Source organism: Pedobacter sp. (assembly GCF_031119335.1).
In the GTDB taxonomy this organism is placed as follows: domain Bacteria; phylum Bacteroidota; class Bacteroidia; order Sphingobacteriales; family Sphingobacteriaceae; genus Pedobacter.
In genome coordinates this window covers 115,343-173,013 of record NZ_JAVHXT010000010.1, presented here as the reverse complement: position 1 = coordinate 173,013, position 57,671 = coordinate 115,343, and the positions used below count along the sequence as shown (strand labels likewise).

The following is a 57,671-nucleotide window of genomic DNA, read 5'->3' as shown; positions in this document are numbered from 1 at the left end:
TGTACACCTATCCGTGTCACTCCCGCCGACATGCTTTACTTCGGGAAAACACATAGATTTGCCGCTACGTGCTCGCTTATGTTTAATATAACCAACCTATGCAACTAACTAAAATCTTAACTGCAGCAGCAATTAAAAACCTTTACAATTATTAAGAAAAAATTACAGGAACAAGTCGGTAGGACTATCGGTACCTGGAAATCTGAGTTCGATTATTATTCGATTGATTTGTAGCAATATAACATGCTTTTGTTTTTACTGACCCTGACCTGTAGCATAGCGAAAAGCTACGCAGTAAAATAAATTTGCTTCACAGCTATTCCATGGTTAGGGCTGACAGTGTATGGCCACTTCGTCGCCCGAAATTAATTCGGGACTAGTTTTAATGGCTTATTTTGGTATATTTAATTATCGAACTCAGGTTAGAAGCATCACTTTGCGCTTCAAATAAAAAAGCCCTGCAGTACAATTTACTACAGGGCTATATGCTATTTAGTTAGCTTACTCTGCCATGTTATGATAAACCGCCTGAACGTCGTCGTCCTCTTCCAATTTATCGATCAATTTCAACACATCTGCCGCTTGCTCTTCCGTTACTTCGTGGTGAGATAAAGCGATACGCTCTAATTTCGAGCTTTTCAACTCCAAACCTTTTTCTTCCAATGCTTTCTGTAAAGAACCGAAATTCTCGAAAGCACCTTGCGCCACTACAATATCGTTTCCTTCTTCATCTGCCTCTACGTAAAGTTCTTCTAAGCCTGCATCAATCAATTCGAACTCCAACTCTTCCAAATCAAGCTCGTCGGTAGGTGCAAACCTAAAAATAGATTTTCTATTGAAAACAAAATCTAACGAACCAGTTTTCCCTAAAGAACCATTAGTTTTATTGAAATAACTACGAACATTAGCCACTGTACGGTTCGTATTATCGGTAGCAGTTTCAATTAAAACGGCAACTCCGTGAGGTGCATAACCTTCGTAAACAATCTCTTCGTAATTAGCTAAAGACTTATCAGAAGCACGCTTAATTGCAGCCTCTACCCTATCTTTTGGCATATTTACCGCTTTGGCATTTTGCATTGCGGTACGCAGGCGAGAGTTGGTTTCTGGATTTGGGCCAGATTCTTTCACAGCCATTACAATGTCTTTACCGATACGGGTAAATTGAACGGCCATTTTAGACCAACGCTTAAATTTTCTTTCTTTTCTAAATTCGAATGCTCTTCCCATTGTTTATTGTTTTGAGTTAAGCGATAAGCGGGAAGCGAAGAACGCCAAACGCCGAACGCCAAACGCTTTTATTTTTTCAAGTTCGTTAACATATCTACTGTCATTTTTGCCAAATTGAACTCTGGCTTCCATCCCCAATCTTTTTGTGCAAAGCTGTCATCTATAGATTGTGGCCAACTGTTTGCAATCTCTTGTCGCGGATCATTTTCTGCATAAGTTAGCTTAAAATCGGGAATATGTTTTCTAATTTCAGTAGCCAATACTTCTGGAGTAAAACTAACACCCGCAAAGTTGTAGCTAGACCAAATGCTGATTTTATCAGCAGGAGCGTCCATCAATTCTATTGTCCCTCTAATAGCATCGTCCATATACATCATTGGCAGTTCTGTTTCTGCCGACAAAAATGAAGAGTAGCTACCTTTTTTCAATGCTTCGTGAAAAATGTGGATAGCGTAATCTGTTGTTCCACCACCTGGTGCCGCCTTCCAGCTAATCAATCCAGGGTAACGAATACTTCTCACATCTAGTCCGTATTTTTGGTGATAATACTCGCACCAACGCTCGCCGGCCAATTTGCTAATGCCATAAACCGTGTTTGGATCCATAGTACAAAATTGCGGAGTATTCCTTTTTGGCGAATTTGGCCCAAATACAGCAATAGAACTTGGCCAATAAACCTTTGCTACTTTATAAGCTAAGGCGAAGTCTAAAACATTCAACAAACCATTCATATTCAAATCCCAAGCTAATTTTGGATTTTGCTCGCCAGTTGCCGAAAGTAGAGCTGCTAGCAAATAAACTTGCGTAGGCTTATACTTATCAAAAATTGTTTTTAATATATCTTTATCTAGTACGTTTACAAACTCAAACGGACCAGCATTTTTTAACTCATAATCGGGTCTTCTAATATCACAAGCTACCACATTATCATTACCATAAGTAACTCGTAGTGCATTAACCAATTCGGTGCCTATCTGCCCGTTTGAACCTAAAACTAAAATTTTATCCTTCATCAGTAAATTGAAATTTGACAAAGGTAAAAAAATGAGATAAAAGCGTTACGTTTTTTTATTAGAGATTAAGAAACTGTTTAAAAATGGAGTTAAATATTTGCCAGGTTGAGTTTTCCGATAAATCAGAACAAGTTCAAGGACATCAAGCTCTAGCAGCAGTATAGGCGGGTGTCCCCGTCTGCCTAAGTATTTATTTTCATCGAAATTAAACAGTTTCTAATTTTTGACCATATATAGTTTCGAAATATTACCATAATGTTAATTTTAATTATATTTACCACTATAATATTTACGATTTGTTTCGCTTTAAAACGATTATCTCTATACTTGAAAAACTAAAAGCCAAACCAAAATGAATAAGAGCAACTTGAAAGTGACCGCTATTTTAATAACTATTTTCACCATCACCTCATTACAACTTGCGATAGCACAAAAAACTATATATCGCGATGCCGGAAGTTTCTATTTGTACGGAAAAGCCTTCCAAACCAGCACAGTTTACCATAGAGTGGATACAGGTAAGTACAATGACCTCCCTGCGGCTGTTAAAAGATTACTCACTCATTCTGCGGGTTTGGCAATTGCCTTTAAAACAAATAGCAAATCTATAAGTGCCAAATGGTGCGTAACTACAAGCAAGGCATTAAACAACCTTACTCCTATTGCTCAAAAAGGACTAGATCTTTATATTAAGAAAGATGGCAAATGGCAATTTGCTGGTGTTGGCAGGCCAAATGATGTATGTAGCGAGTACAACTTGGTAAAAAACATGGATGGAACAGAAAAAGAATGTATGCTTTTTTTGCCACTTTACGACGAACTGAAAAGTCTTGAAATAGGTACGGACGAAGGAAGTACCATTAACAGTTTAGATAATCCTTTTAGACATAAAATTGCAATTTACGGTTCCAGCATTGTTCATGGTGCATCTGCGGGCCGGCCGGGTATGGCTTATCCAGCAATTCTTTCTAGAAAAACAGGGCTATATTTTGTGAACCTAGGCATAAGTGGTAATGCTAAAATGGAAAAATCTGCTGCCAAAATGGTGAGCGATATCCAAGCTGATGCTTTCATTTTAGATTGTGTACCTAATCCATCGCCAGAGCAAATAAAAGAAAGAGCAGAAAGTTTTGTAAAAACAGTTAGAGAAAAACATCCTAAAGCACCTATTATATTAATGCAATCTATTATTAGAGAACAAGGAAATTTTGATCTTGTTGTTAAAGAAAGGGTACGCAAGCAAAATGAAGAAATAACTGCGGCTTTTAATCGTTTACGGAATGCTGGCATGAAGGATATTTTCTTAATTACTGCTGAAAAATTATTAGGCAACGACCATGATGCTACTACTGACGGCGTACATCCGAACGACCTTGGATTTTATCGGATGGCGGAACAGCTAGCACCTCAAATAACTAAAATTTTAACAACCTATCGTATCAAGTAAATCGTTTTACTATTGTTTTATTGAAATTTTTGTATCAAGTTTGTAACAAGCGCTGAGAAATAATTTTTTATTTTTATTATTACGTGAAATTACATCGTGTAAAAATCACACTTAGAAACCAATATATACCATTAATATGGACAGAAGAGAAGCACTAAGAAGCGTGGCGATACTTTTAGGAACAGCTATATCTGCTGGAACAACAGATATTTTGTTCAGCAGCTACACTATTCCAGAAAGTGAAAAAAATGCCGTTACTTTTACTTCAGAGCAATTAAGGGCACTTACCGAAATTGCAGATGTAATTATTCCAACAACAAAATCTTCGGGCGGAGCAAAAGCCGCAGGCGTAGGTAAATTCATCCCAATGATGATTAACGATTGTTACCCTGCAAAGCAACAACAATCTTTCAAAAAAGGATTGGTAGAATTTGAGGCAAGAGCAAAAAAGACTTACAAAAAAAGTTTCGCATTAATTCCTTTGGCGGAACGCAAGAAAATGCTGACCACTTTGAGACAGGAAACTTTAGATCAAAAAACGAACAAGCTTCCTGAAAAAGTAGATATCGCATATTTCTTTACGGTAATGAGAGATCTTACTTCGTTGGGTTATTTTGCTTCAGAAATTGGATGCACCCAAGCTCGTGAATACGTTTTAATACCGGGCAGCTACGATGGTGCTTATCCGCTAAAACCAGGACAAAAATCTTGGGCTACCTAAAATATCCTCCCCTAAACAAAACAGAACAAAACAATGAACTTAAATATAAAATTAAAAGCTGAAAATACTTACGACGCTATTGTTGTAGGATCTGGAATAAGTGGCGGTTGGGCTGCTAAAGAACTTACAGAAAAAGGCTTAAAAGTATTAATGCTAGAAAGAGGGATGAACATTGAGCATATTAAAGATTATGATGGCGCAATGAAAAACCCTTGGGATGTTAAACATGCTGGCAGGTTAACGGAGGAGATGAAAAGAACTCACCCTGTGCAAAAAAGAGACTATCCTTATAACGAAGTAACCGAAAAATGGTGGGTAAACGACTTAGAGTGCCCATACACAGAAGTAAAGAGATTTGACTGGTACAGAGGTTTTCACGTTGGTGGAAAATCGTTGATGTGGGGCCGTCAGAGCTACCGTTTTGGAGATGTAAACTTTGAAGAAAATGCGAAAGATGGCTACGGTAACGATTGGCCTATCCGTTACAAAGATATTGCACCTTGGTATGATTATGCAGAGAAATTTGCAGGCATCAGTGGTCAGAACGAAGGTTTAGAAGGTGTATTACCTGATGGGCATTTTCTACCACCAATGGATTTGAATATCGTTGAAAAATCTGTGAAGGAAAGTATCAAACAAAAATGGGGTAATGAGCGCTTATTGACCATTGGCCGTGTAGCAAATTTAACTGTTCCTCATAACGGTCGTGGCAGTTGCCAGTACAGAAACTTGTGCAGCCGCGGTTGTCCGTTTGGGGCTTATTTCAGTACACAGTCTTCTACCCTACCTGCAGCTATGGACACAGGTAATTTAACTTTAAGACCGTATTCAATTGTAAACCACATTATTTACGATAAAGACACTAAGAAAGCGAAAGGCGTAGCAGTAATTGATGCCTTAACCAACAAAACGATGGAGTTTTATGCGAAAATCGTTTTCGTTAATGGCTCAACTTTGGGTACTACTTTTATTCTATTGAACTCAACTTCAGACGAGCACCCTAATGGTTTAGGTAATGGTAGCGGCCAGTTAGGTCACAACTTAATGGACCACCATTTCCGTTGCGGTGCTAATGGCGAGTTTGAAGGCTTCGATAAATACTACACCTATGGCCGCCGTGCAAATGGCTTTTATGTACCTCGTTTCAGAAACGTTGGCAAAGATAAACGCGACTACCTAAGAGGTTTTGGCTACCAAGGAAGTGCATCAAGACAAAACTGGCAAAATGATGTGGCAGAGTTAGCTTTTGGTGCAGAGTTTAAGCAAAAAATGACCACTCCTGGTGCATGGAGAATGGGTTTTGGAGGTTTTGGCGAAATGTTGCCTTACTACGAAAACCGTGTCTTCATCGATCACAACAAGAAAGACAAGTGGGGTCAGTCGGTATTAGCTATAGATTGCGAGTACAAAGATAACGAGAAAAAAATGCGTCAGGATATGATGGATGATGCTGCCGAAATGTTGGAAGCTGCCGGTGCAAAAAACATCAAAACTTACGATAACGGTTGTCATCCGGGTATGGCTATCCACGAGATGGGCACTGCAAGAATGGGTAAAGACCCTAAAACTTCGGTACTAAATGAGTGGAACCAAATGCACGAAGTGAAAAACGTTTTCGTAACCGACGGTGCGTGTATGCCATCTATCGGTTGTCAAAATCCATCGTTAACCTTTATGGCGTTAACAGCTCGTGCAGCAGATTTTGCAGTAAAAGAATTGAAAAAAGGAAACTTGTAAAAAGCCTCCCCAACCCCTCCAAAGGAGGGGCTATATGGAGCATAAATAAACAACTATACAAAGTCCTCCCTTAGGGAGGATTTAGGAGGGCTATGGAACAAAAAATAAGAATGGGAATGATTGGTGGCGGCAAAAATGCTTTTATTGGTGCCGTACATCGCATTGCCGCAAACATAGATGGTTTAATAGAATTGTGCTGTGGTGCATTGAGTTCTAACCCAGAAAACGCAAAAATTTCTGGAAAGGAGCTTTTTTTACCTGAAGACAGAGCTTACACTTCGTACAAAGAAATGTTCGAGGCAGAAAGCAAATTACCAGCTGATGTTCGGATGCAGTTTGTGAGTATCGTTACGCCAAATCATTTACACTTCGAACCGGCAATGCTTGCTTTAGAGCACGGTTTCAACGTAATGATTGATAAACCCATCACCTTTACTTTAGAAGAGGCCAAAGCGTTACAAAAGAAGGTAGAAGAAACTGGATTAACTTTGGCTTTAACCCATACCTACTCTGCTTATCCAATGGTTAAGCAAGCTAAAGCCATGGTAAAAAATGGTGAGTTTGGTAAAATTAGAAAGGTTTGCGTGAATTATCCGCAAGGTTGGTTAAGTAGTGCCACAGGCGATGACAATAAACAAGCTGCATGGCGTACCGACCCTTCGAGAAGTGGTATTAGCGGTTGTATGGGAGATATTGGTACTCACGCAGCGCAGTTGGCAGAGTATATTTCTGGGCTAAAGATCAGTAAAATGTGTGCAGATTTAAATATCGTTGTAGATGGAAGAGCTTTAGATGATGATGGCAACGTACTATTAAAATTTGACAATGGCGCCAACGGTTTATTAATGGCTAGCCAAATTGCTGCTGGCGAAGAAAACGCATTGCGCATTAATGTTTATGGCGAAAAAGGTAGCCTAGAGTGGCATCAAATGGAACCAAATACTCTATTGGTGAAGTGGTTAGAGCAACCTACGCAAATCTATAGAACAGGTAATGGCTATTTACATAATGTTGCTACCCACAATACAAGAACACCTTCTGGCCACCCAGAGGGATATTTGGAAGCATTTGCCAACATTTACCGCAATTTTGCCTTAACGTTAAATGCGAAATTAAACGGAGAAACACCTACTGCCGAAATGTTGGATTTCCCAACGGTAACAGATGGTGTTAGAGGCATGGCTTTTATAGAAAACGTAGTTGCCTCTAGCAAATCGGAGCAAAAATGGCATGATTTTATGGTGTAAATAGATGATAGTTGATAGCTCATGGTTGATAGAAAAGTAAAGATAGACTTATAGACCATCAACTATCCACTATGGACTATTAACCATCAACCAAAAAACGAAACAACAAGCAATGACTACAATACAAGGACCAGCAGTATTTTTAGCACAATTCATTAGCGATCAAGCTCCCTTCAACTCATTAGACAATATTTGCAGATGGGCAGCCGGTTTAGGCTTTAAAGGTATCCAAATGCCCACGCTAGACAATCGTTTTATAGATTTGAAACTGGCGGCAGAAAGCAAAACTTATGCTGATGAACTAACTGGCAAAGTTGCTGCACATGGTTTAAAAATAACCGAACTTTCTACACATTTGCAAGGTCAGCTGGTGGCTGTTCATCCGGCGTATAACGAATTGTTTGACGCATTTGCAGCTCCAGAAGTTAAGAACAATCCGAAAGCACGTACCGAATGGGCTATCCAACAATTGAAATATGCGGCTAAAGCATCTCAAAATTTGGGATTGAATGCACACGCAACTTTCAGCGGGTCGTTGTTATGGCAGTTTTTTCATCCTTGGCCACAACGGCCAGATGGTTTGGTAGACGAAGCTTTTACAGAACTGGCTAAACGTTGGTTACCTATTTTAAATGAGTTTGATAACTGTGGTGTAGATGTTTGCTACGAAATTCATCCTGGTGAAGATTTGTTTGACGGCATCACTTACGAAATGTTCTTGGATAAGGTAAATCAACACCCAAGAGCTTGTTTGCTTTATGACCCATCGCACTTTGTGCTACAACAATTAGATTATATCCAGTACATCGATTTATATCACGAAAGAATAAAAGCTTTCCACGTAAAAGATTCTGAATTTAATCCAACCGGAAGACAAGGAACTTTTGGTGGTTACCAAAGCTGGGCAAACAGAGCTGGGCGTTACCGCTCTCCAGGTGATGGCCAGGTAGATTTCAAAACCATCTTCAGCAAATTGGCACAGTACGATTATAAAGGATGGGCTGTAATGGAATGGGAATGCTGTATCAAAAACCAACAAGATGGCGCTAGAGAAGGAGCTGAATTTATCAAAAAACACATCATCAACGTAACCTATAAGGCTTTTGATGACTTTGCCGCTGCAGGAAGTGATGCTGCGTTTAATAAAAAAATACTTGGAATATAAATAACAATAGAGATTAACTTTAAATATTACCCTAATACAAAACACACATGAAACGAACCTTTTTAATTCTTACAGTCACTTCAATTTTTGTGGCTTCTTTATCGGCATTTAAACCGGAACCAAAAACAGAACCAGCGGTGAATATCAACAACACCTTAACACCTAAAATTGCTACGACACAAATGAGTGGTGGCGAATTGTTGATCAATAAATCAGATTGTATCGGTTGCCACCATAAAATCAATAAATTAATTGGCCCTTCTTATACAGATATTGCTAAAAAATATCCTAACAACGATAAAAACGTAACTTATTTAGCAGACAAGATCATTAAAGGCGGTTCTGGTGTTTGGGGCAAAATTCCAATGACACCACATCCAAAAGTATCGCAAAGCGATGCCAAATTAATGGCAAAGTATATCCTTTCATTAAAAAAATAATTTATCAGGTAACATTAGGAAAGTCTTAGCAATTAGAGATTACCTAATGAACCAGTGAACAAATGAACCTTCCAAAAAACTAAAATATATGAACCAAGACAACAACCAGAGCAGACGTAACTTCCTAAAAATGGGAGCAGTGGCTGCTACAGCTTTTACCATTGTACCTCGTCACGTTTTAGGTGGTAAAGGATATCTTGCACCAAGTGACAGACTTATCGTTGCAGGTGTAGGTGTAGGCGGTAAGGGTGATAGCGATATACGTTTAATTCACGAAAGCGGAAAGGCCGAAATTGGCTATTTGTGTGATGTAGATACACGCAGAGCAGCAAATAGTGTAAAACGTTTCCCGAAAGCTAAATTCTATAAAGACTGGCGTGAGATGTACGATAAAGAACACAAAAATTTTGATGCTGTGACTGTATCTACGCCAGATCATAACCATGCCATACAAACACTTGCTGCAATGCAATTACGCAAGCATGTTTATGTTCAAAAACCACTAACTCATGATATTTACGAGGCCCGCATACTCACCGCAGCAGCTAAAAAATACAAAGTGGTAACGCAAATGGGTAACCAAGGTGCCAGTAATGATGGCCCTCGTTTGCTGCGTGAATGGTACGATGCTGGCTTAATTGGCGATGTACACACCATTTATGCTTGGACAGACAGACCAGTTTGGCCACAAGGTATTCCGTGGTCTAAAAACAAAGCAGATGTTCCGAAAGAATTGGATTGGGATTTATGGCTTGGAACGGCTCCAAACAAAGATTATGTAGAAAAATTAGTACCCTTTAACTGGCGTGGATGGTGGGACTACGGAACCGGCGCATTAGGCGATATGGGCTGTCACCTATTAGAAACTCCTTTCAGCGTATTAAACTTAAAATACGCAACTGAAGTTGAAGCAAGTGTGGGTTCTGTTTACATAGATGAATTTAAACGAGGATATTTCCCAGAAAGCTGCCCTCCTTCTAGTCACGTAACATTAAAATTCCCTAAAACAGATAAAACGCAGGGCGATGTTACCGTGCATTGGATGGATGGAGGTATTCAACCTACCCGCCCAGAAGAACTAGGTGCCGATGAGCTATTTGGTGATGGTGGTAACGGAACTTTGTTTATAGGTACTAAGGGAAAAATGATGTCTAACACGTATGGCGATAAAGCTAGGTTGCTTCCACTTTCTCGCAACGAGAATTTGAATGTAGCACAGAAATTCGCTCGTGTTCCAGGACAGGCAAATGGTCACTACGGACAGTGGGTAGAAGGTTGTATTGCTGGCTATAACAAGAAAGAACTAAGTTCTCCATTTGAAATTGCTGGCCCGTTAACAGAATGTTTATTGATGGCTAACTTAGCAATTAGAGCTGCCGATGTACAAAGAATTAGCGATAAAGGTAAAGTAAGCTATCCAGGCAGATACAGAAAGCTACTGTGGGATAACGACCAAATGAAAGTAACCAACTTCGACGATGTAAATCAATTTGTGAAGAGAGATTACCGCGAAGGCTGGAAACTTGGAGAGAAATAGACTTGAACACCCCGCCTTTCAGGCACCCCTCTGGAAGAGGGGAATTACATTATGGTATTCCCCTCTTCCAGAGGGGTGGTCGAAGACCGGGGTGTATATAAAAACTTGATATATTAAATTCAAATGAAAAAAATATTAATAGCAGCACTTATGCTTGCTTCAATTAGTGTAAATGCACAAAAGAAAAAAGGCTTCACTCCTCTTTTCGATGGTAAAACAACCACAGGTTGGCATACTTACGGAAAAGATTTTGCAGGTAAAGGATGGAACGCTGAAAATGGCGTTTTACACTTCGACCCAAAATTGAAAAACAAAGATGGTGGCGATTTGGTAACTGACAAAGAATATGGTAACTTCCATTTAAAGTTAGAGTGGAAAGTAGCTCCGAAAGCTAACAGTGGTATCATTTTCTTTGTACACGAGGATGTTTCAAAGTACAAACAAACTTACCTAACTGGCCCTGAAATGCAGGTTTTGGACAACGACGGTCATCCAGATGGCAAAATTACCAAACACCGCTCTGGCGATTTGTACGACATGATCCAAAGCAAAAGCGAGCCTGTGAAAGCAGTAGGTGAATGGAATTTAGCAGAAATCATCAGCAACAAAGGCAAATTAACCTTTAAACTTAATGGCGTAAAAGTAGTAGAAACCACTATGTGGGATGATAACTGGAAAAACTTAATAGCCAATAGCAAATTTGCAAAATGGGAAGGTTTTGGAACTTATAAAACTGGGAAAATCGCTTTACAAGACCATGGCGATGAAGTTTGGTTCCGTAACATTATGATTAAAGAACTTTAAAAAGGTGGAAATATATAAGGTTTAATGCGTAAGCTTTTTACAGCGACCAAACCTTAAGCCTTAAACCTTATAACCTTAAACCTCAACTCAAACTAAATATGAACTCAACTACTCGCTTCAAGCTATCCTTTATGATGTTCCTCGAATTTTTCATTTGGGGTGGATGGTTTGTAACATTAGGTACTTTCCTAGACAAAAACTTAAGCGCATCTGGTCCCGAAATTGGCTCCGTATTCTCTACACAATCTTGGGGGGCTATCATAGCGCCATTCATTATTGGTTTAATTGCTGATAGATATTTTAATGCAGAAAAAATATTAGGAGTACTACATATTATTGGTGCTATTTTGATGTACCAAATGTACAGTGCAAATGACATCAGCGTATTTTATCCTTACGTTTTTGTTTATATGGTATTGTATATGCCAACCTTAGCGTTAGTAAATTCTGTTTCTTTTAATCAAATGGGAGATCCAGAGAAAGAGTTTTCTAGTATTAGAATTTGGGGCACCATCGGGTGGATTTTGGCAGGTGTGTTAATTAGCTACTTTTTCCATTGGGATTCGCAGGAAGCATCGGCAAACGGAGCACTTAAAAACACTTTCCTAATGTCTGCAGTTGCTTCATTATCGCTGGGTGTTTTTAGTTTTCTACTGCCTAAAACTCCGCCAAAAAATAAATCAACAGAGAAAATCAAGATTTCTGAAATATTAGGATTAGATGCTTTAAAGTTGCTAAAAGATAAAAACTTTCTAATTTTCTTTATTTCTTCTATCTTAATTTGTATTCCATTAGCCTTTTATTATCAAAACGCGAATTTATTCTTGTCTAAAATTGGTGTAGATAATCCAACAGGAAAAATGACTATTGGCCAAGTTTCTGAGGTATTATTCTTATTAGCTATTCCGGTTTTCTTTAAGAAATTTGGTTTCAAAAAAACCATTTTAGTTGGTATGCTAGCCTGGACAATTAGGTACGTTTTATTTGCTTTTGGAAACGCAGGCGAATTAAGCTTTATGTTGCTATTAGGCATCGCCTTACACGGTATTTGCTACGATTTCTTCTTTGTTTCTGGACAAATATATACCAACTCGAAAGCTGGAGAAAGATTTAAAAGCTCTGCACAAGGTTTAATTACACTTGCAACTTATGGTGTGGGTATGTTAATTGGGTTTATAGTAGCAGGACAAATTACCGAAACCTACAAAGTTAATGGCGTGGAAGACTGGAAAATGATATGGCTAATACCAGCTGGTATCGCTTTTGTTGTATTTTTGTTATTCAGCGTATTATTTAATGACAAAACTAAAACGGAAGCTGCATAATGAGCACTAGAAGAAATTTCATTAAAGAAACTGGCATACTTGCTGCAAGTTTAACCTTAGCCCCTTCGTTAAGTAGAGCCTTTGCTCCTGCTAAAAAACCTGTAGGCATACAGCTTTATAGCCTAAGAGATATTATTGGCAAAGATGTTAGAAATGTGATTGAAAAAGTGGCCAAAGCTGGTTTTAAAGAAGTAGAAACCTATGGCTACGCTTCGGTTAACGGTAGTTTCTGGGGCTTAAGCCCGAAAGAGTTTAAGGCTTTGCTAGACGCAAATGGACTATCTTCTCCAAGCGGACACTTTGCTTTCGACAATTACGTTAGCACTGGAAATTTAGACGACATCAAGGCTTATATTGATGCTTCCAATACCTTGGACAGCAAATATGTAGTAGCACCTTGGCTAGACGATAGATTACGTAAAACTGCGGACGATTACAAAAAGGTAGCAGAAAGATTAAATGTTGCAGGCGAACTTTGTATCAAATCTGGCATTAACGTAGGTTACCACAATCATGGTTTTGAGTTCGATAAATTCAGGGATAAGACTGGTTTGGATATTCTGCTCGCAGAAACCGATCCTAATTTAGTTTATTACGAACTTGATTTGTACTGGTCTGCTTATGCAGGTCACAATCCGGTTGACTTATTTAAAAAATATCCCAGCAGGTTTAAAATGTGGCATGTAAAAGATATGGATAAGACCAAAAAAGACTGGAATACCGAAATTGGCAAAGGCAGCATCGATTTCAAATCTATATTTGCTAAAGCCGAACTTTCTGGAGTAAAACATATTTACTTAGAGCAAGAAACCAACTACAAACCAGATCATATTGGCTCAATTAAAGCTAGTATAGATTACATTAAGGGTAGTTTGCTGAAATAGCATGACGTCATTTCGACTGGAGTGAAACGAAATGGAGAAATCTTTGGATTGATATACTCATTACATTTTCAAAGATTTCTCTCTACGTTCGAAATGACGTGCTATTCTATGGATTAAGTTATCCCCAACTTCGTAGTCAAATACCCTAACCACTCTTTAACTAATAACTCCCAACCTATAATGGCTTTAGATTGCGGTAACAAGTAATCTTCGAAACTGTAGTTATCTTTTAAAGAATTGGTAGGATAATAATCTACGTTCTTTAAACCTTGCTTTTCCGCTAGTAGTTTGGTTCTTGGGATGTGCCAAGCACTGGTAATTACCAAAATCTTAGCATCAGGTTTATTCATCTTTTTCAAGATTTCGATAGTGTAAACAAAATTTTCCTTAGTATTTCTGCTTTCCTTTTCTATAATAACAGCACTATCTGGGATTTGGATTGCTTTAAGATATTCTTCGGTATAAATAGCCTCCACTGGATTTTTTTCTAAAAAATTACCGCTGCCACCACTCATTAAAATTTTATCGATTACTCCCTGATTGTACAACCTAATGGTTTGCGTAAGTCTATCACCAGAAATTTCAGTTTTTAGAGATTTGGTAGTGGTATTATAACTAGAAAATCCGCCTAAAAGCATCCCAACATCATAGTGCTTTAAGGTTGGATATTTAGCTTCGTACCAGCTGGCTACCGTTCCGAGTATAACATTATTGGTTAAGAATAAAAACAGTACAATAGCGGTTATCAAGGATCTTTTCTTGTATCGCTTTTTTTTAGCGAACAAACTGTAGAGCAATAATACCACAATCCATACTAACGGGCGAATGATAAACAAAAGAAACTTGGAAAGAAAAAACGACATGACGTACTAGTTTAACTTCGATGCCAATACACAAGTCTGTTTGAAACTATCTGCTGTACCGTTAACATGAAAAGTATCTATTTTTATCACATATAGTCCTACTTTACAGAGTTGACCTCCATCATTCAAACCATCCCAATTAATGGTTCCTTGTGTAGACATGGTGATGTTTCTCGCCAATCTGCGAACAAGTACACCTTTATCTGTATAAATATTGATGGTTGCTAAGTTTCCATTTTCTTTGAAACGATAATCAATCTGCAGCAAATCTTCAAAGCCATCGTTATCTGGCGAAAAAGTCTTGTTAGCTACCGTAACAGAATTTTTCACGCTAGTATCTTCACCTTGTGAATTTTTGTAAGTAGGTGTAGCAAAGCCCACAGAAGCCGCTGCCGACTGTAAATTACCCGGCTCATTTGCGCTTTTGGTGAACGAAACACGCTCTAACGACACGCCTTTCACTTCTCTCAACAAAGCATGGTGCATTTTTTCAGTGTATGATAAATCATCAATTAATTCATCAGCTTTCCAAAGTTTTACACTACCCGCCGAATTAGTATACGTTGGCAAGGCAGCTACTTGCACCATTTGCTGCGGATTTTTCACATCATAATGCTGTTTAACTGCTTCTGGATTTCTAGAAAGCACCCAATAGGTTTTGGGCTGAATAAACACAGATGTTGCGGTAATTGCTTTTTTATCGTTCGCTCCGGTAAAATTAGCGTTAGAAATTTGCAAATCTTTTAAATCAAAAGTGTCATTGGTTGGATTATAGATTTCAACAAATTCAGCTCCACCTGCACGTTCGTTAAATAGAATTTCACTAATTAAAATATCGCCTGGTTTAATTTCCTTAGCTAAAAACAGTTCGGCAGTATTAGCACTGGGGTTAATCACCGTACCTGCGCAACTTATCAAGTTATGTACCGTAACCGTATTAACCAATCCTCTTGTAAGTGGAGTTCCAAAGGTTAAGGTAATCGATTTATTATCAAAAGCAATTAGCACAGTTACTGGATTACCCACACCATTGTTAATACTGTAATTGGTTAAAACACTTGAAGTGTTTACATCTAAAGCACGGTCGAAAAACAATTGTGCCGTAGTAGGGCTTAATGCCATAACACTTAACAACTTTGGTGCAGTTAAATCTAAATTTGCCTCGTAAACCGAGTTTTGAGCGCCTGGCGTGCCTCCAATTGTGGCCACACTAGCCTTCCAATTAGCAGCACCGCTACATATACCTAAGGTATTAACAAGTTCTAAGGTGTAGCCACCCGCCTTTTTAACATCATCACGATACCAAGTGTCTGCATATTCTACATTATCAATCACTGTTGTACCGTCTGCCAAAAACAACGTCAAATTATCTCCATCATTATTTAAAGACGGCCAAGTACCTAAGCCCATGGTTTTACCAAAAGGTTTAAACAAAGCTACATCGGCATTGGCACATAAAATCCTATATTCTTTTGGGGCTAACGTATCTGCAGCAAGCGTTGCTGTAGAAGTTGTTGCATCTTTATATCTCCATCCGGTAATAATAATATATTCGTTTGTAGTATTGTACAGTTCTATAAATTCTTTTTCTGGCAAACCAACTACAGGTGTAGGATCGGCGAAAATTTCATTTATTACAACATCTCCTCGTACCGCTGTATAAGGCTTTATATAGGTAAAGTTTCTAGCTAAACTAGCTGCTACATTTCCTTTAGCATCGGCAATATTAACAGCTGTAACGGTAGCTGCCCCAGAAACCAAGTCATTTGTAAAAGACAGATTCACAATATTACTTAAAGTTCCCATGGTTGCGGTGCTTGGAGTTCCAATGCCGTTAGATATACTGTAATTTGCTGCGGTTTGTGCAGTAGCCACATTTAAAGGCTCATTAAATGTCAATTCTAACGTTTTGCTGTCCACTACTCTTGTTGAAAGCAAAACTGGCGGAGTAACATCTGCGGGTAAAGTCGAAACCGAAAAATCATCGAAATTATATTGTGTAGCACGAGAAACAGTATTATACCTCGGGTTAACACCGAAAAAAGATGTAGATGTAAACATTGCATCGTTTGCCGAACCTTCGAATATGTAATTTGTACCACCAGTAACATCAGAATATAATTGCCAATTTCCGGCATTGTCTCTAGTAATTTTTATTCTGGCACTGGTTACATTAGTACTGGTCCAGATTTTGGGAGCACCCGTTATTATTTGAGAAGTTGAAGTACCGTTTTGTCTATATAAATGAAGTCCATCATTGTTACCAGCTTCTCCTATTTGAAAAAAATATCCCTGCAATGAGCCTGTTAAATCAGCCTGGTTAGAAACCAAGTACACCCGCAATTGGTTAGTGGCTGTAGGATTAAAATCTAATTTAAAATAAAACTCCCAAACTGCATTTATCCCTAAAGTGTTAGCGGTAGATAATCCTATACTATAATTGGTAGAACCAGAAGTTAAACCATTTGATTGCAGCTGACCATTTGCATTAATGATAAATCTATCGGCATTCCCCCCCCACGCTGGATTATTTGTAAAATCCCCATCACTAAAATTGTCATTTAACTGAGCAAAAGTAAGTTTAGTGCATAATAACAGTAAAAAGAGTAAAGTTTTTCTCATATTTGGGGAATAGACATTTTCAATTTAAATATAAAACAAAAAAACAAAAAAAAGATGAAAGTTGCAGTAGTAGGTGCTACCGGATTGGTTGGTACCGTAATGTTAAAAGTATTGGAAGAAAGAAATTTCCCGTTAACTGAGTTAATCCCAGTGGCATCTGAGAAGAGCGTTGGTAAGTTAATTAAGTTTAAGGGTAAGGAGTATCCAATTGTTAGCATTGATACTGCTATTTCTTTGGCTCCAGAAATTGCTATTTTTTCGGCTGGCGGAAGTACTTCTTTAGAGGTTGCTCCTCGTTTTGCTGAAGTTGGCACTACAGTTATCGATAACTCTTCGGCTTGGAGAATGGATCCTACTAAGAAATTGGTAGTTCCTGAGGTAAATGCACACGTGTTAACCAAAGAAGATAAAATTATTGCCAATCCTAACTGTTCTACCATTCAAATGGTGGTAGCTTTACAGCCTTTGCACGAGAAATACAAAATTAAACGTGTAATTGTATCTACTTACCAATCTGTTACTGGTACGGGTGTTAAAGCCGTAGACCAGTTGATGAATGAGCGTAAAGGTATAGACGGACCAAAAGCATATCCTTACGAAATTGACTTGAACGTTTTACCTCACATTGATGTTTTTACCGACAATGGTTACACCAAAGAAGAAATGAAGATGGTGAAAGAAACCAACAAAATTATGGGCGATGACAGTATTAAAGTAACTGCTACTACTGTTCGTATTCCTGTAATGGGCGGTCACTCAGAGTCGGTAAATGTTGAGTTTGAAAACGATTTCGATTTAGCTGATGTACGTAGAATTTTAGAAGAAGCACCAGGTTTAATCGTAGTTGATGATGTAGCGAACTTGAAATACCCGATGCCAAAAGATGCTCACGAAAAAGACGAAGTATTTGTTGGTCGTTTACGTAGAGACGAATCGCATGATAAAGCTTTAAATATGTGGATTGTTGCTGATAACTTGCGTAAAGGTGCTGCTACAAACACAGTACAAATTGCAGAATATCTAGTGGCAAACAAGCTTGTATAAGCTTTGTAAAAATAATAGAAAAGTGATGTGAATAGCATCACTTTTTTTTATGCGCTCAAATTAGACGTTACTTCGTGCATCACAATTACGATATTTTATTATTTTTAGCCTAAACACAACACAAAATGAAACTTTTCAATTCCCTATTTCTCCTATTCGTTTTTACAAGTAGCGTCAGCTTTGCCCAAACCACCGCCCAAAAACTAGAAAAAGCATATCAAACCCTAGTTAAGGATGAACAAGCGAAATATGCCATTACATCGCTCTGCGTATTAGACGCCAACACAGGAAAAGTAATTTTTGCGAACAATGAAAATATCGGTTTAGCAACTGCATCAACCTTAAAAACAATTACCTCTGCTACCGCATTTTATACTTTAGGTAAGGATTTCCGCTACGAAACCAAACTATCATACACTGGAAATATTACAGCAGATGGTACTTTACTGGGTGACATTATTATTACAGGTTCTGGTGACCCCACTTTAGGTTCGTGGCGTTACGAACAGACCAAAGAAAATAACATCCTTAACCAATGGGTGGCTGCCATTAAAGCTGCTGGCATTAAAAAAATTGTTGGTAGCGTAATTAGCGACGACAGCACTTTTGGTACTTCTACTATTCCAACGGGGTGGATTTGGCAAGACATTGGGAACTATTACGGTGCTGGAGCAGGCTCAATTTGTTGGAGAGAAAATCAGTTTGATGTACATCTTAAGCCGGGTTCAAGCACAGGTGCTGATGTAGAAGTCTTAAAAACTGTTCCGCAAACACCTTACATCCAATTGATAAATGAATTAAAAACTGGCAGCAGTGGTACTGGCGATAATGCTTATGGTTTCTTAGCTCCTTACACCAATATTGGTTATTTACGTGGCACCTGGGGCATGGGCATTAAAAAATCGGGCATTTCATTGGCCTTACCAGATGCGGCTTATGATGCAGCATATCGTCTGCAAGATACTTTAAAAAGATTGAGCATTGAATGTAGTAAAAATGCCAGTTCAACTCGTCTGTTGGAAATAGAGAACAAACAAATTAATGGCGAGCAAAAACCTTTGCTAACCATCTTCTCTCCTACTTTAAGTCAGATTGTATATTGGTTTAACAAGAAAAGTGTAAACCTTTATGGCGAGCAATTGCTAAAAACCGTTGCTTTTAAGCAGGGTAAAGAAGGCAGCACCAGAAGTGGCGCAAAAGCAGTCATAGATTTTTGGGCAGGTAAAGGCATCGACAAAAATGCGCTAAACATGATTGATGGTAGCGGACTTTCTCCTGGCAACAGGATTACCACAATGGCAATGGCCTCTATCCTATTCCAAGCACAAAAGGAAGAATGGTTCGCAGATTATATCAAATCTTTTCCAGACTATAATGGCATGAGCATTAAAAGTGGAAATATCAATGATGTTACGGCCTATGCTGGATATTATACCGACAAAAATGGCAATAAATACGTAGCGGTAATTAATATCAATAACTATAGCGGTTCTGGAATTAGCAGGAAATTGTTTCAGGTATTGGATGCGTTGAAGTGAAGCTCCTCTCTGCCCTTTGGGCATCTATTGATGATTAGTTTATTTATTTTTGTATCAATGAGCTCCGTTTCACTTCGGTTCTCCCCAAAAGCGAGAGAGTAGCAAAACGTAAAATACAATTCAGAGATTACACAATTAATAATTAAAAACCCAAGCTTAAATGTTCTAAAATGTCTAAGGTGGTTATTTTAAGTTTTAAATATCAAGAAGTTAAGGTTCATTAAGTCTTAACGTTTTCTTAATTCTTAATATTTAATTCCATAATCAGTTTTTAATATTTTTTAATAATCAATTGCCTAAGCCACCCATAATTGTTAAATTGCCATTTCACACAACCAAATTTAGAATGAGATTATTACTATCGTCAATTTTACTGTCTGTTTCCGTCGGCAGTTTTGCCCAAACCAGCGTTCTTACTAAAGATAACATGATTTTCGAGCAACCTGTTAGTCATGCGCATAGCGAAATCGCTATCATCCCAGAACCAGTTACCATCACCAAACAAGAAGGTCATTTTATATTACCTGAGAATATTTTAATCCATACTACAAAACCAACAGAATTAAAGCAATCCGTTGCTTTTTTGCAGGAACGTTTAAGCATACCTACCGGATATTTTATAAGCTCAACAGCTGTTAATGCTTCTGGCAGAGCTGATATTAGATTAATACTTACAGATAAAAACGATGCGGTAATTGGAGCAGAAGGCTATCATCTACAAGTTACTCCACAGCAAATTATCATTACTGCGAACAAACCGGCAGGTATTTTTTATGGCGTACAAACGCTGATACAATTATTGCCAAAACAGATAGAGAGCAAGGAAGAAGTTAAGGATATTAAATGGCAGATACCTTGTGTAAATGTGACCGACTATCCGCGTTTAGGCTGGAGAGGCTTGATGTTTGACGTAGCTAGACATTTCTTCACCAAAGACGAAGTGAAGCAGTACATCGATGCGATGGTGCGTTACAAATACAATATCCTTCACTTGCACTTAACAGATGATGAAGGTTGGAGAATTGAGATTAAAGGTTATCCTAAACTAACTGAAGTTGGTGCTTGGAACGTAAAACGTGTTGGTACTTTTGGCAATTTCATTCCACCGAAACCCGATGAACCACGTAACTATGGTGGTTTTTATACGCAAGAAGACCTAAAAGAGTTAGTTGCTTATGCCAAAGAACGGTTCGTAAATATTTTACCAGAGGTAGATGTTCCCGGACACAGTTTAGCCGCGGTTGCTTCTTACCCAGAGCTTTCGTGTACGCCAGATGCCGTGAACTACAAAGTGCGTAGTGGCGAGCGTATTATGGATTGGAGCCGCGGTGCCCCTCCATTGGCCATGGTTGATAATACACTTTGTCCAGCTAATGAGAAAGTTTACGAGTTTTTGGATACTGTAGTTTCACAAGTGGCAAAAATTTTCCCCTTCGAATATATGCACATGGGTGGAGATGAAGCCCCTCACAACTTCTGGGAGAAAACGCCGCAAATCCTTGAGTTAATGAAGCGTGAAAATTTGAAAAACATGCACCAAGTGCAAAGTTATTTCGAACGTAGGTTAGAAAAAATTGTAGCTAAACATGGTAAACGTTTTATGGCTTGGGACGAAGTTTTAGAAGGTGGCGTATCTCAAAGCACAGCGGTAATGAGCTGGAGAGATATGAAATATGGTGTTCAAGCCGCAAAAAACAAGCATGAAGTGGTGATGAGCCCTACGCAATACGCTTACCTAGATTATATGCAGGCCGACGAAATTACCGAGCCTAAAGTTTACAAAGGTTTAAGGCTCAGCAAAACCTACCAGTTCGATCCAGTTCCAGAAGGCGTAGATCCTAAGTATATCAAAGGTGGTCAAGGTAACTTATGGACTGAGCAGGTTTACAATATCCGCCAAGCAGAATACCAAACTTGGCCTCGCGGTTTTGCCTTGGCAGAAAGTGTTTGGAGCCCAAAAGAAAAGAAAAACTGGAAGAACTTTTTTGCTCGCACCGAACAGCATTTCGAGCGCTTAGATATTGCAGAAACCAAATATGCGCCAAGCGTTTATGATCCAATTTTCACTGTTAAACGCACCGCGGATGGAAGGCTGCTAGTAACACTTGATAAAGAAGTTGAAGATTTAGATATCTATTACAGTTTCGATAATTCATTCCCAGATCACTTTTACCCCAAATATACCGAGCCATTGGTTGTACCAATAGATGCAAATATGTTAAGGGTAATTACCTATCGTGGTAAAAAACCTATCGGCAGAATGATGAATATGCCGATTGAAGAATTGAATAAAAGGGCACCATTGAAAAAATAGTTCTAATAAATCATACCAATTAAAGGAATGGAAACTCAGGAAAGACAAATATCTCTTTTGGTGGTTTCATTCCTTTTTTCTTGGCGGTCTATCCAATAAAACCTTGATCTAGTGTTCTTTCAACTGGGCTTATTTCTAAAGCCCCAATTCATAACATCTTATTTTACCTAAATATTTTAAAAAACAGGGGTAACATTTTTTTAGTGCAGCTGATATACCATCAAACGGCGGTTGCTGAAAAGCCAGAACAGAGTAGGCTCAACTAAAAATATATGTTATGAAAACTTTAAACCTGAAACATAAACTATCCATCATTGCTTTATTATTAATTTGCACTGCTTTCCTCCAAGCCTGCAAGAAAGATAAAACACCAACAAATTCAGCCTACAGCGCTAGAGAATTTACAGCCTTGTTTGGGCCAAGAGCGCAGCAACTTCAAATTAATGCGAACATTTCTAATACCTTCACATTACAAGGAGGCACAAAAATTACCATTCCTGCAAATGCTTTCAAGATGAACGGAGTAACCATTACTGGGAATGTTGTAATTACCGCCGGCGAGTTTCTAAAACGTAGCCATATCGTATTTAGCGGCACCAACACAAATCACATTAGCGGCGCACCATTAGAATCGGATGGCTTTATATATCTCAATGCTTCAGTAAGCGGCGTTAATGTAGATAAACAGTTGGGGGCTTTAATTCAAATTGCTATACCTACCACTAATACAAGGGCAACGCAAATTTGGGAAGGTGTAGAAAGAGTAGGCGAAGCTAATCAAATGGCTTGGCAGGCTCCGCAAGGTCAGGGTGCTGCGGGTGGAGTAGTAGGCGTAATACGTGAAAGCTCGCCTATTAATGGTTTTTACAATTTCGATATGGGCACGCTAGGCTGGAGAAACTGCGATGTGTTTTACGCTAATGCGAGCCCTAAAACAACCGTTAATGTAACCTTGGTAAATAATCCAGGTACCTTTGCAACCATAATGGGACTTACTGGAGAAACTTTCGTTTTCTTTTGTGCCAAAGGCAGTAACGTAGTAGCGCAATTGTACAACCAAAACGGTCCAAATACGGTAAAAAGCTACGAAAGTGCCATGCCTATCGGCGCAGAAGGAAAGTATATATCCTTCTCAATTAAGAATGGAAAATATTACTTTGCCGAACAAACAACTACCATTGTTGCTAACCAACACATCACTTTAAACTTAGCCGAAACTACTGAAGCAGCCATTCAAGATGCAATCAACGCACTCAATGATTACTAATATCTAGCCATAATTTAACGTAAGGACGAAGCTCATTTGGGCTTTGTCTTTTTATCATTTTAACCAAATAGACACATAGAAAATACTGAACTAACGAATGGTGAAATTAATTTTTTGGTACTGATATCTCCATTTTAAAAATTCATATGCCTATGTGGTTAAAAATAACGCTGTACTTTAGATAGAATATTTCCTTATATTTATTTAGCCATGACCAAATTGTTGACCTCCATATTGCTTTTCTTATGTTTTACAACACTGAAAGCGCAGGTGCTTCCAAGTGATACCGTTCCTGCGGTTATTCATCATCGAACAGAAAATGGCATTACCAAATTCACTAGCGAATTACGTCCGTTGAGAGCAATTGCCGGGGCTCCAGCTCCATTCTACACTTACTTTTGGGAGTTTGGAGATGGGGGCTTTAGTTTTGAAGAAAGTCCGTCGCATGTATTTACAAGGTACGACTCAATTATGGTACGCCTATTTGCTACCAATAACTATGATGATGGTAAACGTCCTCCTACCCGACCAAAGCCTATTGTAAGACCACCTGTAACTCCTAAGCCTGCTGCTACCAAACCTATGCTAGCCTCCAATGGCAGCTATAACCTATTTAAAATGGGCGGCAATATAGAAATGAAGACCAACTGTATGCCAAAGCCAGGTGATGACATGATGTTGGTTTTTGGTTATCGGAACAAGGTAGAAAATGGTCAGCAAAATTTAAATGGCACCATAGCTATTTTATTTAACGATGTAGAGTTTAGCAATAATAATTTTGAACTGGTCGCCGCAAGAACTTATCACAATGAGAAAAAAACTGAATTAAAGCCGTTACTAAATACAGCATTTTTAAACAAGAAAACCCAAGAACCCATTTATTATGCTTCCTTAGAGAATGGACTAAACACCTCTCCTATTGAAAAAGTACTGTTAAAAGATCAAGCAAAAAATTTTAGAAGTCAGCAAAGCTGGAAGTTTGAAAATCTGCAGCAGAATGAAGAGCGCTTTGTTTTTATGCACTTTAAAACCACGCCCGAGATGCTAAAAGACACCAATGCGGTGGTGCGTATCTCTGGTGCTTTTATCCCTGACAATCCCTTGGTAGAAACAGAATTTTTTAACCTTGAATTGCAGATTGTAGCTTCTCACGACCCAAATAAAATGGTACTGCGAAAAAGCAGAATGAACTACCGTCTTACCGGAAAGAACAGAGAACTGACCTACAAAGTACGTTTTCAAAATACTGGTAAAGGACCTGCAAAAAAGATAGATGTGGGGGTAAACATTTCTGAGGTTTTTGATCCCTCGACATTAAAAGTTGTGAATACTAAGCCAGTAGTAGTCACTTGCGATTCGGCCTACGCCAACCAAAGTTGCTTGAAAACTTTCTTCCGTGCAGATAGTGTCCATTTTGTATTTACTAATATCTACCTGCCGGGAACACAACAAAAGGGAGTTAACGATGCAGATTCTACCCAAGGCTTTGTAGAGTATAAAATTAAGTTCAAGGAAAAACCACCTAAACTACCTATCAAAAGTGGTGCAGCCATCGTTTTCGATAAAAATGAACCTATCTACACCAACCGAGCAGTTGGTAGGTTTAAGATGGGACTTTCGCCTGGCATTATCATTGGCCATGGCTTCCCTTTCAAAACCGATAACGGTAATTACTTGAACCATAAGAATGTGGGTGTTGGTGCAACTTTATCGCCTTACGCATCACACCGTTATTATTGGCAGGCCGAGCTATATTTTAACTCATTTAATGAAAAAACTTATCAAGTGCCTATAGGTACCGAAGTTAGAAAAGACACCGTAATAAATAATGTGGCATATCAAATTATGGATAAGCAACTGTACAGAACTACTAAAGTTGCTACTATTAATGCTGTACCATTACAAATGCGCTACAATCTGCATAAATATGCAGGTGTTGGTGCCGGTGCGTTAGTTGCTTTAGATATGTACAACAGAACAGCCAGCGAACTACGCTACAAACTAAGAACACAAAATGCTAGCGGTACTACTACCGACGTTGATTTAAACCGAGCCATGGAAGATATTAAGGATAGTTTCTCGGAAGTTAGAGCCTCGTTTTTTGCTGATATTCAATTAGGTTTAGTGCGTGTTGGACCAGCTTTGGGCTTAAGATACATTTACGATCCTAAAACAAACAACAACCGCATAACGACTTATGTAAGTTGGAAGTTTTAGGGACTTAAATTTTGAGTATATAACTTAATAGCTCCAGCGAAGGTCACTTTTGGTAGCTCATTTCAACATCATTTGCACATCGCCTTAGGTTCTACCGTTAAATCTATCGCCCCATATATGTCATCCTTACGGGATGTTCTTGGCGTGTGTAATCGATTAATCCACCAATAGGGCATCCCGATGGGACTTCTTTATATTTCATAATCTTCTACCATAATATCGTCCCTATGGAACTTTGTTATCAGCAACCACTAATTTCTTCTCTTCCAAAAGTACTGCTTAGGATTTTTTCTTATTTTAGCTAGATGCGCAATAAATATTTCAAGTATTTATGTCTTTGCTACCTACTTTTTCAAGGCAGCTTCGTGTTTGCGCAAGGCGATGATTTATCAAAAAAATTAGACCAATTTAAATCGCAAAACGATCTCAGTAACTGGATATACGAACAGCTAGATTACGCCAACAGTAATTCCGAAAAAGCGACTTCACTACTTCAAAACGCAGAAAAATCGAGCTGGCGAAAAACAAATAACGACGACGAACATTTTGCTTGGATAAATTTGCTAAACACGCTTGGCTATTATCAATTATTAGATGGAAAAATTATAGCCTCCATTAACACCTACGAGAATGCACTAAGATTTTATAGACATCATCAAATCAACAGTTATGATATTGTAGAGTACACGTTTAAGCCGTTAAGCAATAACTACACTCGCTTAGGCGATTATGAACGTGCACTTTACCTTCAAAAAGAAAGCATCGATTTTCAAAAAAAATATAGCGAAGATGCCAACAAAATAGCCGCCATTTACTGTAATATGGCCATTTCCTACAGATCGATGGATAAGTTGGAAGAAGCCTATAATGCAATTGCTGATGGTTTAGCATTAAAGCCAAGTTATTTTCAGCAAACTATGTTGAACAATGTATTGGCAGATATTTTATATCAAGAGGGTAACTACAACAAAGCTGCAGCCATTATAAAAAAAAACATCAACAAACAAAAAGCTACCGATGCAGAAACTGCTTATTGGTTAATGAGTGCCCACACTACTGCTGGCAATATTTACCAAAAATTACAAGAGCACCAAAAAGCACAAATTTCGTACTTCGAAGCATTAAAGCTTTTAAATCGATATTATGCTAATGGTAGAGTTCGTGAAAGGGGCAATCTTTATACCCAAATTGCAGAAACTTATTTAGCCAAAAACAAACCAAATGAAGCTATCTCCTATGGACAGAAAACATTAAATACATTAGGCATTAAATATGCAAAGAATATTTACGGAGACAATAAGTTAGTAGATGTATTCATGTTACTCGCTAAAGCCCATCTACAATTAAAACAGCCAGAAAAAGCACTAAAAAACATTAATTTAAGTTTGCTTTCTGCGGATAAAATCAGAAACGAGTTTGCTGCAGATAGAACCAAGGAACGACTTCAAAACTATCTCAAACAAATTGTAGAGCAAGGAATTGCCGTTAGTTACCAATTATACGAGCAAACAAAAGACACAAAATATCTACAACAGATTTTGATATTGGCAGAGCAAAGCAAAAGCCGTACTTTGTTAGATCAAATACAACGCAACCAACAGGCCATTTCGCAAAACATAAAAGGAGATACACTTTTCCTTAAAAAACAAAAGCTAGAACAAAACATCAGTTATCTAGAAAAACAAGCTATCGAAGAACAAAAAAGTAACATAAAAGACATTGAAGCAATACAGTTTGATTTAGCATTAATCAATAAAACAATAACAAAAAAATATCCTCAATTAAACATAAATATTGGCTACAACTTACAGTTGAACAAACTCCCAAGTCATCGTTTTATAGAATATTTCATTGGCGAAAACGATATTTACATCATCAATATCTATCAAAACAAAATTGAACAAGTAGTAAAACTCCCTGATGCAGAGAAAATAAAATCAGAGGTAATTACTTATGTTAAAACCTATTTTCACAACGGACCAAACGCCATGATGAATGATCCGAGAGGATTTTTTACGTCATCTAATCATATTTATCAGCATATCCTCGCTCCTGTTAAACTTAATCCTAATGAGAAATTAACGATTATTCCAGATGGCATTTTAGGCTACCTTTCTTTTGATGGATTAATAAGTAATTCCAACTATGTTGAAAATATTAGCAAATGGCCATTTTTAATCAAAAGCCACTGTATCGACTATGCTTTTTCAATTAAAGCATTACAAAATAATCAGACAAATAGCACTTCGTATGGTTTCGCTGGCTTATTTGTTACCAATTACGGCAATAATAAAACAACACTAAAGGCAGTGAAAAATGAAGCTGCTTTACTCGATAAAGCAATAACTGGAAAATTTTTATTTGATAACAAGGTAACGCCAGAAAATTTTGAAAGGCTTTTCTCCGAAAAAAAAGTGATGCATATAGGTGCTCATGCTTATTTAAGTGGCCAACACAATGAACCAACTTTAGACCTAGGAAAAGAAAAAATTTATCTCTTCGAGCTTTCTGCCAAACAAAGCGCTCCTTCTTTGGTTGTTTTAAGTGCCTGTCAAACTGCCGACGGCATATTAGCGGATGGTGAGGGTATCATCAGCCTTTCGCGGGGTTTCATCTCCATTGGCACTACAGCCACAGTGGCCAGTTTATGGAATGTAAACGATGATGCAGCATCTGCCATTATGGGAGATTTTTACATTGTTTTATCCTCAGACCAAAATGCCTCAGAAGCTTTAAGACAAGCAAAACTGAATTGGATTAACAGTACAAAAAGCAATAATGCAATGCTTTTACCTTACTACTGGGACAGCTTAATTTATATGGGCAAAGACCAAAAAATCCAACTTGCAAAAAACTACAATTGGTCTTTATATGGATTAGTCGTAGGCCTCAGTATGTTAGGTTTTGCTGTTTATATACTTAAAAGAAAACAAAGAAGTTTACATAAAATCTGATTTATGCTTTTGTTCTACGTTTATTTTAGCCAAAAGCTTAGTAGATTGATTATAATAAGTAGAATTTGAATTGATTTTCTGCAACCAATATTTACAGTTTGTGGTATCGCCTACTTTTAAATATGATAGAGCTAACATATATGCTGCATCATATTGATATTGAGAATTAGCAGATGCAAAAGGATATAATATCTCTCTCCCAATCTCCAAGCAGTCATCAGCAATTAAAAGCATAGCGTAATAACTAGCAAGTTTAAAATCATCTGGATTTTGCGTAAATGACTTAGATACAATTCGCTTGGCCTCGTAATAATCTTTCTTTTCTAAAAATTGTGCAGCTTGTTGAAATCCCTTGTAAGGTGCCGAAAATAATTTAGCAGCAATAGCTTTGTTGTCGAAACCGTATTCATCAAACAAATTGGCCTTCCAAGGCTTCCAAAGCATAAGTGCTACCGTTAAAACAATTGCCCAACCAAAAAACCATAAATAATCAAATTTAAAATTTAATTTTTCTGCTACGTACACTTCCTTAGCTTCAACAGGCTTCTGCTTGTTTCTACTAAGCGCCTCTTTAAGATGTGTAGTAATATTTCGGTTGATTTCTTTATAATAAGCTAAGTAGTCACGCAACTCTCTATCATTTTGAACTGCATTTTCGAATGCTTCATGTTCTTGACGACTTAAATCGCCATCAACATATTTAACGGTAAGTAGAATTTTATCCATAACATATTGTGTATTTATTACCACAGTCGACTTTAAAAGAAAACAAACAAAAACAGGAAATGTTTTCCCCAATAAATCTCACTTAGAGTAAATATATACACACATTACTAATAAATCAAATTTATTAATAGATTAAATTGATAAAACCAGCTACACTATAACCATAGCGTTTCACAAAAACAACACATTGAGTAAATTTATACACAAAAAAAGCGCAATTTGAAAATATGCTTTACAATGATTAAAGTGAATTTTTGGTATTTATTTATAATCATCAGAAGCAAACCAAGCCTTGCGAACTCACCGAAAGTAATTTAACTCGAATTTTAAACACTTTGCACTGTTTATCAAACACTTAACTTACACCAACAGATAGAACTGTCGTCATCTTTCCGATCGTATCGGAACAGGCTGAATAAAGTGGAGATTTTTTTTTAAAATAATTGGAACAAATATATACCCAAAGATTAACTACGTTGGTTTTCAATTTACTTCATAAAGCTTCGGTTCACTCGCTTCGCTGCATTCGAAATGACTAGTAAAGCTCTATAATTCATGTTAATTTATTTTAGAAGACAGCTTGTATTAGATTTAAGATCAAAAACTTACCTCAAACTAAATCGTTTCAATTCTGGAGATAATTTCTTGCGCTTGATAATATTCAGCTGATTTCTTTGGAACCCTACTTAGCCAATGCTTTGCACCTGAAAAATCTTCTTCTTTTAAAAAGGTAAGGCCTAACAAGTACGCAGCCACAGCTTTATCGTTTAGATTTTTACTTTCGAAAATTGGATATAATACTTGTTTACTAGTTTCAAAGCAGTCGCTAGCTATTAAGATGCTCGCATATTGCTTTGCTATTTCTACATTATCTAGATTTTTAAGCACCAGCTTAGAAGTTACTTGCCTAGCCTGATAGTAATCTCCATTTTTAATAAATTCAGCCGCTTGTTTAAATTCTTGATATGGCAAACTGGCAAGCTGCTGAACCATAAACCTTTTATCTAATTTAAATTGATCGTAGAGAGTGGGTTTCCACGACACCCATGCAACTAAGCCTACAATAGAAACTAAAAAAATCTTCGCTAAAGACCCGGCTATGATCTTTTTCACGTATCTGATTAGGCTGCTTTCCCTAGGCTTTAATGTTTCGGCTGTAGAAAAATCTGATAAAACTAATGCGTCCATGCTTTGTAATAGGTTGATGAGCACCTTACTGCAAAAACTGCCGCAATTTCTTTCAAAAAAGCGATTTAGATTAGATTAGCTGCATATTGCTACCAAAAAAGCGATTGAACATACAAAGAAACTACCTATATAGTTTTCAACAGAATGAAATGAGCATAAGCGTTAACTAAAAACCTGTAAATAGAGTGTAGAAATTTACACACCTAGCGCAATCCATTACACGCACTCTAAGAAACCTTAAAGTAAATTCGTTGGGGATATTGGTCAAAAACAAATTCAACGATTTCACAAAGCCATATTTTAAGATTAACATCTTTGCCATTATACTGATGGAGAAAATAATTCCCACCGCCGCCAAGGTTAGGCTCTCCCAATCTTATCAGAGTAAGATAATCGGCTTCATCAAAAGGTTGGTCGGAAATGGAAAGCACTACTTCAGTTTGATTACTTACCAAATCCAGCCACTCATCCGCCCCCTGTATCATTTGCAAATCTTTTGGGTCGCCTTTCCATTCGGGAAAATCGATATACCAATCGCCGCTGGCAACTTTATAGAACCTAAAATCGCGTTTCATTACTTCCCAGCCTTTTTGAAGATACTTACCGCTAAAGGTGGCAAATTAACTACAATAGATTGCTTCTGATGTTGATGTGAAATATCCTCTGTTGCAACTGGAGTTGAATTTAATTTCCCAGTACCGTAAAACTCCTTTGCATCCGAATTAAAAATCTCCTTCCATTTTCCCTTAAGAGGAATTCCAATCCTGTAATTTTCGCGGTAAACCGGGGTGAGATTAATGGCAATGACCAAGGTGTCTTTTGCTTTGTTAGACCTACGTTGAAAAACATACACCGATTGGTTTGCGTCGTCTGCCTCTTGCCACTCGAAACCTTCGTAAGAGAAATTGTAGTGATACAAAGCTGGTTCGGCTTTAAGCAGTTCATTCAATGCTTTGACTACAGCCGCCATTCCTTTGTGCGGTGCATGTTCTAGCAAATCCCAATTTAAAGATTGCAAACAATTCCATTCTGAAGTTTGTGCAAACTCACCACCCATAAAAAGCAATTTAGCTCCGGGGTGCGTCCACATGTAAGCATACAAAGCTCTCAAGTTTGCAAATTTCTGCCATTCATCGCCTGGCATTTTATAAATCATTGGCGATTTACCATGCACCACCTCATCATGCGAAAGCGGCAACATGAAATTTTCGGTAAAAGCATAAGTCATGCTAAAAGTGAGTTGATGATGATGATGTTTTCTTCCGATTGGGTCTACCTTGAAATACTTCAAAGTATCGTTCATCCAGCCCATCATCCATTTCATACCAAAACCTAATCCGCCAGCATAAACCGGACGGGTTACGCCATCGTAAGTACTACTTTCTTCGGCAATGGTCTGTACACCCTTAAAGTTACCATAAAGTGCCTCATTCATATCTTTCAAGAATTTCACCGCCCCTAAATTTTCCGTTCCGCCGTATTCGTTGGTTCCGTACTCTCCTTCGTTTCTACTAAAATCAAAATACAACATGGAAGCCACCGCATCTACACGCAAACCATCCAAATGATATTTATCAATCCAAAACATCGCATTGCTGATTAAGAAAGAACGTACTTCGTTTCTATCGTAGTTAAAAATGTACGACTTCCAATCGGGATGAAAACCCTTGCGCATATCCGAATGCTCGTACAAATGCGTACCATCGAAATGATACAAACCATTGGCATCACCTGGGAAATGTGATGGCACCCAATCTAAAATTACGGCTATGTTATTTTTGTGGAACTCTTCAATCAGCAACATCAAATCTTGTGGCGAACCGTGACGAGAACTAGCCGCATAATATCCCGTAACCTGATATCCCCAAGATGGGTAATAAGGATATTCCATCACCGGCAGGAACTCTACGTGCGTAAAACCCATTTCTACCACATAAGGCACCAGCGTCTTGGCAATTTCACCATAGCTCAGTACTCTTTCTGGGTTGGATGGGTCGCGTTGCCAAGAACCTAAATGCACTTCATAAACCGAAATTGGTTGGTCTAGCGCATTTTTCTTCTCCCGCTTGTTCATCCAGGCTTTGTCTTTCCACTGGTAATCGGTATCCCAAACTATAGATGCTTTTTGTGGCGGATGTTCTGCATGCAAAGCATAAGGGTCACTTTTCTCCAAATCTTCGCCATTAAACCCTTTGATATAATATTTATAAACCTCGCCTTTTTTGATGTGGGGAATAAAACCTTCCCAAATACCAGATGCATCCCAACGGTTATACAACAAATGACTTTCCCTATTCCAACCGTTGAAATTAGCCATGACACAAACTTTTTGTGCATTTGGCGCCCAAACCGAAAAATACACACCTTCTACCCCATTTACCTTACACAAATGAGCGCCCATTTTTTCGTAAAGCTTAAAATGTTTGCCTAAAAGGAATAGCGAAATATCAAAATCGGTTAACAAACTATGCTGCCAAACTGCCGATTGATATTTCTCAAAAGTATTTTCTACAGCAACTGTTTTAGGTTTAGTGGTTGTGGTTCGTTTGGCCATAAGGTAATTTTCTGTAAGATAGAATATACGATTTACAAGATAGTCATATTACGTCATTGCGAGGCACGAAGCAATCTTTAAATATTTATACATTATAAATTGCTTCGTGCCTCGCAATGACGAGAACTTAAAAAACCAATTTGAAATGATGTAAATAAAGAATTTTTAGTTTCTGATACATTTCAAATTGGCTTGGTTAGACATATCGTCATTTCGAGCGAAACGCTGTGTAGTCGAGAACCGAGTTCTGCGAAGCAAAATCTTTGAATACGCAACCAAACTCAAAGATTTCTCCTCGTTCCTCGTCGAAATGACGGCAGAAGTTATTTTATCCCTTCAAAATACTAATTCTAGAGAAGTTTTTGTTCGATTTAAAACGTAAAATACCACGCTCGTTTACTACAAAATCCTTAACCTCTTTATCGTCAACATACACTTTACCTACATTAAATGGCAAAGCGATGATACGGAAATCATACAATTCGTAGGTTGGCGTAAACAAACCGTCGATGGTTTGTTGAATATTGAAACTATTGCCATCGCCTTTTACATTAAACTTCTTCTCCAAGTAAATATCCTGCTCGTAAGCAAAAGTATCGCCGTGGTCTTCGTACATAAACGAGTTCACTTCGTAATCAGAATAATAAACATTCAACCAAACTTCGTCGATATGTTTTTCTCCAACATACTGCATTACCGGATATTCTGGCATTACCGAACCTGCCCTTACGAACAAAGGCATTGTATCTAAAGGTGTATCAATTACATATTCGCTACCACCTTCCAACAATTCCAAAGTCCAATAGTTAAACCATTTTCCTTTTGGCAGATAAACACGTCTCGATGTAGCACCTTGCTCCAATACAGGACAAACCAAAATCTTATCACCAAAAGTAAACTCATCCTGACGGTAGTGGTTACCAATATTTTCCTGCTCCAACATCGCCAATGGGCGCAAAATTGGGAAACCATGACGGTGGTGCTCCCAGAACACCGAATATATGTACGGCATCAATTTATAACGCAGCTCAATAAACTTACGGTTAATCGCAGTAAATGGCTCGCCGAAGCTCCAAGGCTCACGCTCGCGAGTATCACCTGCAGAGTGGGCACGCATAAATGGAGAAAATACGCCTAACTGTATCCAACGAGTGAACAATTCGCCATCTGGCTCTCCGCTAAAACCACCGATATCAGTACCGCAGAAAGGCACTCCAGAAATCGACATACGTTGACACTGGATGTTAGCCAATTTCAAGTGCTCCCAAGTTGCCACGTTATCGCCAGTCCAAACTGAAGCATAACGCTGCATACCCGAATAACCTGCTCTAGTAATGGTAAACGGGCGTTTATTTCGTTGCAGTTTCTTCAAGCCTTCATAAGTAGAACGCACCATTTGCATACCATAAACGTTGTGCGCTTTACGGTGCGAACCACGGTAGCCATCGTAATTGTGGCGAACATCAGCAGGGAAAGTTCCCGCACCAAATACCGCTGGCTCGTTCATATCATTCCAAAATCCGGCAACGCCCATATCTACCAACTCCTTGTACAAACCGCCCCACCACTCTCTTACGGTTGGATTGGTAAAATCTGGAAACTGGCAACGGCCTGGCCAAACATGACCTTCCATAAAGTAATCATCGCTACGGCGGCAGAAATAATTATTGTCTTTTCCTTCCTTAAATACCCAGTAGTTTTCGTCCACTTTAATTCCCGGGTCAATCATTACCACAGTTTTCATCCCCACATCCGCCAACTCCTTAATCATTTTCTTAGGGTCTGGGAAATATTTTTTGTTCCATGTAAAGCAACGATAGCCGTCCATGTAATCAATATCTAAATAAATGGCGTCGCAAGGAATATTCTGCGACCTAAAACCATCCACAATTTCCCTAACTTTACTTTCTGGATAGTAGCTCCAACGACATTGGTGGTAACCTATAGCCCATTTTGGCGGCAATTGGTGCGTTCCCGTTAACGATTGGTAGCGTTTCACCACATCCATCATGTGTGGACCGTGAATATAATAGTACTGCAATTCGCCACCATCAGACCAAAAGCTGGTTTTCGTATTGTCTTGCATTCCAAAATCGAAGTACGATTTAAACGTGTTATCGAAGAAAATTCCATAAGCCTCACCCTGGTTAATACCCGTATAAAACGGAATAGTACGGTACAAAGGGTCTTGGTCCCAACCGTAAGAATAGGCGTCAGTATTCCAGTTTTGAAACTTTCTGCCTCTCAAATTCATATTGCCCGACTTATCGCCCAAGCCAAAGAAATTTTCCTCCGACTGACATTGTTTGGTTGCATAAACATAAAATCCACCGAACTCCGCATTTTCTTCCCAGTGCATTGGCGAAGCATCGCTGCTAGTAACAATACCCGAAGCATTGCAAATAAACGAAATCAGAAAATCAGCTTTGCTAACCTTGCAAGTAACCGTATTGGTCGAAATCAGATAGGCATCTGTAGTGTCTTCCAACTTAAAAGTAGTCACTTTTTGGTCTACCTGCTCTACAGCGTAAGAAAAATCGGCCAAGAAAGTACCATGCGGTGCCAAGCGAACCCTAATAATTTCATCGCTCACCACACGCACTTCTACGCTTGCACTACCGTCAGAAAAATAGAACTTGTTGCCCTCTTTTTTAACACTTTTTACCGACGTTAAGTACTCTTTTTCAATCGCTTTTATATCCGTCACCGGATTATTTAAATGCTGAACTACTTCTTCTTCAAACTGTTCCTTGTTATGTATTTCCGTAACCTCAAAATCTTTGTTCAGTTCGTCTCCCATATAATTTGTAATTTAAGCTTGCCTCAACAAAGCTCATTCTATTTATTTGTTTTGTTGATGGATATGTATTTAATAGATGTTTTAAGATACCGTAAATATATAATAATTACCTTTTAAGGCAAATAAAACGAGTGTTAAGTTTTCCAGATTAAAATATGCCTACAACCTAATTAAGCTTCAAAAACCACTTAACGTACAATTAACACTAAGACTGGGCAAAAGTTGTATTTAATTTAATTTTTAGAAAAGCAGTTGTTGTCTTGCTATTTTAGGATAGTCCCGCTTTCCGTTAAAATCTTTTTGTGTTCCGTCCTCCGTCATTTCGAACGCAGAGAGAAATCTCTCAGCTAGTACAGCTAGAAAACAGATTTCTCCTCGTTCCTCGTCAAAATGACACAACAAAAAGTATTTCCACTACAATCGGGTTTAACTAACAAAAAACTGTGCAACCAAGAGCCGAACAACCCCTCAAATGGTTTAATTAGAATATTCACTGTATGTTGTTCTCGATTTGCAATCTCGACTTTGTTAATTGCGGATTTAAAATCCGCAGATAGATAGTTCTGGATTGCAAATCTCGACTAGCCAACAAATGTCAACAACAACTGCTCTTCGGGATTTGCAATCCCGAAGAGCAGTTGTTGGATTTATAATCCAAATTTTTAGAACGGGGTAAAAATCCTATTATTAGAGTTCGACATTACAAATGTCGAACAGCAAAACCGAATAGCAAACCACTAATGTTGGCGTCCTCGCCAACGTTATTGAAAACTTCGCAGTAGCAAATACTTTACACATTCACAACCTTCTATTTAAGCGCTTATCTTATTTTTGTAGCTTACAGAAAAACGAATGATTTCAATTACATCTGTTTCACATCAATACAGCGCTGAGCAGGCCTTAAAATTTGCCGATTGGCAAGTGAACAACGGCGAGCAATGGCTACTGCTTGGCCAATCGGGCAGCGGAAAAACTACATTATTGCACATTTTAACTGGTTTGCTAAAACCTACTGCCGGGGAAATCAAAATCAACGACACCAATTTATATTCACTTTCATCTAAAAAACTGGACGAATTTAGAGGGCAGCACATTGGTATCGTGTTCCAAAAACCACATTTGATTAAAAGCCTCAATATTACTGAGAACTTAATTCTAGCACAAAGTTTTGCCGGTTTACCTACTGATAGAAATCGTATCCAAGAAGTATTGGCTTCCTTAGATATGGCGCACAAAAAAAATGCTTATCCACAAGAGTTAAGTCAGGGGCAGTTACAACGAGTGACCATAGCCCGAGCAGTTATCAACAAACCAACTTTGCTAATTGCAGATGAACCGACATCGAGCTTGGACGATAAAAATGCAGAAGCGGTATTGGCTTTACTGAAAGAGCAATCAGAATTAAATAAAGCTACTTTAGTGGTTGCTACCCACGACAAAAGAGTGAAAGATGCGTTTAACCTAACCTACAGCCTATCATGAGCCCATTTAAAATAAGCTGGAAAAACATTTGGTCTAAGCCATTAAATGCATCGTTAAATATCTTACTAATTGCTTCTGGAACTGCGATTTTAACAATTCTGCTACTAGCATCAACCCAAATAGAAGATAAATTAGAAAAGAACTCGAAAGATATTGACTTGGTAGTTGGTGCAAAAGGCAGTCCGCTGCAGTTAATTTTAAGCAGCATTTACTACATCGATTTCCCAACTGGAAATATCCCGATGAACGAAGCCAAGAAATTAATGAAAAGTCCGTTCGTAAAATGTGCTGTGCCTTTGGCTTTGGGCGATAATTATAACGGTGTACGCATCGTAGGTACAGATAGTAATTACATCAGCCTTTATGGCTTAACCACACAAAGCGGCAAGTTTTGGGATGCTGATTTAGAAGCAACTATTGGCGCAAACGTGGCAAAAGAACAAAACCTGAAAGTTGGCGATACTTTTTTTGGCGGTCACGGTTTAACCGAAATGAAGGACGAGCACAAAGACCATGCTTACAAAGTAGTGGGTATTTTGGCACCGCAGCAAAACGTAACCGATAATTTGATTTTAACGGCTATTGGCAGTGTTTGGAAAATGCATGGCGATGAAGGTCATACCGAAGAAGAACATCACGACCATGAACATGGAACTGAAGCAAATCACGATGAAGATAGAGAGTTTACTTCATTGCTCATTCAATATCGCTCGTCAATGGCAGTGGCTATGTTCCCAATGATGGTAAATCAAACGACTAATATGCAAGCGGCTAGTCCAGCGCAAGAAAGCACTCGTTTGTTTTCACTAATCGGTGTTGGGGTAGATACCTTGCAATGGTTTGCCGTACTGATTATGTTCATCGCAGCCATCAGCGTATTTGTAAATTTGTACAATTCTTTAAAAGAAAGAAGTTATGATTTAGCCATCATGCGAACTTTGGGTGCATCAAAAGGCAAACTTTTTTCGTTAATCATTTTAGAAGGTTTAATTTTGACGTTAATAGGCACGCTTATTGGTATTGCTTTAGGGCATGGCATTTTACATTTAATTGGGAACTATCAAGAAAGCAGTCAGGCGAAGATGAATGGCTTATTATTTATTAATGAAGAATTTTATTTATTGGCGGCAGGTTTATTGATAGGGATTGTTGCGGCAATTATTCCAGCAATACAGGCTTATCAATCGAATATTTCGAAGATATTGGCGAAGAATTAATATAAAAACACATAGGCACATAGAAAACCATTTCGTCATTGCGAGGCACGAAGCAATCTTACAACCCCTAATAGTTAACTACTCCCTTTAGGATTGCTTCGTGCCTCGCAATGACGAGAACATTAGAAAACACAGATGAAAAAACTAACCTTCATATTTTTATTATTCATTGGCTTTGGCATAAACAAAGCGCAAGCACAACACGACCCAAGTGACCAAATCCTTTCTGCAAACTGGGATATAATTGGCGATGTAGAATTTAAAATGGCAAAAGACGATAGCGAGATGTACGCCATCTTCAACAACGACATCAAAAAAAGAGCAGGCAAACCTTTTGAATTGGAAGGCTATATTGTACCAATTAAAGACGGCATGAAACAGACTAAATTTATGCTTTCTACCTTACCGATTAACCAATGTTTTTATTGCGGTAAAAATGGTGTGCCTATTATGGTTGAAGTTCAACTGAAAGAGCCTACAAAGTTCACTTATCAAACTATTAAAGTAAAAGGAACTTTGAAACTAAGTACGGCAAATGCTTTGGATGCATCACCAATTTCGCTGTTGAATGGTGTGGTGGTGAAGTAAGTTAATATACTCGTCATTTCGACGAGGAACGAGGAGAAATCTGTAAGTCAGAAGTATTAAACCTACAGATTTCTCTCTGCGTTCGAAATGACGACAAAACGAGTAACATAAAAAAGTCCCTAGGCGAAATGCCTAGGGACTTTTTTATTTATTAGTAAGCTAATTACTAGTGACCAGAATGTCCGTCAGCGCCATGAGCATGACCATGTGACAATTCATCAGCTGTTGCTTCTCTAACTGTTAAAATTTTACCAGCAAAGATTAAGTTTTTACCAGCCATTGGGTGGTTTAAATCTACTGAGATAATTTCTTCACCTACTGCAGTTACGCCAGCACGGAATTGGTTACCTTGGTTGTCTTGCAAAGGAATTACATCACCAACATTAGGCAATTCTGCACCACCTTCTTTAAACATACCTACTGGCAAATCTACGTGAGCTCCTGGGTCGATTTCTCCGTAACCATCAGCCGCTTCTAGCTCAAAAGCATACTCATCACCAACAGTTAATCCTGCTAAGTGCTCTTCAAATTTTGGCAACATCATACCCACACCGTATAAAAATACTAGCGGATTTTCTTCAGTAGCTTTCTCTACAAAAACTTTGTTTCCTTCTGGAGTTGTGGTATGTAGCTCGTAAGTAAGAGAAACTACCGTGTTAGATGTAATCTTCATTATTTTCTATTTTATTTTATTGATTGACGAGACTTTCACGCATCATCTTAATTTGTGTTAGCGCCGCCTCGAAATGCTGGGCAAAGATAACTTAATTATTATGCTAACAAAAAACAAGTGCTATTGTTGAAAGGATTATGAATTTAATGTGTTTATCGGCGTTCAGACTTACGAAGTTTTAAACGGCGAAACCCTCAAATCACATCAAAAAAACAATAGTACCTAAAGTTAAACTTCTGTGGGTTCAGACTTACGAAGTTTTTGAAACTTCGTAAGTCTCCTAGTTCATAAACCTCATAGCTTATTTAGACAAACTACGCTTCCCGCTTTTCATCATCTCAGTATACATTTCATCTAAAAAACTTTGCTGTTCTTTGTTATCCTTAAAATACCGTTGATAGAGCACACTGCAACTTTGTACATCAGCAATGTTATCTGGGTTGAAAGACCAATCATCTCTATCTTTGATAGCAATACCAAGGTTATCATCGCAGCTTTGCCACATTTCAGTAAACCTATTGTTTTGTTCTTTTGTAAGCTTACGGAAATCGGCAGTTACACTAAAACCACGCATTTCGGAGTTAAAAAACTGAACAATTGAAGTTATCGGAACACCGCCCCAATTTATGGTTGTTCCTACAGGAAGATTGATAGCAGTTAGCTTACTCTCGCTCAACATCTTATCTTGCTTTCCTTTTTTCCAAAAACTTTCTTCGTAAACCAAAGTTGTACCTGCTGGCACTGCTATTTTCTTAACAACCAAAGGTTTTGTTGTCACGAAATAAGGATAATCTGGTCGACTATTACCACCAGTTGGGTTCATATTGCCAACGCAACCCGTAAGTAAGGCAACAAGTAAAAGCGGAAGTTTAAAAAATTTCATAGGTTAGGTTTCGTAAAACCAGTACAAATAAAATGCCGTTATTTAATATGCGCCAACGCTTCTTCAACAGTGCCAACTGGCAACTGACAGGTTTTATTTCTACAAACATAAATCTTAGTTTCCTTACTTTGCTTATGCTGCAACAAAGGCAAAGTACTTTTTGTGCCCGCCAAAACAATTTTATTAGGAATATATTGTTGGTCTAGTTTCTTTTTAACCGCCTTAAAACCTGCACCAGCAATGGCAATTTCGTTAATACCATAAACTTCATTCAGTAGTTGAATACTCCAATTAGAATAAGCAGAACCATAAGCTTTAATTCTTGGCAACACTGCTTTTAGCATAGCTGATGCTCTTGTGATGTAAGTTTCATCGTCAAAAAACAAACCTAATTTCTGTAGATTTTGCGCTATTACCGAGTTAGAAGCCGGAATGACATTATCCATTACCTCGTGTTTGCGGGCAATCAAATTTTCGCCATTGTTTGAGGTGTAGAAAAACATCGAGTTACTTTCATCTGTAAAATTCTCTAGCACATACTCGTTGAGTTCCCTTGCTTCGTTTAGCCAAGCTTCATTAAAATCAGTTTCGTAAAGTGCAATCAAGGCTTCAATTAGGAAAGCATAATCATCTAAAAAACCGTTGATACTTGCTTTGCCGTTTTTATAATTACGATAGAGCGCACCATCTTCATCAATCAAATTATTTAAAATGAAGCTCGCTGCTTTTTTCGCTTTTTCATAATACGTATCATTCACCAAAACCTGCGAAGCATCTACCAAACCCTTAATCATTTGGGCGTTCCAAGCCGTCAAACATTTATCATCCAAACCTGGGCGTACTCTTTTGCTTCTAACCGTCAATAATTTTTCAGTTGCAGCCTCAATAATTCGAGCAAAATCATCATTACTTAAATTGTATTTCGCCATTAGTTTTTCATCGCTTTGCGTACGCCTCAAAACATTCGTATGCTCTTCTTCCCAGTTTCCATCTTCGGTTACATCAAAGTATTCGGCTAAAAACTCCTGATGTTCGTTTATCACTTCATAGAAATCAGCTTTGCTCCATACGTAAAATTTCCCTTCCACACCTTCACTATCCGCATCTAACGCCGAGTAAAATAAGCCATCGGGCGATTTCATTTCGCTATCCAGCCAAGCAATAGTTTGCTTAATTACCGCAGCATAAGGCTCAAATTTCAAACATTGATAAGCTTCTGCATACAAACTCACCAGTTGCGCATTGTCGTAAAGCATTTTTTCGAAATGTGGCACATGCCATTTATCGTCTACAGAATATCTAGCAAAGCCACCTCCAATTTGGTCGTAAATACCGCCACAAGCCATCCCTTCTAACGTGGTCATTACAGCCATCATTACAGCTTGGTCGTCTTTCAAATAAGCATATCTCAATAAAAACGACCAATTATTAGGCAATGGAAATTTTGGTGCTCGGTTGTAGCCACCTTCAATCGGGTCGAAATTATGTTTCCAAGGTTCTACAATTTCTATCAGTTGTTCTTCTTTAAATGCAATTTCTTCGTTACCGCCTTCAATCAGCTCAGCTTGTTGTAAACCTTCCGTTAGTCGCTCTGCGTATTTAATAGCTTTCTCAGGTTCTTTTTCCCACAAGTTTGCCAAGTTCAACAGGATATTAATCCAATCCGCTTTACGAAAATACGTGCCACCATAAATTGGACGTTGGTCTGGCAAACAAATCGCATTTAGCGGCCAACCACCATTCCCGTTCATCAGCTGTACTGCCAACATGTAAATCTGGTCAATATCTGGACGTTCCTCTCTATCTACCTTAATACATACAAAATGCTTGTTCATTACTTCGGCAACCTCATGACTTTCGAAACTTTCATGCTCCATTACGTGGCACCAATGGCAAGCCGAGTACCCAACACTTACAATAATCAACTTATTTTCATCCTTCGCTTTTTTTAAGGATGTTTCATTCCACTCGTACCACTCCACAGGATTGTAAGCATGTTGCAATAAATAAGGCGATGAGGCGTGGATTAGGCTGTTAGCTTCTTTCATAACGTAAAGGTATAAGGTTTAAGGTGGAAGGTATAAGATTTAGCAAATTTTACCTTGGTAAACATTATCAATTCTGCTAAGTAGTGCGCAAATTATCTAACTAACCTATTGGGATTAATTATTGTTTTTATACTTTTAAGCAAATATTTTGTTTTATGGAATTGGCCGAAAGCGTATTATTTAGTGCTATTAAAGAAATTATCATTCAATCTAGATTGAGGGTATTTCGCATGGCTAATTCTGCACTTTTGGAATCTTATTGGCATATAGGCAAACTTATTGTCGAGGATGAACAACAGGGAAAACATAGAGCAGATTACGGCAAGGCAACCTTAAAGACCTTATCCAAACATCTTACATTAGAATTTGGAAAGGGATTTGACGAGAGAAATCTAAATAACATGAGGGCTTTTTATAAGGCTTTTCCAATTTGGTACGCAGTGCGTACTGAATTGAGTTGGACACATTACAGGTTAATATCTAGGTTAGACAACGAAGAAAAAAAGACCTATTATATTAATGAAGCTGTTGCTAGTAACTGGAGTAGTAGAACACTTCAAAGGCAAATAGATACTTTATCCTTTGAAAGAACTTTACGAACCTCTAATTCAGAAGAGAACAACATCCAAAACCTCATTAAAGACCCGTACATTTTCGAGTTCTTAGGCTTAAACCCGGAAACTTCAAATACTGAGAGAAGCTTAGAAACTACCATTATAGACCACCTTCAAAAATTCTTACTTGAATTTGGGAAAGGATTTGCATTTGTAGCCAGACAACAACATATTGTTACCGATACTTCCGATTTCTTTATAGACCTTGTATTTTACAATTACATCTTAAAATGCTTTGTAATTATCGATTTAAAAACTGGAAGCCTTAATCATCAAGACATAGGGCAAATAGATATGTATGTTAGAATGTACGATGATTTGAAGAGAAGTGAAGGAGACAACCCAACAATTGGACTTTTACTCTGCTCGGAAAAAGACGAAACCATTGTAAAATATTCTGTATTAAATGATAAAAACAAACTTTTTGCCAGCAAATACTTATTATATCTACCAAAAGAAGAAGAACTGAAAAACATTATCGAACAAGATCGACTTAGATTTGAATTAGACAATTAAAAAAATAAACTAATTCCATCACCCGACTTGATACATTTTACGTCATTAAATAAAAGCGCAAATTTTACAGGCAAAACATCATGAAAATTACCCATACCGAAATTTACAGATTTAGTATTCCAATGGAGCCTTTTGTAATTGCTACTGGCACCATGCATTTTGCCCAAAATGTTTTGGTAAGGATTTTTACAGATGCCGGTATTCATGGTAGTGGCGAATGCTCTGCTTTTCCAATGATTGTGGGCGAAACGCAAGAAACCTGCTTGGCAATGGCCAAAGACTTTGCTGCAATTTTAAAAGGAAAAGATCCTTTGGATATCCCTGCTAGAATGAATGATTTGTTAGGCTACGCAGCACATAACCCAACTATTAAAAGTGCTTTTGATATGGCGCTGTTTGATATTGCTGCAAAAAATGCAAACCAACCATTATATCAGTTCTTAGGTGGACACAAACGCACCATAGAAACCGATATGACCTTAGGAATTGGCATACCAGAGCAAATGGCAGCAAAAGCTGTAGAGCATGTAAATAATGGCTGTAGAATTATCAAAATTAAACTAGGCAAAAAAGTTCATGAAGATATTGACCGCGTGGCTGCCATTAGAAAAGCCGTAGGCGATGAAATTACGCTACGTTTAGACGCTAACCAAGGTTGGAGCTTTGACGATGCACTTTTTGCTTTAACGGAACTTGAAAAATTCAACATCGAGTTTTGCGAACAGCCAATGCGCACCTGGTTTGATGATAAACTACCCGAGCTGAACGTAAACTCTCCTATCAAGTTAATGGCTGATGAAAGTTGCTACAACCATCACGATGCGAGAAAACTCATCAATTCGCAGGCAACTACTTTCTTGAATATCAAGTTTGCCAAATCTGGCGGAATTTTAGAAGCACAAAAAATACACGAAATCGCTTTGCAAAACGGCGTAAAATGTATGATTGGCAGCATGCTCGAAAGCCGCTTGGCTTTAACCGCCAACTTACATTTTGCCTTGGCTAGCCCTAATGTGATTTATTTTGATTTAGACACCTGCCTTTTAGGACATTTGGTTGACCCCGTTGTGGGCGGACTAACTTATGAAGGCTTTATGCTAGATGTTCCCGAAACTCCTGGTATTGGTGCAGAAGCAGATGAATTCTTTTTAGAAAAATGTGAAAGTTGGACGATTTAACGAAAGGATTGAATTAGCGAATGACTAAATGAGAGAATGATTGAATGCGCACTTCCATCCTTCCAACCTCAACATTCCAACTTTATAACATTTCAACCCTAAAACCCGACCATCTACGAAGGCCTTCGGAGTTTCGTCGATAAAAATCGACCGTTGGTCGATTATGTCTTATTTGCGTGCAACGTTTTCCCACTAAGTGCGTCTTATCTACAAAACACAAATCAATTATGAACCGCCCGTAATTAAATCATCATATAAAACTATAAGGGGATGATTTAATTATGACAAGGAACATTTGACCACTTAAAAACAAATCAAAAACAAATGAAACAAAGAAACTCTTCGCTATTCGCTATCGGGATTTTAGCTTTAGCCATCAGCACATCATCAGTTAATGCAAAAGATGCTGTTAACCCAATTGCAACTACCTATAAGTATAAACATGTTGAAGAGCAGAACACTCCAAAAAAATTAATTATCTCTGGGAATGTAGAAGTAACTTTAGTACAAGACCACGACAGCAAGAAACTTTACACTACAGAAGGAACTGCTAAAGCTAGAGTTTACACTACGGACGACGCTATTCACGTATCAACCAAGAAAAATTCGGAAACAGTAAAAATCACCTTGTATGTAGGCAACATTTACAGAATTGACGTAGCTGGCAATGCAGTTGTTAATACAAAAAACACTTTAAACGCTCAGCACCTACAAATCATTTTGCAAGACGATGCTAAAGCCGATATCAGCTCTAAGACAGAAAGCTTATTTACCAAACTAAGTAACGAGAGTGCTTTGAAGTTAAATGGTAGTACTCAGCTACACGCTATTTCTACTAATGAGTTGGCCACATTAAATACTAAAAACTTTAAGGCAGCGAAAACCGAAATCGAAAAAAGAAATTCTGCAGATTACGCAAAGGCTAAATAAAATTATTATACACACAAGTTTTAGCGCTATATCGGTTAGATATAGCGCTTTTTTTATGCAACAATAAATCTATATATTAGCAGCAAACTTATTGTTAGAAAATGAAGAGCATCACCGATAGGCACGAATACATCCTTAAAAAATTAAAAGAAGACGGCAAAGTAAGCATCATTGAGCTAATAGATTTAATGAAAGTTTCTGGTGTTACTATCAGAAAAGATTTAAAAATGCTAGAAGACAAAAACTTGCTGTTTAGAACTAGAGGTGGTGGTTCTATTAAAAATCCTTATGCAAGCGAACGTAGCATTTACGAAAAAGAATTGATCAATGCCGATGAAAAGCAACGCATTGCGAAAGCAGCCTTAAAGCTGATTAAAAATACAGATTCTATTACCATAGGATCGGGTTCTACAGTTTTTGAGATTGCTAGGTTTTTAAATCCGACAGAGCATATCACCGTAATTACACCTGCCTTAAAAGTTGGATTAGAATTAAGTAATCGAAACAACGTAGAAGTTTTGCAGTTAGGCGGAATGATTAGAGCTAATTCTTCTTCGGTAGCTGGAAATTTTGCAGAGAAAATATTGGAAGAAATTTCTTGCGGTATCCTTTTTTTAGGTGTTGATGGAATTGACCTCGATTTTGGTTTTTCTATCACCAATTTAGCAGAAGCCGCATTAGACCAAAAAATGATTGAAACGGCACAAACGGTGGTTATTGTAGCCGACAGTACCAAGTTCGACAAAAGAGGGTTGGGCAAAGTTTGTACTTTTGAGCAGGTATCTTATGTAATTACCGACGATAAAGTGCCAGAAATGGCAGTGCAACAATTAGAAGAAAAAGGAGTGAAAGTTATTGTAGCATAACCCTTACCCCTTTTTTCCGTCATTGCCTGCTTGACTGGCAATCGTAATGCAAGAAATAGGCTGGCTAATCGCATTAAGATTAGCTTCGCTGAGCACTTCGTGGTTCCCGTTTTCACAGCCTGCTCCGATATTATCGGAGGGAATGACGAGCGAGTTGAACTAAGCTTCTACTTCTTCATTTAAGTAAGCACCTTTTTCAAACAACTCGGCTCGCAACCTTTGTACATCTAATTGTGATGGCAGAACCCCATTTCTTATTGCTAATTTAGCAGCCCTTCCGGCAGCTTCGCCCATGGCCATGCAAGGAGCCATTACCCTAATTGCAGACATGGCCTCGTGCGTAGTAGAAATACATCTACCAGCTATGATTAAATTTTCTATTTTTTGCGGGATTAGTGTACGATACGGAATATCATAGCAATCGCCACACCAAGTAAGTGTACAGCCACCACCTTCGGGATGATGAATATCTAAAGGATAACTCGCCACGGCGACAGAATCTTCAAACCTACGACAGCTTAAAATATCATCTGCCGTCATTACATATTGCCCTACAATACGACGGGTTTCTCTGATGCCTAAAAAAGGAGCCATCTTTGTAAAATAAGAATCTCCGAACCCCGGCACAAACTCTTTCAAATAGCGCTGAATTTCTTCAACTTGCTTACGTCCTTCTATTTCTCCGTGTGTCAAACTATCTGGACTTGTGCCATCAACACCATTAATTCTCGACATATTCACCCATACTTCACCTTCACGCAAACCTGTAATTAATATGGTTCTCTCTACAGGTAAATGATAGCCAGCTTCACGAGCTTTTTGCATTACACTTCTTAAACCCACTACAATAAACTGGTTGTTTTGCCCAAAATATTCGGCAGGGATAAAATCTGTTAAATAAGTGCGAGGCTCTTCTGCAATAGACATTCTCAATTTTTCTGTGTCTACGCCACCCATACAAAACATCAAGGTTGGTGGTTGCGCCCCTCCTACTTCATTTCCTTGTTCGCAAGGCACACCAGCCTTAAAAGCAACATCGGCATCGCCAGTGCAATCTATAATGGTTTTGGCCAAAATTACTTCCCTACCAGATTTGCTTTCTATAATTACACCTTTTAGCTGGTTTTCTTCTTTAATTACACCCACGCAAAAAGCATATAATAATACATCAACACCGGCTTCAATGAGCATTTCTAAACCTACATTTTTTACAGCCTCTGGCTCTACCAAAGTTAAGCTCATGTGCAATGGACAAGGCCTGTGCTCACTTGCACCGTCAACTGCCCTTAATTTATCTATAAATTTTTGAGGGATACCTTTGATAATCTGATTGCCTTTCTGTCCTAAAAAACCGAGTATAGGCAAACCGATAGTCATATTGCCGCCTACAAAGCTTCGGTTTTCGATCAGCATTACTTTTAAACCATCTTCTGCCGCAGCTTGTGCTGCAATTAATCCGGCAGGGCCACCTCCTACCACCAAAACATCAACTTCTTTTTTTACCGCCAGTTCTTTAGCAGGTTCGATAATTATTTGCACTTTGCTACTCATTATGATTTAGTATTAATTGTTCGTCTATCCTATTTTTTGGTTTCTCTGGTTTAATCATTGTCCATAGAAGGATTACTCCTATTGGATGTAAAAAAGCCATTGCTATAAATATTTTTTCTGCGCCTAATGTACCCATGAGCTGTCCTACAACATAGTTGAACAATACCGCACCGCCTGCTCCAAAGCCACCAGCAATTCCTAAAACACTGGCCACATTTTTTGAGGGAAACGATTCGGCAACCACAACACTGATGGTGAAAAGCCAGCTCAAACAAGCAATAGCTACGAAACTAAAAATCAACACTGTTGAAAAAGCACTTGGTAAATAAGGGGTAAATGCACAAAGTGGAGATAAAATTGCAACTGCTGACAACATCATTTTCCGGGCTACCAAAGGCTTTTTACCTTTGCGCACCATACGATCTGACCATGCCGAAGTGGCAATAGCACCTAAATCGGCCACAAGGAAAGGTATCCAACCATAAAGACCCATTTCTTTTAAAGATAATCCAGATTGTTCCTGCAGATATCCAGGCAACCAAAACAAACAGAAATACCAAACTGGATCTGTCACAAAGCGGATGAGCAATACGCCCCACAAACTTTGTGTTTTCCATAATTGCGACCATTTAAAGCCTGCTGCTTCTGTTTCGGTTTTACTTTCGGTGCTTTCGGCCAAAATTCTGGCTGGCGGATCTTTGTAAATGGATATCCATAGCAGAGCGATGATTAAACCGATAATACCAGCTACGAAGAAAACTGTATGCCAATTGTATTTTAAAGCTAACCAAGCAACTAACGGTGGCGCAATTATAGCACCTATAGAACTACCAGCAATGCAAAGGCTATTGGCTGTTGCACGCAATTTCCCTGGAAACCAAATGGTGATGACACGCAATTGAGCAGGGAAATTTGTAGGCTCTGCTGCACCCAACATCCCTCTAAAAAAAGTAAACTGACCAACGGTTCGTGAGAAACCACCGCCAATACATGCTACCGACCAGCCAATGACACCCCAAAACATGGTTAACCTTGCCCCAAACCTATCTACCAGCCAACCAGTAACCGGATACATTAAAGCGTAACAAATTGTAAATATGTTGACGATTACCGCATAGCCGTCATCCTTAAGCTGAAATTCTTCTTTAAGCATTGGCTTAAGGATGGATACAATTTGCCTATCGAAATAATTGAAAACGATGGCGAAAAATATAACTGCTACAATTAGCCAGCGCCTACGTTCTGGAATTAAAAAAGGTTGGTTCATATTTGGTTTAGGTTAAAAAAACTAAAGTTTAGCTTTTCCTAGATATTTGTGTTGAGGTGTTTTACTCGGCACCAAATTTTTAATCGCTTCCGCAACTTCCACTGGCAAATCAGACTCTAAAATATCAGCACCACCTTTAAAAATCTCTACAAAAGCTTTTGCCCTCTCTTCTGCAGTTGGCAGTTTATCGTAAGTTGGTGCTGAAGATATCATTACCATCACTTTCTTTTCTTGCAATAATCTCATTAAATCTCTATTTTCTGGCGTGTACTCTGGTCCTATGTAGGCAATGATACTTTCCCAAGGAATGCCTGCTTTTACATATTCGTCGTAAGCTTTTTTAGTTTTAATATGCACCGAAAGCATCCAGTTTGGATTTTGCTCTAAATAGAATTTCGCTTGCTTTGCATTATGAACAGTTAGCATTACTGCTTCGTTATTGCACTCTTTTAAAATACGTGCTGTCATTTCCAAGGGCACATCTTTTTTATCCAAATTCATTACCGTTCTGCCTTTGCTCCACAAAATAGCTTCCTTTAGTGTAGGAATTTTAGCATCGGTAACATTTCCTTCTGGGTCTTTCAAACGCAGTTTCTGGATTTCGGCATAAGTATAATCAGATAGTTTACCGGTGCCATTAGTGGTTCTCTCCAAAGTTGCATCGTGCATTAAAACGGCAACACTGTCTTTAGTTAACCGTGGATCTATTTCAAAAAAGGAAGGCATATATTTTAGCGTGTTTGCGAAAGTTTCCATCGAATTTTCTGGGAAACCTTTGGTCATGCCACCGCGGTGTCCGCTAATTATCGGATAATTGGTTTCGCCATGTTTAAAAAAGGCTTTTAGTTCTTTTACATTTTTGAACTTTAGGACGTTGATTTCTGTCTGTTGGGCAAAACCAGCTAACGGGCACAGTAGGCCTATCCATATTGCTTGTTTTCTGAAAAAAGTCTTTATCATAATTATGCGTTTATACTGTTATGTTTAATATAGGTTAAGTAAACCATTAAAAATTTAAGAGCAATTAAGCGTGGTATATTTAACCTATCCATTAATATTTCTCAACTAAAATCTACCTTCTAATCTTTACCATTTTAACTTGTTGTATTCAATTTTTCTAACGTAAACTCTCCATTTTCATCTAGTTGAAAAAAGGTTAAAGAAGAATTGTGTTGTACTATTCGTCGGTAATTTTTAAGTGGCATACCCAATTTATGCGCCATAAATAATCTGTTGATACCATTATGTCCAACCACTAAAATGGTACCTTCCTTATACTTCTGTTGCATTTCAGCAAAAAAGCTACCTACTCGTTCTACCACCTGTGTCGCATTTTCGCCAGTGCCACCTGCTGCTGCATGAGCTGGATCTTCCGACCAATTGTTCCACAGCGTTGGATTTTCCGCTACAAATTCCTCCCTTCTTTTGCCCTCCCAAGTACCGAAATCTATCTCAATTAAACGTTGATCTGCAATTACCAAATTGTTACCAGATGCAATTTTTGCAGTTTCATTCGCTCTTTTCAACGGCGAAGAATATACAGCATCTAGCTTTCTCCCTTGCAATTGTAGCCTAACGGCCTGTGCCTGCGCAATTCCCTTATCCGTTAAAGGAATATCTGTCCTTCCACAATACCTATTTCCGTCTGCATTGTATTGCGTTTCGCCGTGTCTTAGTAAATACACACTAAGCATAAACCTCCTCTTCTGTAATAAATTTTCTATCTAGCAATTGCTGTAAAAACTGGTGGTAACCTTCTTGGTATTTTTTTGAAAGTTCTAGATCAGGCTTTACCTCTTTTTCTATAGTGGTAAGTTGTGCAACAGCATCAATAATACTATCAAAATGTGTCTTTGAAGCTGCCAATATTGCAGCACCTACACCACCAGAAACATATTTCATTTTTACTATCTTTTTGTTCAAAACCGAACTCCTTATCTTCAGCCACACATCACTATTACTTGCGCCACCTGCGGTATAAACTATTCCTACCTTTTCATCCGATAGTTCTTCCAAAAGTTCATAAGCGTAACGTTCTAAATAGGCAACCCCCTCCATAGCAGCGGCAAACTTTTCTTCCTTATTTAAATTATCCATACCAAAACCAACAGCTTGTGGCGACAACATAGGGAAACGCTCCCCTTGTTGCATTAAGGGATAAACTATCTTTCCAGTCGGAATTAACTGTTCGGCACTTTTATTTAATTGCGCCAAATCTTCGTTGGCAAATTGCGCACTTACCCAATCTGCGCCGGTATTACTTGCTCCACCCGGCATCCACAAACCATCTACGGCGTGTCTATGACTGTAAATTCTCCCCTTAACATCAACAATTTGTTTTTGCGTAACACCTTTAATTACCAAAGTTGTACCTATAGTGGTATTCCAATCGCCGGGTTTAATAGCGCCTGCTGCAATTTGCGAAGCACAGCCATCAGTAATGCCAACAGTAACCAAAGTATCTATATTTAAGCCAAGCAGATCTGCCTGTAGGTGATCTAAATTACCGATTACGGTTCCCAAGGGCTCTACTTTCGGCAGCCAAGCTTCATTAATACCAATCTCGGTAGAAATATAACTCGGCCATTTTAATTCGTTTACATCATAGCCCGATTTAAATGCATTTGTATAATCGGTAATTCCCCAGTTTCCACTCAATTTTCCAGTAATGTAATCAGCAGCGTGTATCCATTTAGCTATTTTTTTTGCCTTATCTGGATAGCTTTGAATAAACCATAACATTTTGGCCAGTCCGCTAGATGAATTGAAGGTATTAAAGCTATCGTTATAATACCTACTTGCTGCTAAAGTACATATCTTGCTTACTTCTTCAGAACGTTTATCACTGTACATCAAAGCATTGTGCAATGGTTTGTTTTCCGCATCTAGCGGGATAACCGTTCCAGAAGTAGAAGTTACCCCAATTGCTTTGATATTTTCCAAATCTATCTTTCCCCTCACAGTTACCACCATTCGTTGTAAAAGTTCACTACAGCAATTCCACCATTCTTCAGGAGATTGCTCTTGTCTCGATTGCTCGTTAAGCTGAAACACCCATCCATCATCAAAAAGCAAAGCCCCTTCTAAATTGAGCAACACTACCCTTACGCCTTGTGTCCCTACATCAATACCTACAAAATATGCCTCTTTGCCCATTAAATCAGTATCTCCTTAAATGCTTTTCTTGCTTTCTTCCAAGCTTCGTAGTTCTCTTTATCCTTTTCCGTAAACACGGGATGAGTTTCATCAATAATTACCCTTGCTATTGGCGTTTTACCCAATGCTTTATTACAAATTAGTGCTCCCCCAATAGCAGAAGATTGTCTGTAGGTATCACAAATCAGCACTTTTTTACCTATCAAGTTGGCTATCAGCTGTCGCAACTTTTTACTTTGAACACCCCCACCACAGGCCAATACATAATCCTTTTCATGCTTTGCCACTTCATTTAGGCAGTCGTAATTCTCTTTGATACTGCAAGCGATATCCCACAAAGTGGCAAAAACAAAATCGGCACGTTTTAAAGTATGTGAAACAGGGGCATCGAAGATAAAACCACCTTTTAATATGGGAGATTTTTCGGAAGCTACCAGCGAACCCAAAGAAGCTACACATTGCGAACCATCTACTTGGCTCAGTTCCTCCTCCATCAGTTCGTAGCTCTCGTTCGGATAGAAAACCTCTTTTAAGCGTTGATAATTCAACCCTGTAACCCCCGCATTGGTTTCTACCATAAACATATTGGGTTCGGTGTGCCTTCCTGTCCAAGTACGTTGCTGATGGTCTGTTTCGTAGTTCTCACTTATTTTAATGATGGGCGTTGTAGTACCTGAAACAATAATGACATCATTTGGTAGAGGCTGCGTACTTTTAGCAGCCAATTGCGTATCGGCCCCGCCTACAACTACAACTGCACTGCTGTTGATACCAAACTCACTAGCTACATTTTCTTGTATTGCGCCTAAAATAGTTCCTGACATCACTAAAGGAGGAAGAACAGCCAAATCAATCCCAAAAACTTGGGATAAATAAGTTGACCATTCTTGCTTTTGCACTTCGTAAAGTAAGGTTTCTGAAGCATGCGAATGTTCGAAATGAGGAACTCCACTAAATGCGTACTCTACCCAATCGCTAATGCTAAGCACCAAAGAGGCTTCTTTAGCAATTTCTGATTTTCGTTGTTGAACACCTACAATTTTTAAGGCCGAAAACAAGGAAGTAGGATATCTGCCAGTCAATTGATAAATCTTATCCTTATCTGTCATGATACCTTCCCATTCTCTACCTCGATGATCTATGTTTGGCAAGCCTATTAATCCTATACCATGTTTATCTACCAAAACAATACCTTCTCTTTGGCTCGTAGCCGTTACCGCAATGATTTTACATTCTACATTAGAAAAAATTTCTGCACTCATGGACTTGATTTGTTGCCATAGAAAAGCAGGATCGAAATAGAGTGCATCGGGATAAAGACTGTCCTTATGATATTGGATATCTTGTGTTTGGATACCAAGCACTTCGCCGTTAATAGCTATTACCGCCACACGGGCATTGCCAGTACCAATATCCACTACTAAATAGGCTTCTTTCATACCTCAGATTTTAATGGTTGCATTTCTTGTTTCCAAGTTAGCAGTTGTTTATTTAATATCTCTACATGATGGTCTTCCACTTCGAAGGTAGCGCCAGCTGTATGTGGGGTAGCCAACACATTTGGTGCATTAATCAACTGATAATCCAATTCATCTGGTGGTTCATGGTCAAACACATCTAAGATAGCTCCTTTAATTTTTTGGTTCAACACTACGTCAATCAAAGCGTTTCTATCTACTACACTTGCCCTTGCAGTATTTACAAATATGGCATCGCTACGCATCGAGTTTAACAAATTGGCATTTATCATCCCAATGGTGTTTGTATTAACAGGTAAATGGACCGATACGATATCACAATCGTTAAAAATAGCTTCCAAACTTACTTTTTGATAATCTGCATTATGATTTTCGACAAAAGGATCATAGAATTTAATGGGACAAGGAAATGGTTTCAACATTTCTGCAATACGTACTCCAACCGCACCAAAACCTACCATGCCAACAGTTTTATTGGCCAATTCATTGCCTTTAAACTGTAGATATGAAGTATGCGCTCCCTCTCCCCAATTTTTGCTCTTTAACCAATCTACACTAGGGATTACCTTACGCATAAAACAGATCAGGTTGGCTATCCACAGCTCTGCCACAGCCTGGGCATTACGTGCCGGCGTATGAAATACTGGAATGCTAAACTTTTCTGCAGTAGCTACTGATACATTTGAAGGCGTGCCCCTACATACGCCAATAAATCGCAAATGATTATTTACAGCAATCACATTTTCTGTAACGTGGTCGTGTTCGGTAATCAAAGCATCTGCCTGCGAACTAGCCAATAGGGTAATTAGCTCTTGCTCGTTGTAGGCTCTACTGTTCTTTTTCCATGGTTCGTAAATTACCTCTCCAATGTTATCTGCTATAAATTTTCTACCACTTTCATTGTAAGGTGCAGTAATTAATACTCTCATATATTTATATCAATCTATTCTACTATTAAATGTTCTTTTATATTTTTTTGTACAGGTAATTTTATAAAATGTGTTAAAACAGCACTTAAAAGATACAATACAGCAAGCAGCCAAGCCATTCCTTCTGGCTTTATCTGCCCAACGAACAAACCTACCAAAGCCGGACCAACAAAAACCGATAAGCCTGCACCTAGATTTAAAACTGCCATGGCGGCTCCCTTATCTTTATTTACTAACGATGGCACTAAGGCCGATAGCGGCACATAACCCGCCAACAAAGCTCCCCATAGCACACCGCAAATCATTACCATCCAATAACTACCTTCAAATATTTGGGGCGAGTAGTAGAATAGCAATGTTGTTAAAGCGCATCCTACCCCGCCAAACCACTTAATGGTAGTTCGCCAGCCCAAACCATCTCCAACAAAGCCAAAAATTAGGTTAAAGGCAATGTTTGCGATGAAAATTGTGCCCCAAATTTGTAACCACTCTACTGTAGATAAGCCGTGTGCAGCCATGTAAGTAGGCAAAAATACTGGGAATGCAAATTGTGCAGTCGTATTGATTATCCTCACAATTCCGCCCAGCACTACTTTAGGTTCTTCTTTCATTATAGCCAAACCTTTAATCAGTTCTTCTTTTTTATTGGCATTGTTTGCAATGCCCAGTTTATCTTTATTTAGCACCAAGGCCAGCAATGTACCCACTAGCACCCAAAATATCGAACTCCACAACGTGTTGAAATAACCTAAACTACCAATAGCCCAAGAAGCATAATAGGCCCCAAATACATTTAATCCGCCAGTAAAAACAAACCAGAACCAACCCACTGCCGCACCTAATCGTTCTTTCGGGCTACGATAAGTTATCCAAACCAAAAATGAATAGGCAAAAAGCGGATATCCAAATCCCCTTATTGCATAGGTAAAAATCATTGACCAAAGATTTAGCTGGGGCAAAGCGAAACCAACAAAACCTATCGTACCTATAATATATAGCAAAACCCCTAGTAACATAGTTTTTCGCGGCCCGTAACTCTCTGTTAGCACTCCCGAAAACCAAGATGAAATGGCAATGGTAATACCATAAGCCGTAAACAATGCCGCAGACTGCTCTACGGACATACCATTTTCCAATAAGTAAGGACTTAGCCAACCTTGCTCTACACCATCGCCCATCATAAATATCAAGACACCTAGGTATCCCCAAGCGAGATGACGAGGTATTCCCAACTTCTCAAAAAGACCATTAGATGAATTGCTCATGATCGGTTCATTTGGTTTGATTTGTATTTCTAATTCAAATAAAAGAAAAAATTTAACAAAATAAAAGATAATTTAATAAAATTTAATTTTAAAATAAGTTTTTAGAAAACAAAAAATATTAAAACAAAAGCAATTGTAAGACAAGAATGTATTTCGAACAAATTTAAGTTGTGTGTAGATATTCAATTTACTGCTCTTTCCTAACCAAAAACAATTCGAGTGCAGACACGATGTTCGAAACAGCAGTGCACAAGTTTATTAAAACAATATCAAATCATTGTTTCGATATCATTAAATAACAAACTATTAAAACAAATCAAAATTAAATTAACGTTAAAACGAAACAAAAAGAAGTTTTTTCAACAGAAAAGACTTTTTATTTATTACTTTAGCTTAAACACTCTTAATCTTAAACCAAAACCAAAAGACCAAAATGAACAAAAGGAAAGAAAAGCGCAGTAGAAAAACTATTACGAGGCGAGACTTTATTGTTACAACTACTGTAGCTGGCTTAAGCCTCACCGTTTTTGGATGTAAAAAATCGGAACCAGCTGCCCCTACACCAACCCCACCACCAACAGGAGGAAACAAACTGGCGATTACAAATGTCAATATACCAAACAAGCTAAATTTCGCGATAGGAAAAGACCATACCTTTCAAGGAGAAGGTTTTGCTGTTGGCGACAAGCTTATTTTTGTTTCGCAGACAGATGCTACCAAAAGCTTTACTGTAGAAATCAAATCGGTTACTACTAATAGCTGCACCTTTACGGTACCAACTGGTTTTTTAGCCGCCAGTTTCCGCATTAGCATTACACGAGGCAACGAAAGCGCAACTTTAGGATCAAGCACTATAGAAATTGCTTTTCAAAATATAGCTGATGTTGCCGGAATGACGGTGAAAGGAAGTGTTTTTGCAGGTGGAGTTGGCTTGGCAAATGTAATTGTGTCTGACGGCGTGGAAGTAACCAAAACAGATCAAAACGGCATTTACTATTTAAAATCTGCAAAAAACAAAGATTTCGTTTTTGTATCGATACCTGGAGGTTACGAAGTAGAAAACAGTAATGGTATACTTCCAGCTTTTTACAAAGGCTTTACAACAAATGCAAACACGGTAGAAAATATAGATTTTGAGCTTAAAGCCGTAAACAACGACAAGCATGTAATGTTGGCTCTAGGCGATATGCACCTTGCTAATAGAAACAACGATGTTACTCAATTTCAAAATGGTTTTTTAACCGACGCAGCAAAAACAATCACCAAATATAAAAATGAAGGCTATAAAGTTTATGGACTAACCCTTGGCGACATGACCTGGGAAACCTATTGGTATGACAACAACTACAGTTTTAGCCAGTACTTAGCTTTAATGAAAAGTATCAATATCCCG

At 38.3% G+C, this 57,671-nt stretch carries 44 protein-coding genes (1 of these 44 cut by a window edge); 24 read left to right on the top strand and 20 right to left on the bottom strand.

Annotation, left to right across the window (positions count from 1 at the left end; translation table 11 throughout):
- Window positions 1-501: 501 nt before the first annotated feature.
- Complete coding sequence (locus tag REI64_RS12335; RefSeq protein WP_308850433.1) at window positions 502-1,230, bottom strand: YebC/PmpR family DNA-binding transcriptional regulator; 729 nt, start codon at window positions 1,228-1,230, stop codon at window positions 502-504.
- 68 nt (window positions 1,231-1,298) lie between these two features.
- Complete coding sequence (locus REI64_RS12330; RefSeq protein WP_308850432.1) at window positions 1,299-2,243, bottom strand: NAD-dependent epimerase/dehydratase family protein; 945 nt, start codon at window positions 2,241-2,243, stop codon at window positions 1,299-1,301.
- Window positions 2,244-2,595: 352 nt separating this feature from the next.
- Here REI64_RS12330 and REI64_RS12325 point away from each other — a divergent pair, with 352 nt between their 5' ends.
- The 10 genes from REI64_RS12325 (at window position 2,596) to REI64_RS12280 (ending at window position 13,550) form a co-directional block, all read left to right on the top strand.
- Window positions 2,596-3,690: an SGNH/GDSL hydrolase family protein gene (locus tag REI64_RS12325; protein WP_308850431.1), complete on the top strand. Its 1,095-nt coding sequence runs from the start codon at window positions 2,596-2,598 to the stop codon at window positions 3,688-3,690.
- A 136-nt stretch (window positions 3,691-3,826) separates the two neighbouring features.
- Window positions 3,827-4,411, top strand: a complete 585-nt coding sequence (locus REI64_RS12320; RefSeq protein WP_308850430.1) for a gluconate 2-dehydrogenase subunit 3 family protein — start codon at window positions 3,827-3,829, stop codon at window positions 4,409-4,411.
- A 33-nt stretch (window positions 4,412-4,444) separates the two neighbouring features.
- On the top strand, window positions 4,445-6,148 hold the full coding sequence (locus tag REI64_RS12315) for a GMC family oxidoreductase (RefSeq protein WP_308850429.1): 1,704 nt from the start codon (window positions 4,445-4,447) through the stop codon (window positions 6,146-6,148).
- Between the two features lie 92 nt (window positions 6,149-6,240).
- A complete protein-coding gene (locus tag REI64_RS12310; RefSeq protein WP_308850428.1) occupies window positions 6,241-7,395 on the top strand; it encodes a Gfo/Idh/MocA family oxidoreductase in 1,155 nt (384 codons plus the stop codon).
- A gap of 112 nt (window positions 7,396-7,507) precedes the next feature.
- On the top strand, window positions 7,508-8,560 hold the full coding sequence (locus REI64_RS12305; RefSeq protein WP_308850427.1) for a sugar phosphate isomerase/epimerase: 1,053 nt from the start codon (window positions 7,508-7,510) through the stop codon (window positions 8,558-8,560).
- Window positions 8,561-8,607: 47 nt separating this feature from the next.
- Entirely contained in the window at window positions 8,608-9,000 is a 393-nt protein-coding gene (locus REI64_RS12300; RefSeq protein ID WP_308850426.1) for a c-type cytochrome, read from the top strand.
- Window positions 9,001-9,088: 88 nt separating this feature from the next.
- The gene (locus REI64_RS12295) at window positions 9,089-10,537 is read left to right on the top strand and encodes a Gfo/Idh/MocA family oxidoreductase (RefSeq protein WP_308850425.1); all 1,449 of its coding nucleotides are present in this window, start codon (window positions 9,089-9,091) and stop codon (window positions 10,535-10,537) included.
- A gap of 123 nt (window positions 10,538-10,660) precedes the next feature.
- Window positions 10,661-11,341: a DUF1080 domain-containing protein gene (locus REI64_RS12290; RefSeq protein WP_308850424.1), complete on the top strand. Its 681-nt coding sequence runs from the start codon at window positions 10,661-10,663 to the stop codon at window positions 11,339-11,341.
- A gap of 98 nt (window positions 11,342-11,439) precedes the next feature.
- A complete protein-coding gene (locus tag REI64_RS12285) occupies window positions 11,440-12,666 on the top strand; it encodes a nucleoside permease (protein WP_308850423.1) in 1,227 nt (408 codons plus the stop codon).
- Window positions 12,666-13,550 (top strand): sugar phosphate isomerase/epimerase, encoded by an 885-nt coding sequence (locus REI64_RS12280; protein WP_308850422.1) that lies wholly within the window; start codon window positions 12,666-12,668, stop codon window positions 13,548-13,550. The genes REI64_RS12285 and REI64_RS12280 overlap by 1 nt, the downstream gene beginning before the upstream one ends.
- A 113-nt stretch (window positions 13,551-13,663) precedes the next feature.
- Here REI64_RS12280 and REI64_RS12275 read toward each other — a convergent pair whose 3' ends face one another.
- Both REI64_RS12275 and REI64_RS12270 read right to left on the bottom strand, forming a co-directional pair.
- Window positions 13,664-14,413, bottom strand: coding sequence for a YdcF family protein (locus REI64_RS12275; RefSeq protein ID WP_308850421.1), 750 nt, complete (start codon window positions 14,411-14,413; stop codon window positions 13,664-13,666).
- Between the two features lie 6 nt (window positions 14,414-14,419).
- Window positions 14,420-17,035 carry a lamin tail domain-containing protein gene (locus REI64_RS12270; RefSeq protein ID WP_308850420.1) on the bottom strand — a complete coding sequence of 872 codons (2,616 nt, stop codon included), beginning with the start codon at window positions 17,033-17,035 and terminating at the stop codon, window positions 14,420-14,422.
- Between the two features lie 54 nt (window positions 17,036-17,089).
- Here REI64_RS12270 and REI64_RS12265 point away from each other — a divergent pair, with 54 nt between their 5' ends.
- From REI64_RS12265 to REI64_RS12240, 6 genes are all read left to right on the top strand, one after another.
- A complete protein-coding gene (locus tag REI64_RS12265) occupies window positions 17,090-18,079 on the top strand; it encodes an aspartate-semialdehyde dehydrogenase (RefSeq protein WP_308850419.1) in 990 nt (329 codons plus the stop codon).
- A gap of 125 nt (window positions 18,080-18,204) precedes the next feature.
- Window positions 18,205-19,617: a D-alanyl-D-alanine carboxypeptidase/D-alanyl-D-alanine-endopeptidase gene (dacB, locus tag REI64_RS12260; protein WP_308850418.1), complete on the top strand. Its 1,413-nt coding sequence runs from the start codon at window positions 18,205-18,207 to the stop codon at window positions 19,615-19,617.
- A 346-nt stretch (window positions 19,618-19,963) separates the two neighbouring features.
- On the top strand, window positions 19,964-21,931 hold the full coding sequence (locus REI64_RS12255; RefSeq protein WP_308850417.1) for a family 20 glycosylhydrolase: 1,968 nt from the start codon (window positions 19,964-19,966) through the stop codon (window positions 21,929-21,931).
- A gap of 277 nt (window positions 21,932-22,208) precedes the next feature.
- Window positions 22,209-23,198, top strand: a complete 990-nt coding sequence (locus tag REI64_RS12250; protein ID WP_308850416.1) for a hypothetical protein — start codon at window positions 22,209-22,211, stop codon at window positions 23,196-23,198.
- A 210-nt stretch (window positions 23,199-23,408) separates the two neighbouring features.
- Window positions 23,409-25,415 carry a hypothetical protein gene (locus tag REI64_RS12245; RefSeq protein WP_308850415.1) on the top strand — a complete coding sequence of 669 codons (2,007 nt, stop codon included), beginning with the start codon at window positions 23,409-23,411 and terminating at the stop codon, window positions 25,413-25,415.
- 305 nt (window positions 25,416-25,720) lie between these two features.
- Complete coding sequence (locus REI64_RS12240) at window positions 25,721-28,369, top strand: CHAT domain-containing protein (RefSeq protein WP_308850414.1); 2,649 nt, start codon at window positions 25,721-25,723, stop codon at window positions 28,367-28,369.
- Here REI64_RS12240 and REI64_RS12235 read toward each other — a convergent pair.
- From REI64_RS12235 to REI64_RS12215, 5 genes are all read right to left on the bottom strand, one after another.
- Window positions 28,355-29,095, bottom strand: coding sequence for a hypothetical protein (locus tag REI64_RS12235; protein WP_308850413.1), 741 nt, complete (start codon window positions 29,093-29,095; stop codon window positions 28,355-28,357). The two genes, REI64_RS12240 and REI64_RS12235, sit on opposite strands and share 15 nt — an antisense overlap.
- 615 nt (window positions 29,096-29,710) lie before the next feature.
- On the bottom strand, window positions 29,711-30,283 hold the full coding sequence (locus REI64_RS12230) for a hypothetical protein (RefSeq protein ID WP_308850412.1): 573 nt from the start codon (window positions 30,281-30,283) through the stop codon (window positions 29,711-29,713).
- A 227-nt stretch (window positions 30,284-30,510) separates the two neighbouring features.
- Window positions 30,511-30,858, bottom strand: a complete 348-nt coding sequence (locus REI64_RS12225) for a DUF6717 family protein (RefSeq protein WP_308850411.1) — start codon at window positions 30,856-30,858, stop codon at window positions 30,511-30,513.
- Complete coding sequence (gene glgB / locus REI64_RS12220; protein ID WP_308850410.1) at window positions 30,858-32,837, bottom strand: 1,4-alpha-glucan branching protein GlgB; 1,980 nt, start codon at window positions 32,835-32,837, stop codon at window positions 30,858-30,860. The genes REI64_RS12225 and glgB overlap by 1 nt, the downstream gene beginning before the upstream one ends.
- 328 nt (window positions 32,838-33,165) lie before the next feature.
- A complete protein-coding gene (locus tag REI64_RS12215) occupies window positions 33,166-35,637 on the bottom strand; it encodes a glycoside hydrolase family 31 protein (protein ID WP_308850409.1) in 2,472 nt (823 codons plus the stop codon).
- Window positions 35,638-36,489: 852 nt separating this feature from the next.
- Between REI64_RS12215 and REI64_RS12210 the strand changes: the two genes are divergently transcribed.
- The 3 genes from REI64_RS12210 (at window position 36,490) to REI64_RS12200 (ending at window position 38,924) form a co-directional block, all read left to right on the top strand.
- Complete coding sequence (locus tag REI64_RS12210; protein WP_308850408.1) at window positions 36,490-37,119, top strand: ABC transporter ATP-binding protein; 630 nt, start codon at window positions 36,490-36,492, stop codon at window positions 37,117-37,119.
- The gene (locus REI64_RS12205) at window positions 37,116-38,336 is read left to right on the top strand and encodes an FtsX-like permease family protein (protein ID WP_308850407.1); all 1,221 of its coding nucleotides are present in this window, start codon (window positions 37,116-37,118) and stop codon (window positions 38,334-38,336) included. The genes REI64_RS12210 and REI64_RS12205 overlap by 4 nt, the downstream gene beginning before the upstream one ends.
- Before the next feature lie 135 nt (window positions 38,337-38,471).
- Window positions 38,472-38,924, top strand: a complete 453-nt coding sequence (locus REI64_RS12200; RefSeq protein WP_308850406.1) for a hypothetical protein — start codon at window positions 38,472-38,474, stop codon at window positions 38,922-38,924.
- 166 nt (window positions 38,925-39,090) lie between these two features.
- Here REI64_RS12200 and REI64_RS12195 read toward each other — a convergent pair whose 3' ends face one another.
- The 3 genes from REI64_RS12195 to REI64_RS12185 all read right to left on the bottom strand — a co-directional run bounded on the left by REI64_RS12195 (window position 39,091) and on the right by REI64_RS12185 (window position 42,528).
- The gene (locus REI64_RS12195; protein ID WP_308850405.1) at window positions 39,091-39,597 is read right to left on the bottom strand and encodes an FKBP-type peptidyl-prolyl cis-trans isomerase; all 507 of its coding nucleotides are present in this window, start codon (window positions 39,595-39,597) and stop codon (window positions 39,091-39,093) included.
- Window positions 39,598-39,898: 301 nt separating this feature from the next.
- The gene (locus tag REI64_RS12190) at window positions 39,899-40,480 is read right to left on the bottom strand and encodes a hypothetical protein (protein WP_308850404.1); all 582 of its coding nucleotides are present in this window, start codon (window positions 40,478-40,480) and stop codon (window positions 39,899-39,901) included.
- 38 nt (window positions 40,481-40,518) lie between these two features.
- A complete protein-coding gene (locus tag REI64_RS12185; RefSeq protein WP_308850403.1) occupies window positions 40,519-42,528 on the bottom strand; it encodes a thioredoxin domain-containing protein in 2,010 nt (669 codons plus the stop codon).
- Window positions 42,529-42,683: 155 nt separating this feature from the next.
- On the opposite strand from REI64_RS12185, the gene REI64_RS12180 reads away from it, so the two are divergent.
- From REI64_RS12180 to REI64_RS12165, 4 genes are all read left to right on the top strand, one after another.
- Window positions 42,684-43,658, top strand: coding sequence for a PDDEXK nuclease domain-containing protein (locus REI64_RS12180; protein WP_308850402.1), 975 nt, complete (start codon window positions 42,684-42,686; stop codon window positions 43,656-43,658).
- 80 nt (window positions 43,659-43,738) lie between these two features.
- Window positions 43,739-44,836 (top strand): dipeptide epimerase, encoded by a 1,098-nt coding sequence (locus REI64_RS12175; RefSeq protein WP_308850401.1) that lies wholly within the window; start codon window positions 43,739-43,741, stop codon window positions 44,834-44,836.
- A gap of 324 nt (window positions 44,837-45,160) precedes the next feature.
- A complete protein-coding gene (locus tag REI64_RS12170; protein WP_308850400.1) occupies window positions 45,161-45,766 on the top strand; it encodes a GIN domain-containing protein in 606 nt (201 codons plus the stop codon).
- A 101-nt stretch (window positions 45,767-45,867) separates the two neighbouring features.
- Window positions 45,868-46,632, top strand: a complete 765-nt coding sequence (locus REI64_RS12165; RefSeq protein ID WP_308850399.1) for a DeoR/GlpR family DNA-binding transcription regulator — start codon at window positions 45,868-45,870, stop codon at window positions 46,630-46,632.
- 159 nt (window positions 46,633-46,791) lie between these two features.
- On the opposite strand, the gene REI64_RS12160 is transcribed toward REI64_RS12165, so the two are convergent.
- From REI64_RS12160 to REI64_RS12125, 8 genes are all read right to left on the bottom strand, one after another.
- Window positions 46,792-48,183: an FAD-dependent oxidoreductase gene (locus REI64_RS12160; protein WP_308850398.1), complete on the bottom strand. Its 1,392-nt coding sequence runs from the start codon at window positions 48,181-48,183 to the stop codon at window positions 46,792-46,794.
- Window positions 48,176-49,450 (bottom strand): MFS transporter, encoded by a 1,275-nt coding sequence (locus REI64_RS12155; protein WP_308850397.1) that lies wholly within the window; start codon window positions 49,448-49,450, stop codon window positions 48,176-48,178. Before REI64_RS12155 ends, REI64_RS12160 begins: the two co-directional genes overlap by 8 nt.
- Before the next feature lie 21 nt (window positions 49,451-49,471).
- Window positions 49,472-50,410: a glycerophosphodiester phosphodiesterase family protein gene (locus REI64_RS12150; protein WP_308850396.1), complete on the bottom strand. Its 939-nt coding sequence runs from the start codon at window positions 50,408-50,410 to the stop codon at window positions 49,472-49,474.
- A gap of 134 nt (window positions 50,411-50,544) precedes the next feature.
- A complete protein-coding gene (locus tag REI64_RS12145) occupies window positions 50,545-51,144 on the bottom strand; it encodes a histidine phosphatase family protein (RefSeq protein WP_308850395.1) in 600 nt (199 codons plus the stop codon).
- Window positions 51,137-52,606, bottom strand: a complete 1,470-nt coding sequence (locus REI64_RS12140) for an FGGY-family carbohydrate kinase (protein WP_308850394.1) — start codon at window positions 52,604-52,606, stop codon at window positions 51,137-51,139. Before REI64_RS12140 ends, REI64_RS12145 begins: the two co-directional genes overlap by 8 nt.
- The gene (locus REI64_RS12135; RefSeq protein WP_308850393.1) at window positions 52,606-54,045 is read right to left on the bottom strand and encodes an FGGY family carbohydrate kinase; all 1,440 of its coding nucleotides are present in this window, start codon (window positions 54,043-54,045) and stop codon (window positions 52,606-52,608) included. Before REI64_RS12135 ends, REI64_RS12140 begins: the two co-directional genes overlap by 1 nt.
- A complete protein-coding gene (locus REI64_RS12130) occupies window positions 54,042-55,013 on the bottom strand; it encodes an NAD(P)-dependent oxidoreductase (protein WP_308850392.1) in 972 nt (323 codons plus the stop codon). The genes REI64_RS12135 and REI64_RS12130 overlap by 4 nt, the downstream gene beginning before the upstream one ends.
- A 14-nt stretch (window positions 55,014-55,027) precedes the next feature.
- Window positions 55,028-56,278 carry an MFS transporter gene (locus REI64_RS12125; protein WP_308850391.1) on the bottom strand — a complete coding sequence of 417 codons (1,251 nt, stop codon included), beginning with the start codon at window positions 56,276-56,278 and terminating at the stop codon, window positions 55,028-55,030.
- Window positions 56,279-56,711: 433 nt separating this feature from the next.
- Here REI64_RS12125 and REI64_RS12120 point away from each other — a divergent pair, with 433 nt between their 5' ends.
- Window positions 56,712-57,671, top strand: partial view of a calcineurin-like phosphoesterase family protein gene (locus tag REI64_RS12120; protein WP_308850390.1) — the 5' portion only. 1,053 nt of this gene lie beyond the right edge of the window; only the first 960 of its 2,013 coding nucleotides appear in the window; it begins with the start codon at window positions 56,712-56,714; its stop codon lies beyond the right edge, outside the window.

What these genes read in the sequence shown, in the direction of transcription:
- REI64_RS12335 (WP_308850433.1), bottom strand. Translation starts at nt 1,230, where the DNA reads ATGGGAAGAGCATTCGAATTTAGAAAAGAAAGAAAATTTAAGCGTTGG.
- REI64_RS12330 (WP_308850432.1), bottom strand. Translation starts at nt 2,243, where the DNA reads ATGAAGGATAAAATTTTAGTTTTAGGTTCAAACGGGCAGATAGGCACC.
- REI64_RS12325 (WP_308850431.1), top strand. Translation starts at nt 2,596, where the DNA reads ATGAATAAGAGCAACTTGAAAGTGACCGCTATTTTAATAACTATTTTC.
- REI64_RS12320 (WP_308850430.1), top strand. Translation starts at nt 3,827, where the DNA reads ATGGACAGAAGAGAAGCACTAAGAAGCGTGGCGATACTTTTAGGAACA.
- REI64_RS12315 (WP_308850429.1), top strand. Translation starts at nt 4,445, where the DNA reads ATGAACTTAAATATAAAATTAAAAGCTGAAAATACTTACGACGCTATT.
- REI64_RS12310 (WP_308850428.1), top strand. Translation starts at nt 6,241, where the DNA reads ATGGAACAAAAAATAAGAATGGGAATGATTGGTGGCGGCAAAAATGCT.
- REI64_RS12305 (WP_308850427.1), top strand. Translation starts at nt 7,508, where the DNA reads ATGACTACAATACAAGGACCAGCAGTATTTTTAGCACAATTCATTAGC.
- REI64_RS12300 (WP_308850426.1), top strand. Translation starts at nt 8,608, where the DNA reads ATGAAACGAACCTTTTTAATTCTTACAGTCACTTCAATTTTTGTGGCT.
- REI64_RS12295 (WP_308850425.1), top strand. Translation starts at nt 9,089, where the DNA reads ATGAACCAAGACAACAACCAGAGCAGACGTAACTTCCTAAAAATGGGA.
- REI64_RS12290 (WP_308850424.1), top strand. Translation starts at nt 10,661, where the DNA reads ATGAAAAAAATATTAATAGCAGCACTTATGCTTGCTTCAATTAGTGTA.
- REI64_RS12285 (WP_308850423.1), top strand. Translation starts at nt 11,440, where the DNA reads ATGAACTCAACTACTCGCTTCAAGCTATCCTTTATGATGTTCCTCGAA.
- REI64_RS12280 (WP_308850422.1), top strand. Translation starts at nt 12,666, where the DNA reads ATGAGCACTAGAAGAAATTTCATTAAAGAAACTGGCATACTTGCTGCA.
- REI64_RS12275 (WP_308850421.1), bottom strand. Translation starts at nt 14,413, where the DNA reads ATGTCGTTTTTTCTTTCCAAGTTTCTTTTGTTTATCATTCGCCCGTTA.
- REI64_RS12270 (WP_308850420.1), bottom strand. Translation starts at nt 17,035, where the DNA reads ATGAGAAAAACTTTACTCTTTTTACTGTTATTATGCACTAAACTTACT.
- REI64_RS12265 (WP_308850419.1), top strand. Translation starts at nt 17,090, where the DNA reads ATGAAAGTTGCAGTAGTAGGTGCTACCGGATTGGTTGGTACCGTAATG.
- dacB (WP_308850418.1), top strand. Translation starts at nt 18,205, where the DNA reads ATGAAACTTTTCAATTCCCTATTTCTCCTATTCGTTTTTACAAGTAGC.
- REI64_RS12255 (WP_308850417.1), top strand. Translation starts at nt 19,964, where the DNA reads ATGAGATTATTACTATCGTCAATTTTACTGTCTGTTTCCGTCGGCAGT.
- REI64_RS12250 (WP_308850416.1), top strand. Translation starts at nt 22,209, where the DNA reads ATGAAAACTTTAAACCTGAAACATAAACTATCCATCATTGCTTTATTA.
- REI64_RS12245 (WP_308850415.1), top strand. Translation starts at nt 23,409, where the DNA reads ATGACCAAATTGTTGACCTCCATATTGCTTTTCTTATGTTTTACAACA.
- REI64_RS12240 (WP_308850414.1), top strand. Translation starts at nt 25,721, where the DNA reads ATGCGCAATAAATATTTCAAGTATTTATGTCTTTGCTACCTACTTTTT.
- REI64_RS12235 (WP_308850413.1), bottom strand. Translation starts at nt 29,095, where the DNA reads ATGGATAAAATTCTACTTACCGTTAAATATGTTGATGGCGATTTAAGT.
- REI64_RS12230 (WP_308850412.1), bottom strand. Translation starts at nt 30,283, where the DNA reads ATGGACGCATTAGTTTTATCAGATTTTTCTACAGCCGAAACATTAAAG.
- REI64_RS12225 (WP_308850411.1), bottom strand. Translation starts at nt 30,858, where the DNA reads ATGAAACGCGATTTTAGGTTCTATAAAGTTGCCAGCGGCGATTGGTAT.
- glgB (WP_308850410.1), bottom strand. Translation starts at nt 32,837, where the DNA reads ATGGCCAAACGAACCACAACCACTAAACCTAAAACAGTTGCTGTAGAA.
- REI64_RS12215 (WP_308850409.1), bottom strand. Translation starts at nt 35,637, where the DNA reads ATGGGAGACGAACTGAACAAAGATTTTGAGGTTACGGAAATACATAAC.
- REI64_RS12210 (WP_308850408.1), top strand. Translation starts at nt 36,490, where the DNA reads ATGATTTCAATTACATCTGTTTCACATCAATACAGCGCTGAGCAGGCC.
- REI64_RS12205 (WP_308850407.1), top strand. Translation starts at nt 37,116, where the DNA reads ATGAGCCCATTTAAAATAAGCTGGAAAAACATTTGGTCTAAGCCATTA.
- REI64_RS12200 (WP_308850406.1), top strand. Translation starts at nt 38,472, where the DNA reads ATGAAAAAACTAACCTTCATATTTTTATTATTCATTGGCTTTGGCATA.
- REI64_RS12195 (WP_308850405.1), bottom strand. Translation starts at nt 39,597, where the DNA reads ATGAAGATTACATCTAACACGGTAGTTTCTCTTACTTACGAGCTACAT.
- REI64_RS12190 (WP_308850404.1), bottom strand. Translation starts at nt 40,480, where the DNA reads ATGAAATTTTTTAAACTTCCGCTTTTACTTGTTGCCTTACTTACGGGT.
- REI64_RS12185 (WP_308850403.1), bottom strand. Translation starts at nt 42,528, where the DNA reads ATGAAAGAAGCTAACAGCCTAATCCACGCCTCATCGCCTTATTTATTG.
- REI64_RS12180 (WP_308850402.1), top strand. Translation starts at nt 42,684, where the DNA reads ATGGAATTGGCCGAAAGCGTATTATTTAGTGCTATTAAAGAAATTATC.
- REI64_RS12175 (WP_308850401.1), top strand. Translation starts at nt 43,739, where the DNA reads ATGAAAATTACCCATACCGAAATTTACAGATTTAGTATTCCAATGGAG.
- REI64_RS12170 (WP_308850400.1), top strand. Translation starts at nt 45,161, where the DNA reads ATGAAACAAAGAAACTCTTCGCTATTCGCTATCGGGATTTTAGCTTTA.
- REI64_RS12165 (WP_308850399.1), top strand. Translation starts at nt 45,868, where the DNA reads ATGAAGAGCATCACCGATAGGCACGAATACATCCTTAAAAAATTAAAA.
- REI64_RS12160 (WP_308850398.1), bottom strand. Translation starts at nt 48,183, where the DNA reads ATGAGTAGCAAAGTGCAAATAATTATCGAACCTGCTAAAGAACTGGCG.
- REI64_RS12155 (WP_308850397.1), bottom strand. Translation starts at nt 49,450, where the DNA reads ATGAACCAACCTTTTTTAATTCCAGAACGTAGGCGCTGGCTAATTGTA.
- REI64_RS12150 (WP_308850396.1), bottom strand. Translation starts at nt 50,410, where the DNA reads ATGATAAAGACTTTTTTCAGAAAACAAGCAATATGGATAGGCCTACTG.
- REI64_RS12145 (WP_308850395.1), bottom strand. Translation starts at nt 51,144, where the DNA reads ATGCTTAGTGTGTATTTACTAAGACACGGCGAAACGCAATACAATGCA.
- REI64_RS12140 (WP_308850394.1), bottom strand. Translation starts at nt 52,606, where the DNA reads ATGGGCAAAGAGGCATATTTTGTAGGTATTGATGTAGGGACACAAGGC.
- REI64_RS12135 (WP_308850393.1), bottom strand. Translation starts at nt 54,045, where the DNA reads ATGAAAGAAGCCTATTTAGTAGTGGATATTGGTACTGGCAATGCCCGT.
- REI64_RS12130 (WP_308850392.1), bottom strand. Translation starts at nt 55,013, where the DNA reads ATGAGAGTATTAATTACTGCACCTTACAATGAAAGTGGTAGAAAATTT.
- REI64_RS12125 (WP_308850391.1), bottom strand. Translation starts at nt 56,278, where the DNA reads ATGAGCAATTCATCTAATGGTCTTTTTGAGAAGTTGGGAATACCTCGT.